The sequence below is a fragment of the Staphylococcus lloydii genome (assembly GCF_015775975.1).
GTDB lineage: Bacteria > Bacillota > Bacilli > Staphylococcales > Staphylococcaceae > Staphylococcus > Staphylococcus lloydii.
In genome coordinates this window covers 634384-692054 of the sequence record NZ_CP064056.1, presented here as the reverse complement: position 1 = coordinate 692054, position 57671 = coordinate 634384, and the positions used below count along the sequence as shown (strand labels likewise).

Here is a 57671-nt window from a genome sequence, read left to right as displayed (position 1 = left end):
GTCACCACTTAATGCAGCGAATCTAAATGGACCTTTACCCTCACAAAATAGAGGTCTAATATAGGCTGGAACGAATCCTGGGAAATCAAATGCATTCGTTACACCATTATTATAAGCAACTTGACGAATATTATTACCATAGTCAAATGCAATAGCACCTTGTTTTTGGAACTCTAACATTAATGAAACATGTTTAGCCATAGAAGCCTCAGATTCTTTTACATATGCTTTAGGGACACTCTCACGATAAGATTTTGCTTCCTCAACTGAATAGCCTTGAGGTACATAACCATTTAACGGATCATGTGCACTTGTTTGGTCAGTAATAATATCAATTTTAAAGCCTTTGTCTAATATATGTTGATGTACGTCTACCGCATTGCCTAAAAGACCAATTGATAAAGGACGTTTTTCTTTTCTAGCTTCATCTGCCATTTTTAGTGCTTCGTCTAGATTATCTGTTTTAACATCACAATATTTAGTAGCGATACGTTTATCAATTCTTGATTCGTCTACTTCTACGCCGATTACGACACCTTTATTCATCGTAACAGCAAGTGGTTGCGCACCGCCCATACCACCTAAACCGGCAGTCAATGTTACAGTACCCGCAAGACTACCGTCGTAATGTTGATTTGCTAACTCGCCAAAAGTTTCATAAGTTCCTTGCACGATACCTTGTGATCCGATATAAATCCAACTACCTGCAGTCATTTGGCCATACATCATAAGACCTTCTTTGTCTAATTCATGGAAATGATCCCAGTTTGCCCACTCTGGCACTAATACTGAGTTTGATATTAATACGCGAGGTGCTTCTTCGTGCGTTTTGAATACTGCAACAGGTTTACCAGATTGGACTAACATTGTTTCATCCGCTTCTAAATCACGTAAAGTATTTTCAATTGCCTCGAAAGCTTCCCAGTTTCTAGCCGCTTTACCAATACCCCCATAAACGACTAAATCTTCTGGTCTTTCTGCTACTTCTGGATCCAAGTTATTATAAAGCATTCTTAAAACTGCTTCTTGTTCCCATCCTTTACACTCGATATCTAATCCTTTTTTGGCTTGAATATTTCTCATTAACAACCACTCCATCCCATTGTTTAATTGCTATGTTCTCAATAAATTTCAGACTAAATATTAACCATATTGCATTGCTATAAATAGAAAATTAAGCATTTGTTTATTTACGCTATAGTGTAATTATATTATGCTTAATTATAACTTACCAATATAAATAAACTAATCATTAATAGGATAAAACTATAAATAGTAAAGGCGGATTTCCATGAAAATTATTCAGTTAGAATACTTTATTGCAGTAGTTAAATATAACAATTTCACTCAAGCCGCTAAGTTTTTACATATTAGCCAGCCTTCTCTAACGGCAACAATTAAAAAGATAGAAAGTAATTTAGGTTATGATTTATTCACACGTACAACAAAAGATATCAAAATAACTGAGAAAGGCATTCAGTTCTACAATTATGCAGTACAGTTAGTGCAGGAATACCATCAAACTATGGAAAAAATGCACGATTTAAAAATGAGTGAATCACCTAAAATTAAATTGTCTATACTAGAATCAACGAATCAATGGGTTTCACAAGTGATTGCAGTGCACCGTAAAAAATACGCCGATCAAACGTATTTAATTTCCGAAACACATAATCAAAACGATATTTTAGAACATCTATTAAATTTTGAAGAACATATCGTTTTATCAAATGAAAAAATCACACACGAAGCGATTCAATCCACACCGTTATATGATGAGTCCTATGTTCTATTAGCACCACATAATACCTTTACGCGCCAAAATATTACAATAGATGATTTACCATTGATTTTACCGAAAAAAGGATCACAAGTAAGACAACACCTAGATGATTACTTTAAGCGCGTGAGTCTACACCCTAATATCATATTAGAAGTTGATCGTTTTGAAGCGGCAACGAATTTTGTACATAAAGGTTTAGGATATGCCATTATACCGAGATTTTATTATCAATCATTTAACACGAATCAATTGGATGTCGTTAAATTTAAACCCAATTTAGGTCGTACGATTTACCTTAATTACTTAAAAAAAAGAAAGCACTCTACTAGAGTACTTTCTTTAATATCTGTATTTTTAAATTATTGGGATATTAACGTAAAAAATGATGAATAAAATTAGCTGTCAATTTTGCAGTTCTATTATCACTATCATATGATGGGTTCGTTTCAGCTATACTTACTGTAGAAACTTTATCGTTTGGTATGATGCGTTTAGCCAATTCCAACACGATATTTGGATATAAACCTAATACTGCTGGCGCACTTACACCTGGTGCATAAGCACTATCAATGACGTCCATACAAATTGTAAACATAATCACGTCATGTTCATGGACAAAACGATCCACTAAATCTTTAATTGGTGGTGAGACTTGATGCAATAATTCATCTGAAAAAACATAGTCTATGTTTCGTTCTTTTGCATAATCAAATAAAGCCTGTGTATTGCCACCTTGTTGTATACCTAAAACTAAATACGCAGTGTTTTCATCTTCTTCTAAAATTTGTCGAAAACTTGTGCCTGACGTAGACCCATCTGCAATTCGAGTATCAAAATGTGCATCGATATTAATAACACCTATGGACGAATCAGGATTTGCGGCTCTAACACCTAAGTATTGTGCGTAAGCAATATCATGCCCTCCGCCTAATAGAAATGTTTGCTTATGTCTTTTAACTGATTGGGTTACATATTGTGCAAATTCTTGTTGCGTTTCTTCTAATGTTTCATGGTCATGGGCTATATTACCGTAGTCAAATATTGGGTTAGTACGTAATACTGGTAGATTAGCAAATGCACTTTTTATAGCATTTGGGCCTTCTTTAGCGCCTATCCGACCATTATTTAATTCAACGCCCTTATCTACTTCATAACCGAGTATACCTACACCTTCACGTTGTGACTTTGTTGACGCTTCATTTAAATTACCGAATTGAATTGTTTGAAAATGGCGAAACTGGCTACTGTCCGTTTCGCTATCAATCCTACCTGTCCAAAGTTCAGTTTTTGGTAAATTATGCATACTCTTCCCCCTTTAAAACTAATTGAACACTTAAAGTATACGCTTACATTTTTTTGAATTCAATTCATACTCATTTATTACCCCGTTATAGGCTAAATAATTAGCCTATAACATTTAAATATGTCAATTTTAGTGAAATTTAACCCTACACTATTACAATTCAATGATATTTACTATATTTAATTTATTTCTACATTTGTAAAATGTATAATTAGGTGCGAATGAAATATTTAAAACCTAATTGGAGGTTACGTAAATGGATAAGCAACGTATTCCTGGTTTTAGATGGGCAATGATGATTTTTATATTTTATCTCATTTCCTATGCATTACCTACGATACTTAAAGATTTTCAAGGACAAGTGCCTTATAAATCTTTCGTTTTTGACTTGAGTGTTATTGCACCTTTTGTTGCAGTATTTATCTGTCTAATTATATTTGGTAGCAGAAGAATCCAATTAAGTGGTTTAAAATTCACATTGGGTCTAGATACAATCGTTAGACTTTTATTAGCAATAATAATTCCATTAGTGATTTTTATTGTAGCAATGACTAGCTTTAATGTTTTTGCAGATAGTTTCATCTTATTACAAGCTGAAGATTTATCAGTGACAATCACTACTGTAATTATTGGTCAACTAATCATGGCATTTTTAATAGAATTTGCCTTCCGTTCATATTTACAAAACATAGTGGAAAACCGCGTATATAATTTATTCGCATCTATTATCGTTGGTTTTTTATATGCGTTATGGAATGTAAATCTTAGTTTCGGTTTAACATATGCAATGTACAGCTTTTTATATGGTTTTGCATTTTCTATAATTGTTGGCGAACTTATTCGTGGCATGAGAGGACGTACAATTTATATAGCAACAGCCTTTCATTTTATTATGTCATTTGGCCTCGTTTTCTTATTTAATGAAGAATTGGGCAATGTCTTTGCAATGAAGGTTATCGCATATTCAACTGTAGCAGTCGGACTCGTTTATTTAATATTGAGTATGATCGTTAGAGCGATTCTTTACTTCTTTACAAGACGCAACTTTGATGAAATCGAAGAAAACAACTACATGGATCACCTTAATGATGAAGATGAAATAGACGCTTCTAATAAACATAACGCGTCACCCAATGCACTTCACAACGAAGGAACTGCAGCAACTTCTACAACAGATGTTGAGGACAAAGCAGTTACTGAAGATACTTCAATAACTGAAACAGAACCTCATGAAGCTGACAAAGCGACTGACGGCGATGACGAAGCCATCACGGAAAGTACAGAACATCATGACAATGCGCCAGTCTCTGAAGATAGTACAAGTGCTGATGAGACACCGGTCACTGAAGATGCGCCTGTTACTCAAAATGAGGATTCTGAACACCACCAAGTAGCATCAGAAGAAAGCAACGCATTTGGAACAACACATGAGACACAAAATCAACCAACAACTGATAGTGAACACGATGCACACTCAAATTTATCGCATCATGTGGCTAATGATACTGAAACCGAGACTTCTTCAAAGCATGTTACTAATGATGAACAACCATCTGAAGATAATGTGAATGCAGAAGATACACATGACAGTAATCAGAGTAATGAACGTGAAGACGATACTGCGAGTGATTACCACCGTACTTCGTTCCTTACAAAACTCAAAAAACGTAATAGAAGATAGTAATAAAAAGGACGTTAACACTTATAAATGTGTTAACGTTCTTTTTTAGTTTGCTTTATTAAAAACTTTCACGCCTTCTTGTGTACCAACTATTGCTTGATCTGCTATATCGATAAAATATCCAGTCTCTAATACACCTATTAAATGAATCAAATATTCATGAAATTCAGCCGGGTTAATGCCATTATGTAATGTAACATCCAATATATAATTACCGTTATCTGTAATAAACGGCACATCATCTGCCATTCGACGTGTCACTTCAAGTTTATCGTATGCTTCGATTTTTCTTGCAACGAGTAGCCAATTAAATTTATCCACCTCAACGGGTAATTTAAAGGTTTCGCCTAAATAACTCACCATTTTAGATTCATCAGCGAGTACAACAAATTTATTTGCCATGGCATCGATGACTTTTTCTCTAAATAATGCGCCACCGCCACCCTTGATAAGGTTTAAATCCGTATCAACTTCATCTGCACCATCTATTGCTAAATCTATATTGGTAACATCATTAATTTCTATTATTTTAATACCATGTTTTTTGGCAATGTAAGCTGTTTTATTTGAAGTACAAACGCCTGTTATATCGAGTTGTTCAGAAGTAACCTTTTCTGCTAAGTGTGGAATGAGTAATTCAATCGTAGATCCTGAACCAATTCCAATAACCATACCATCTTTTACTTGTTGCAATGCATCGTCAAATGTACTTATTTTTAACTGTTTCTTATCCATAATGCTGCCCCTTTATGACTATAGTTGTAATACCTATATTGTACATGAGAATGTTAAAAATATATAGCTAAAGTCCTTGTTTATCTTAATTATGATAAAATAATATCCATAATTAATTACCATCTTTTATGCTTCATTAATCATTATTTTTTATATATAATAAGCTTAATCTTGGGAATGGAGGCAACTTATGATTTACGAAGTCGAAGCAATATCTACAGGTAAAATTGAAGATTTAAACTATAGTAGCAAAAGACCCATGCGCTCTGCGCTCAACAAAGTACCTTTCACTGGTTCTATGTGGCTATCATTAACTGGTTTTACTCAAGATGAACAGGAATATAAAGACCACGGAGGACCAGATAAAGCAGTCTGCTTATTTAGTAAATCAAATTATGCAATGTGGCGAGATGATGTTGTTGAGCTTCCTACTTATGCTATGTTTGGTGAAAATCTTACTGTGGCTAATTTAGATGAACGCGAAGCTTATTTTGGCAATCAATACCAATTAGGTGACGCAATTATTTAAATATCTGAAATAAGGGAGCCTTGTTGGAAAATTCAAGCGAAATATCAAATTCCTGACCTAGTTAAACGGATGTCTACAACAGGTAAAACAGGCTTTTATTTCCGAGTTATCCAAGAAGGAAACGTATCAGATAATGACCATCTTAAATTAATAAAAACAGCCGAAAAAGATACGCAACTATCAGTTTATGAACTTAATGATGTTTATTATAATGACCGTAAAAATGCTTCACGACTTAGTTATGCTCTTCAAAACCCTTATCTTACAAACAAAAGAAAAGAGAAACTTCAGCGTTTATTAACACGCGCCCAATAACTATAAAAAGTATGGAATTAGTGCTAAGCACCAATCCCATACTTTTTTATACTTCTTTTTCAAAAATTTTATAAGATGTTTTAGAATAGAAAGGTTTGTTTGCTTCTATGATAGACTGGGCATTTTCACCTTCCAAGTTGATATCATTAGGAATACATTGTGTTTCTAGTGTAAATCCTGAATGCGGTTTATAAATATTAAAATTACTTTGCCAACTTGAAGTATTATTAAATGTAAAAATAACAACATTCGGCATATCTGTTTCTACTTTTAATAAAAAGTGCTTATTTTCAATAGTCATTTGGCCGTTATTTATCTCAAACGGATGATCCAAGCCATTATAACGCGTCATTTGTTGTTGCAATATAGGATGCGTCGTTTCAAATATATCTTTAAATTTAATCTTGTCACTTTCAAAATAATTTTTTAAATCGATGGGTTCTAAACTGCTAACTAAATTATCGTCGCCCAATGGATACAATGCTAATTGTTCACTACTAATATAATGATTATCGATAATATTATTGTCTCTATTTAAATTAAAATAAACATGATTCATCGGATTAAATAATGTTTTCTCAGTAGCAACGGCTTCATATTCAACAGTCCACTTATGTTCAACATTATATGTATGCGTCACTTTCAATTCAATATTACCCGGGAAATTATCGTCCTCACTTTTTATCGTAGTCTTAAAGATGATTTTAACTTGACCCACCTGTTCATGAATTTCATAATCAAAAAATTTAGTATCCAGACCATACGGTCCACCGTGAATATTATTCGGCCCATCATTCTGATTTAAAGTATACGTTTTACCATCTAACTCAAAAGTAGCATTTGCGATTCTGCCACTGTAGCGACCTATCGTGGCACCAAATTTAAATGGGTTCGCTTGATAAAACTCATCCGCTTCAACAATATTACCTAACACAATACTATTGTCATCATATTTCCATGAAATAATACGCGCACCAAAATTTGAAAATACTATTGTTGTTTCTTGATTTTCGATTTTTATTAATTCAATACCGTTACGCTGTTTTTCTACTTTTGCAAACATGTTAAATACTCCCTTTCCCACTAAACATCTTCATCAACAAATCGTTTTATTAATACAACAGTAATGCCGATGAAATGGTAATTGATATGCCTTAAAATACTAAGATGATTTACTATACCAATACTGCGTAAGTCAACTATTTAATAGTCAATACTGCAAACATCATTCAAATAAAAACATACAAGCAAATATAAACTTGTTGGGGTATGCCTGTATGTTTTCATTTTATTTACAAATTTAATATTTATAAGTTTCATTGTAACAATTATACAAATTGTAAATCTATACATTTTGTAAATTTACACAAATATTTAACTGCGTTTCAACAGACGTTTCATTGAAGCTTTGACACTTCGATCAAAACTTAAAATACTGTCTTTATAACTTCTTATTGCCACCCATAATAAGATAACTGCTGTAATTAGTGAGATAATGACACTAACAACAATTTCCCATACTTCGACGTTCGGAGATGATGAACGTACAAACATAGTAAACGGCGATAACATTGGAATAAAACTAGTGATTTTAGTAATTAACGCATCTGGATTCCAAACGCTATATAACGATACATATAAGCCAATCATTCCTAATAATGACATTGGCATAATAGATTGATTTATATCTTCAATTCGGGCAGTAATAGCGCCTAATATAGCTGCTAAGAACACGTAAGATAATACACCAACAATTAAATTAATCATACCTACGATTATAATTTGTGTAGTCAATGTGCCCGGCTGTACATCAAAACCTTTGAACATTTCTTTAACATCAAATGCAAAATAAGAAATAATGGCGACAATCACGAAAATTACGATTTGTGTTAATGCTACTGCTATAATCCCTGCTATTTTAGCGAGTATGTGTACCATAGGTGACACACTTGTAATAATCATCTCGATAACACGAGATGTCTTTTCTGTAGCAATTTCCATAGCGATTTGATTGGCATAATTGATAATGATAAAGAATAGCAACATAATTCCAGCATACACAACAATGATATTAAACGTTTTTTGAGCTTCCGATAAATTATTATTGTGTTGACTATCGGATATCATTTCTGTCGACACTTTACTTTGTGCTTGTAATGATTTTAATTCCGATGGTGTTAATTTCAAATTAGATGCTGTTATTTGTGTTTGTATCGTCGTCAACATGGCCTTAAACTTTTGTTGCTTTTGTCCAGATACCGTATCATGGCTTAGTATTTTACCGTTCAATTTGTTATCTGCTAAATTTACGATATACGCTTCGTCTAGCTTTTTACTTTTTATCTCTTTTTTGGCCTTGCTTTCTGACATTCTGTGATACGTGGCATCATCATTCAATTGCTTTTCTTGTGATTTAATCGCTTTATATAACTTATCATTATCCGCAACAATTCCTATTTTATCTCCACCATTATCGAATAAATCAATTATTTTATTAATGTTACCGGCAGCTAAGATTAATATCACAACAATTCCTGTGAAAATAAGAAATGATTTTGCCTTTACTTTGTTACGGTAAGTCAGTGCGAAAGTAGCTAAAAATCTATCCATTATAATCACCTACTTTGTCTATGAAGATTTCATTTAAAGAAGGTTCAACGACTTGGAATCTTTTAACAAAACCATATCTTACGACTATTTCATACACGTTTTCGGCTATGGCTTCATTTTCAATCGTTACCTTAATTTCTCGTTTGTTACGTTCCACATTTAATACACCATCAAGCGATTCTAACTCAGGCATTTCATGCGTAGTTTCTATCATTACACTCTTATTACCGTGATTAGCTTTTACTTCATCAATTTGACCGGCAACGACTAACTTACCATTATTTAAAATACACACATCATCACATAATTCTTCAACGTGTTCCATCCTATGTGAACTATATATAATTGTCGTACCTTGGTCGTTTAGTTCTTTTACTGCAGACTTTAATAATTCTACATTAACTGGATCCAAACCACTAAAAGGTTCATCTAAAATTAATAATTGTGGTTGGTGTATCATGCTTGCTAGCAATTGAATTTTTTGTTGATTCCCTTTTGATAATGCTTCAATTTTTTTGTCCCTATTTTGTACAATATCAAATCTATTGAGCCAATAATCAATTGCTTTTTTTATGTCTTTTGACTTCATTCCTTTTAGTGTAGCCAAATAAAACAACTCATCATACACTTTCATCTTGGGATGCAAGCCACGTTCTTCGGGTAAATAACCTACATAGTCATATTGTTTTTTGTCTATCTTTTTACCTTTATAAGTAATTTGTCCCTCAGTGATAGGCGTTAATCCTAAAATCATTCTAAATGTCGTTGTTTTGCCTGCCCCGTTACGTCCAAGAAAGCCTAGCATATTACCTTCTTCTAGTGTAAGGGAAACGTTATCAACAGCTTTAAACTCTTTATATTTCTTGGTTACGTTTTCTATACGCAGAGTCATTACACACCTCTCCTTATATATCATTTTTATATTATTTCTAACGATAATTATGTATTTCTTCTGCTTAAACTAATTACATCATAGCACTTTCAAGTAAACAAAAGAATGGTTTACTGTAAGTTTACGAGTTGCACAACTTTACAGCATGAAATGTAAGCACTATCATTAGTTTACAATCTTTATTTAAAATATAAATAATTACCTATTACAAGGAGGATTCACCCGATATGAGTTACAGTATTGGCATAGATTATGGCACAGCCTCTGGAAGAGTATTTTTAGTAGATACATCAAACGGAGCTATCATTTCAAGTTATATTAAAGAATATCCACATGGTACAATTTCTGGATCCTTAAATGGTCAAAAATTGCCACAAAATTATTTTCTACAACATGCCGAGGATTATACCCAAATCCTTGAACAAGGTGTAACTCATGTATTAAATGACAGTCAAGTTAACCCTGATGAAGTCATTGGTATTGGTATTGATTTCACAAGTTGTACGATCGTCTTTTTAGATGACAATTTTGAACCATTACATACTCAATCACAATTCGAAAACAACCCACATGCCTATGTTAAATTATGGAAACATCACGGCGCACAAGCACAAGCTGATCTCATGAACGAAGTAAGCGCAAAACATAATAAGCACTGGTTAGATAACTATGGTCATAGTGTAAACTGTGAATGGATGATTCCAAAAATATTAGAAGTAAAACAACAAGCGCCTGAAATTTTAGAAGCTACTTCATACATTATGGAGGCTGGTGACTATCTCGTTAGTTTATTAACAAACAAAAATTTACGTTCTAATTGTGGTATTGGTTTTAAAGGTTTTTATAATGAAGAAGAAGGTTTTAATTATGACTTTTTCGCTGCTGTAGATGATGAATTACCACGTATCGTCAAAGAAAAATGTGAGGCACCGGTAGTCAAAATTGGAGAAAGTGCTGGCTCTCTTAGTACGCACTATCAACAGCTATGGGGATTAAATGCAGATGTTCAAATCTCTCCTTATATTATTGATGCACATTCAGGCGTTCTAGGTGTAGGTGCCATTCAACAAGGTGAATTCACACCAGTCATTGGTACTAGCACATGTCATCTAATGTTAGATGCTAAGCAAGCGCCAATCCCAGCTATTACAGGTTCCGTTAAAGATGCTATTATACCTGGACTTTATGCTTATGAAGCCGGTCAAGCAGCTGTAGGTGATTTATTTAATTATTCAGCACAACAAGCTCCTAAAGCTATCGTTGATGAAGCAGAAAGACAAAATATATCGGTGTTAGAACACCTTGAAAACCTAGCGCAAGAAATAGCAATCGAAGACCAACACGTAACGGTATTAGATTGGCACAATGGCAATCGTAGTATTTTAAGCGATAGCCAACTTACGGGTAGTATTTTCGGTTTAACGTTACAAACGCCTTTTGCAATGATACATCGTGCATATATAGAAGCAACTGCATTTGGTACCAAACTCATCATGCAACAATTTGAAAATAATAATATACCAGTACATACCGTATTTGCTTCAGGTGGTATTCCTAAGAAAAGTGACTTACTTGTAGATATATACGCCAATGTATTAAATAAAGAAGTAGTGGTCTTGGATTCTAGTAATGCAACCGCATTGGGTGCTGCGATGCTTGGTGCTAATGTCGGCGGTGCTTATGTCGATTTGGAAACGACTGTAGCAAATATGAAGCAAGCTGTTTTATATCGTAAACAACCCGAAGAAGCAAAAGTTAAAGCCTATGAACATTTATTTACCAAATACAAAGCTTTACATGACTTACTTGGTAGAGATAATCCGTCATTATCTTACATTTAAAAAATAGCAATTAACTGTCAGACCTAAACTTGCTAGTAATTATAAAAGCCAATCAACTTGTTAAAAAAGTTGATTGGCTTTTAATATCGACCTATTAATTTAAATTATCATGTTAGTTATTTATATTTTGCTCATGAGATGACTCACCATGATTATTAACTTCTGCGTCTTTATATTTTGGACTCACTCCATATTTATTACGTTGACGTTGACTATCCAGACAACATACTACAATTTGATATACACTTAATACAAATACTACTAAATATAAAATTAAAGCAATAATTGAACCCGTTAAATTATTGTTATCTGATTGTTGTACATTAATAATTGAAGGTACAACATTAATGATAATTGAAAACACGAATAAGATAATTGGCATGACCATAGTTCGGCCAGTATCATGAAATCTTCTTATCAACAGTGCATAATTAGGAATAAGCGTTGCTAAACCGTAGACCACTAAATAAATCCAACCTATTATAAGACACAGTACACTTACACCTGATGCGCTCGTATTATTATCAATAAGACCCATTATCAAGCCTATTACGCCACCAACGAGTAATAATATACCTGGGATACACACAATAATATGCCATAACACCGTATACCAGTACTCGCTTCTTCTTGAGCGTCCAGTAAAATTAACGTAGTTTTTCCAAAACAACTTGTATGCAGTACCAAAACCTACTTTTGATGTCATTCTAATTCAACTCCTTTATTATGTCGTATATTAAATGTAAACTATATGTATGAACGAAAATTTCTACAACTTATGTATTATGTAGTTTAACAAATTATTACAAAAATATATATACTATTTTGAAAATAACTAAACTTTATAATTACTATGTTTTATATTTATTTTTAGGAGGCATATAAAACGTGGATTTTTTACAACGTGATACCACAACAATTGCTAAAGATTTATTAGGCGTTAAAGTGATTTATCATGATGAACAGCAAACATTCACAGGTTATATCGTCGAAACAGAAGCCTATTTAGGCTTTGATGATAGAGCTGCGCATGGTTTTAATGGTAAACGCACGCCAAAAGTGGCATCTTTATATAAGAATGGCGGTACCATTTATGCACACGTGATGCATACGCATTTATTAATTAACTTCGTCACACAACAAGCTAACATACCCGAAGGTGTGCTTATTCGAGCAGTAGAACCTGAAGAAGGGATAGAAACGATGGCTTACCGTCGTGGTAAAACAGGATATGAAATGACTAATGGACCGGGTAAATGGACAAAAGCATTCAATATCCCTAGGCACATAGACGGCTCTAGACTCAATGAAGGCAAGTTAATGATCGATACCAAAAACAGAAAATATCCAAGAGCCATTGAAGAAAGCGGGCGAATTGGTATACCTAACAAAGGAGAATGGACACACAAGCCTTTACGATATACCGTTAAAGGAAATCCTTATGTTTCACGACTCAAAAAAGCTGCTATGCGCCCATCAGATGAAACTTGGAAATCATAATAACAAATAAAAAAGCTACGATAACAACACTTGTTATCGTAGCTTTTTCAATTTATTTATTCTTTACCTTGTTCTTATCTAATAAACCAAACTGTATTGTAATCACTGTACAAATAATAAAGATAACTGGATAATATGAATATTTTAAAACATCGAGGTATGACACATGTCCGTATTGTTCAACCATTAACATGCCACTATCGTGTGGTAGAACCATTAATGCACAACAAGCGAATATATCTAGTAAACTTGCCATTCTTTTAGGCGGCACTTTATACTCATCACCTATTTCTTTGGCTATAGGTGCTGAAATTATAATAGCTAACGTATTGTGTGATAATGCTGCTGCTAAAATACCAGACATAAAGCCTATTACATATTCTGCACTTTTGCGCCCTTTTGCTTTAGCTTTCATCGTTTGAATAATCCAATCAATACCACCGTAATAACGAATTAAGGCAACCAAACCAGAAACTAAAAAGGCAACTAAGAAGATTAAGAACATGCTTTGCATGCCATCGCCAATAGCTTTTGTAAATTGGAAAATGCCCATATTTCCTTGCACTATGCCCAATAATCCAGCCATCAAAATGCCTATAATTAGCACTAAAATAACATCTAGTCCTGCAATCGCGGCAATCAGCACAAATAAATAAGGTAAAATATTGATAAAGTTAAAGCTTAAATCACCTTTTACTGTACCTGTACCACCAACAATGCCATAACAGACTGCCGTTAAAATAGCAGCCGGTAAGGCAATGAGCACATTCATTTTAAATTTATCTCGCATTTTGGCTCCTACGCCATTTGTCGCTGCTATCGTAGTATCAGAAATAATAGATAAATTATCGCCAAAATAAGCGCCTGCAATGACTGCTGCACCCGCTGCAGCTATACTTAAATCAGCCGCTTGAGCAACAGCAACCCCTACAGGAATAAATGCTGCTTGAGCTCCCGTAGAAGTTCCTAAAGTCAGTGCCGCAAATCCACTCATTATAAAGATGCCGGGAATTAATAAACTCGGTGGAATTACAGAGAGTCCCATATTAACCATAGCATCTTTACCACCCATATCAGATGTAACTGTAGAAAATGCACCTGCTAATAGTAAAATCAGTCCTAAATTAACGATGCCAGAATTACCGGCATTTTCTGTAAAAATTTGTACTTTTTTCGTAAACTTTGTTTTGCGATCATAACAAGTCCACGCAATCACTATACCGATAAACACTGCAACATGACGTGGTAATTGGTCAAACGCATCTTTTTTACCCATAATCGTAAATGTGATACCTACGCCGATATATAAGACTAAAAATATTACTAGCGGTAATAAAGCTAATGCCCCATATTGCTTTTGACTGCGTAGTGAATTTTCCATGACATAACTCCTTATCCTATCTATTTACTCGTGTTTACATAGTAACTAAAAATAAATATAAAGTCATCAATTCGAACTTATTCAATTAAACTGTAAAAAAAATTAAATATTTTTATCTTTATATAATCTATATATTAATCATTGCAATTACTGTCTATTAACATATATAATGCCCTTTAGGTGTTTTTTTGTAAGCGATTACCAAGGCATATAATAAGGAGGACTAATTATGTTACATATAGATGCGGTTACTACCCTGGCACTAGCAAGTGTTTTGTACTTACTTGGTGTCTATATTGTGAATCATGTCTCAATATTAAAGAAATTATGTATACCCGCCCCTGTCATAGGCGGTTTATTGTTTGCAATCTTAGTTGCAATTTTACAGAGTTTTGATATTGTCACAATCAAACTTAACTCTGACTTCTTACAAAATTTCTTTATGTTAGCATTCTTCACTACTATTGGACTAGGTGCATCATTAAAATTATTAAAATTAGGTGGCAAGGTACTTATTTTATATTTCATTTTCTGTGGAATATTAGCTGTACTACAAAATGTTATTGGTGTTTCATTAGCAAAAGTACTTAACATACCACCTTTATTAGGAATTACTGCTGGATCAATGTCAATGGAAGGTGGACATGGTAACGCTGCGGCCTATGGTCAAACCATTCAACAACTGGGTTATCATTCTGCACTTACAGCCGCATTAGCAGCAGCAACTTTAGGTCTAGTTGCGGGGGGCCTTATTGGTGGACCGGTAGTGAAATATTTAATTAACAAATATAATTTAAAACCTTCACAAGCAGAATCTACAAAAGAAGATTATAGTAAAGTTTCTTATAATGAACATTTACATAATAAGATGGAACCAACGACTGTCTTTTTATTACAATTTACTATTGTTGCTATTTGTATGGCAATCGGTAGTTATATCGGCAATACATTTACAGACTTAACTAGTATCAATATCCCAATGTATGTTGGCGCAATGTTTGTAGCTGTTATTATTAGAAATATATCTGAATATAGTAACTTGCAATTAATCGATATGAAAATTGTCGATAAAATCAGTGACGTTTCATTAAGTCTATTTTTATCTATTGCCTTAATGAGTATAAATTTAACAGATATTTATAAATTAGCTATACCGCTTATCATCATCGTGCTTGTTCAAATCGTATTTATCGTTTTATTCTCTGTCTTTATTGTCTTCCGAGGATTAGGTAAAAATTACGACGCTGCGGTAATGATTGGTGGCTTTATTGGACATGGCTTAGGTGCTACACCTAATGCAATGGCTAACCTCGACGTTATTACGAAAAAATTTGGAGCTTCGCCGAAGGCATATCTTGTTGTCCCTATCGTAGGCGCCTTTTTAATAGATTTATTAGGTGTTCCTATCGTGACGTCATTTATTAATCTTTTAAAATAAGTTAATCAAAAAACGTTAGTAAGAAGTGGCTAGACTTCATTACTAACGTTTTTTTTGTGCATGCTTAAATTGTTATGCCTCTTTGTTCCATCCAAGAGATAAGTTCAGGATTAAAAACAATTTGAGTTTGTTTTAACTCTTCAATTGTTCGAACATTTAACATCGTCATAATTTTTTTCATTTGATCGACGAATGATTCGACGTAATCTAAAGTAGAAGTTATCCCATAATTTTCAATATGATTTAAAAATGGTCGCGACATGCCTACTGCATTCGCTCCTAATGCTAAACATTTCACAGCATCTAACGGCGTTCTAACGCCACCACTTGCTAATACATTCATATCTTGTTGGAATTTAGTACTTTCTAATAATGATTCAACAGTAGACTGACCCCAAGATGATAAATAGTTCATATCTTTTAAAGAACGACGTTCATTTTCTATATCGACGAAATTTGTACCACCTTTACCACTGACGTCGACATATTTTACACCTATAGCCTGTAGGCTTTGAATCGTTTCTTTGCTCATACCAAAGCCAACTTCCTTAACGATAACAGGCACGTCTACACGTTCTACAATCAATGCTAAATTATCCATCCACGTTGAAAATTCTCTATTTCCCTCAGGCATGACTAGCTCTTGAGGAGAGTTAACATGCACTTGCAATGCTTGAGCATCCAATAATTTTACCGCTTCTTCTGCTTTATCAACTGGAACATCTGCGCCGACATTACTAAATACAATGCCTTCAGGATTCGTGTCGCGCACGATACTGAATGAAGTGGCCGTATTTGCATTGCGTAATGCAGCATGTGTAGAACCAACAGCCATTGCTAAACCAGTTTCACGCGCTACTACTGCTAATTTTTCATTTATGTTTTTAGTCCATTCACTTCCACCAGTCATCGCATTAATATAAATAGGATAGTCTAGTGTAAAATCAGTTAAATGACTCGTTAAATCTACATCGCTGACATCTATATCTGGAATGGAATGATGTACAAACCTTATTTTATCAAAATCCGATCGTGGCGCATCTGTTTGTGCCATTGCTATTTCCACATGGTCATTTTTTCTTTGTTCTCGCTTTGAATCGCTCACTATTGTCCCTACTTTCATCTAATTAAATTTTATAAGTTACGGTTAAAACCATTTTTTCTTTTTAAAGTACCAAATACATATACTAGCTATAAGTAACATAATAACTAACACGGCGAAATAACTATAGTGCCAATTTAACTCTGGCATATATTTAAAGTTCATACCGTAAATGCCCGTGATTAACGCTAAAGGTGAAAAAATCACAGATACTAGCGTCAAAATTTGCATTATATTATTCATTTTATAAGAACTATACGATTCATAATTCTCTCTTATTTCATTAGTCATTTCATCAGACGTTTTAATACTATTTTCTTGTTTTATCATATGATCTTCAATATGTTGAATATACAAAGCGTCTTTATGACTGTTAAATAGCGTTTCACTATCTTTAAGTGTAACGATAAGTTCATGCATCGGAAATACAATCCGCTTTAATTTTATAATATCTGAACGCAACTTAAACACGCTATCCATAATAATCTTACTCGTAGTATCATTCACATGCTTATCTTCGAAATCATAAACCTTTTCTTCTATACCATAAATATAATCAAAATAATAATCTACAAGTTGATCTATAATATAGAGCATGACGCTGCTTGCAGTTAAACGGTCAGTGGTGTTCTCACTTAAAGTAGCATGAACATCTGTAATAGCTTGTTCATGTGTATGATGGTATGTAATTAACACATTATTTTTTATAAAAAAGTTAATTGCCGTTGGTCTGTAATCGGCTTGTCGTATGCCATGAACTACAATATATTGATATGAAGCATATTTTTTATATTTTGCTCTTGGTGTACCGTTAACTGTATCATCAATTTCAAGTTTATTAAAATTAAAATCATTTTGTAATTGATGATTTTCTAATGATGTTGGATTTTCGTAATCATACCATATGAAATCAGCCTCATCGGGTAAGGCCTGTTCATCATCAACTTGTTGAAGTGGATGGTCGGCAATTTGATATTTTATCGTCAGCCCCATAAAATTTCCTCCCCAACTATTTTCTTTTATTTTACCATGAATCGTGATAGATGTATGTTTAAACCATATTTAGTAATATAATTGTAGACAGTATTAATCAATAATCAGAAATTCAGGAGTTGAAAGGACAATGACTACAGTTTTTACAGTCTCACAGCAAGTTTCTGCTGACATGATTGACCATAATAATCACATGCATGATTCACATTATAATCATATATTTAGTGATATTATCAATCAATTTAATTACGCACACGGCTTATCACTAGAAGAAAGAGAAAAACTCAACTACACGATGTTTACAGCTGAAGAACAAACAAGTTATCTTCAAGAATTAAAGCTCGATGAAGTTTACACAGTTAAATTGTATTTGTACGATTATGATGTCAAAAGAGCACACTTTTTTGCTTTTATGTATAAACAAGATGATTCGCTCGCCGCTACTAACGAAGCGATGATGTTAGGCATTGATAGAGATGCGAATAAAGTAAGTCCTTTCCCTCAACAATATCACCAACAATTAGTACAATACTATGCACAACAACCGACTATAAAATGGCCCAAACAACTTGGTCATCGTATCGGTATACCCAAATAAGGAGTGACTTATATGTCAGAATCATTAATAAATACCATTCGTACACAACTTTATGATCATCATGACGAAGTTAAAGCAGCTTTAAGTGAACTTAATCAAAGTAAATCACTCGTTATCAACGGACCTGATGATCAATTACTTGATAGAGGGTTAAACATTAGTTTTTACCGCGGTCAAAAGCAAACGATAGATGCAGTTAATTCATTATTAGATGCTTATAATGATGAAACAATTTTTTTAAAGCACTATGAACAATATGCACAAGATATAACGGAAGATTATATGAATACAACAAAAAATTTCGCTCAAATGGACAATCCAGAGGACGATTTCGCTACGTTTATTTCTTATTTATATACACTAAAAGGACAAAAATTAATAATTGATGCTATCAATACATTAGTTGCTTCAAAGTAATGTATTAAAAATGCCGTCATTTACATTTAATAATGACGGCATTTTTGTAACTTTAAGTTTTTAATGATTGCGCAATTTGTTTAACTACTTTATGCGATTGTCTAATTGGATATAATGGGAAGCCATGGATCATTTTTTTATATGGATAAAAATGAATAGGTTGTTGATGTTCTTCACCTAATTCTACAAGTTTCAACATATCTGGATAGTAGACTTCTTGCGTACTACCGAACATGTAAATAGTCGGTAAGTGATTAATGATGCCATTTATCGGGGAAATTTTTGCATCTTTCAACGCATAGTCTCCAGACCATTCTGCCATGACTTTACGTACGCCTTCGACATTAATCAACTTATCTTTATTGATTAACTCTTCAGTAATTTGATTATTTTCCAATTCTGCATCTAACAGCGGAGATAACAAATAAATTTTCTCTGGCATTGGAAGGTTTTGTGCATATAATTGTTGCACAAAGCTAAGCGCCAAACTACCGCCAGAGCCATCACCCATAATCACTATATTGTCCTCTCCTACCTCGGACACCAGTTGTTGATATAAATCATTTATGGCACTATAAGTATCATTTGCATTGTAAGTCGGTGCTTTAGGATAAATAGGCATGACAATTTCATACAATGAACTTAACGCTAATTTATCCATAAATCTCCAATGAAAAACTGACGGTTGTAATACGTTATATCCGCCATGAAGATATAAAATTTTCTGCTTACTATTATGTCTAAAATTAAATCTAAACACCTGCATGTCGTTAAATGTTTGTTTTTCTAAATTAGACTTTATATTTAAACTTTCTGGTTGCTTATGTTTTTGTGCATTCAATTTCTCACGTTGACTCAAAAATTGTTGTAACTGGTTCTCATTGTCAAAATTAATCGATCTAACTGGTAATAAATATTTATTAATGAAGCGATTCATTATGTTAAAAGCCATGAATTAACCAACCCACTCTTTTTATAAATTTAAAAACTAAATAGATATCATAATATTTATCATATATATTTTCCCACTTACACTTTAAAAACAGTTATAATAAATTATAAATAACTATTTGATTTTCAATATGATATTAATAAATAGCATATTATTATTTAAATACTAACACAAAAATTTTGGACTTAAAAAATATACCTGTTTTTTATTGAAAGGAGTACATATGGCAGAACAAGATCACAGATTTAAAAACTTTGAACATACGTTGACAAGTGCACCGATGCATAGAGGTCAAAAGTTAGGAAAGAAAAGATTTTCTTGGTTTAATCTGATAATTCATATCATAGTGTTAATTTTAACAGCGATAACAGGTTACAGCATGTATAAACAGCCTGTATTTAATCTATCAATGGTCAATAAACCGATAACTTTTCATCAGTTGAGTCACTTTCAAGATACGTTAAATGATATATCCAACCTCGATATTAACATTGATAACATTGAAAACCTTCAATCACGAATAGATTCACTTATTCTAGTCTTTGATATCTTTTTTATAGCAACAATTGTAAGTTTAGTATTATCGATACTTACGATTATTTTTAATCGTATGGTACTAAAGATAATTAATATTTTTATTTTAATAATTATGCTAGTGATTACTTTTGGCTTTTCAATCATTCTACAAAATATTGCTGCACGCATTGCCAAAAATTTAAGTCAATATTATGTTTCGATTAAACCAGAGCAAGTACTCACGCAATCTGATGCGATTAATAACGCATTAATCTTATTAATATGTAGTTTAGCCTTACTATTTATTAGTCTATTCTTTAGAAATAAACGTAAACGCATTAATACAGTTCAATAAATTTAACATGAAAGTACTGCCAGTCGTGCAGTACTTTTTTTGTGCAAAAAAGAAGCACCATTATCATAGAGAGATAATGATGCTTCTTAAAATTTTTAGGATATTTTACAATTATTTTTCTCTTGAAATATAATGCTCTTTGCCTTTTAAGAATAAACTTAAGATAAATGCTAGTAAACTTAATCCAGTTGCAACTAAGAACGCGCTATTCACACCATTAATAGAAGCAAGTTTTTGAACGAAACCTAAGATTTGTTTAGTAGCCATTTGTTCTCCACCCATTGCTTGAGCCATTTGTTGTAAATGGTCTTTAAGGAATGGACTCGTTTTATCTAATTCTTGTGCATAAGTAGCAGAATATTGTGTTGTTTGGTTAGACATTACTGTTACTAGTATTGCCGTACCAATAGAACCTGCTAATTGTCTCATTGTATTAGACAATGCATTACCATGAGGTATTAAGCGTAGCGGTAATGAGTTCATACCTGCTGTCATAATAGGCATCATAATGAAACTCATACCGAATGAACGTATGATATAAATTAACATTAAATGACCATAAGTGGTATTCATATTAAGTTTAGTCAATTCGTACGTTGCATACGTCATAATCGCAGTACCTATAATAGCTAATGGTTTAATACCGATAGCATCAAGTAATCGCCCTGCGATTGGTCCCATAATACCCATAATTATGGCACCCGGCAAGAGTAATAGACCAGATTGTACAGGTGTGAAACCTCTTAAGTTTTGTAAATATAATGGTAATAAAATCATACCACCAAATAAACTCATTGTAACAATCATGTTGATAACAGTAGTTAACGTGAAACCTGAATATTTCAATACTTCTAAGTTAAGCATTGGCATACGCATTGTTAATTCACGGATTACAAAAGCAATAATAAAGATTACACCAATAATAAATGAAACGATGATTACTGGTGAAGTCCAGCTTTTATTTCCTGCTTCACTAAATCCATATAATAAAGCACCGAAACCGATAGTACTAAAGATAATACCCGGAATGTCAGCTTTAGGATTGCTTGTAACTTGATATACACGGAACCAAATATATGAGATTAATAGTGAAACTAAACCGATTACGAACATGCCGTAGAACATTACGTTCCAGTGATAGTTTTCAACGATATAACCAGATAATGTTGGCCCGATTGCTGGTGCTAATATCATCGCAATACCAAGTGTACCCATCGCCGCACCACGTTTTTCTGGTGGGAAGATAGTCATAAACACATTAGTACCTAAAGGCATTAATACACCAGCACCGATAGCTTGTAATACACGTCCAATCATCATAATAGTGAATGAACCTGAAACACCACAAACAAGTGAACCTATTGTAAATAACGCCATCGCAACTAAGAATAATTTACGATATGAGTATTTATTGAATAGGTAGGCACTGATTGGAATTAAAATTCCGTTGACAAGCATGAAACCAGTCATCAACCATTGCCCTGTATTTGCTGAGATATTAAAGTCTGTATTAATTTTAGGTAAGGCAACATTTAACAATGTTTGGTTTAAAATCGCAATAAACATACCAAAAATCATTGCTAATAACACTTTCATTTGTGTAGTACCTTTACCAAACATAAATGAACTATGTTCTTTTTTTAATTTTTCGTTAACCCTAGCTTCTTCTGAATCAGGGTTAATTTTATCAAAATCTGAATCTTGTGCACCATCTTCTTGAGCATGCTCATTAGAAGTTGTCTGTGCCGACTCAGAAGTAAATGATTGAGTTTCTTCATTATCTACAGAAGCCGCTTCAGCTTTTTCTGTAGAATCAGTGTTAGATAATTTATTGGACTCTGCCGTATCATCTTTGTCTCTTATGTTAAATTTAGATTGATAACTTTGACTCGACGAATCATTGTTATAATTTTTTTGTTCCAGTTGTCTTTTAGTTGATTTCTTGCCTCTTTTCGAAATAAACAAGTTTAACAACCCGACAAGAATGATCGCTATGACTACATAAATTATAATGAAGGTCGCTGTCATTTAAAGACCCCCTTAGTTTTTATGAATTTTAACTTCAGCGTTCATTCCTGGAACAACGTTTTTAGATGGTTTTGAATCTAACTTGATTTTAACAGGTACTACTTGAGAAACTTTAGTATAGTTACCATCACTATTAGAAGAAGGCATCATTGAGAAGCTTGAAGCAGTTGCTTTACCTACTTGTTCAACTTTACCTTTAAGGTTAGCATTTTCACCATCAACTTTAATGTCAACGTCTTTACCTTTTTCTACATCTGCAATGTCTTTTTCGTCAACATTTGCAGTTACGTTTAAATCATCTAAATTATAAGCATAAGCAATTGGTGATCCAGCTTGAGCTACTGAACCTTTCATGCCATCAGTTTTTACGATTGTACCGTCTTCAGGCATTTTAATGTCCATAGTTTGAGGTGAACCGCCGCTTTCACTTTTAGCTGAGATTGAAGCAACTTTGTCACCTTTTTTCATGTCGTCATTTTCTTTCGCATCGAAAGATTTCAATTCACCTGACGCAGGTGCAGAGATTTTAATTTGGTCGCCATCAACTTTAGCGTTGTCTGTCGATACATAGCTTGTAGCTTGATTGTAAAAATGGAAGCCAACGACACCAACAATTACAAGAACTACAATAGTAATGACATTAATTAATATCATTTTTTTCATTATTGTTTCCTCCTATTTGCTTTTAAATTTCACTTTATCTATTATAGAGAGATGAGACTAAAAAAAATACCGACACTTAAAAAAAATGTGTCGGCAAAGATATAGAAATTTTTAACGTAGGTGTAAAAATGAGACAAAAGGCTAAATTTAGAATTATACGCAATATGATAATATTACTTGAGGAATATCCTTTTGAAGAAATCACAATTAAAATGGTGTGTGCTTACAGTAATGTAAATAGAACTACATTTTATGATTATTTCCTTGATAAATATGACTTGATTACACAAATTCAACAATATCATTTAACTAAATACAAAGCATTGTTAAAATCACTTGATACAAGTTTAGAAAATGCGCCCAATAACCATGTTAAATTATATAAATTTTTCAAAATCATACTAACTTACATTAAGCGCAACTATGGCTATTTCCATGCAATTATGGTCACACATCCAAATAAAAATCTATTTTCCGAATATATGATAGTTACGAAGGATGCATATAAAGAGATCATTGAAACACATAGCTCTGTAAGAAATAAAAAGCAGTTTGTAATTTATAATATTGGTGGACAGTTAGGTATTGTCTATTTTTGGATCCGTGAAAACTGCGAAGAATCAGTAGATGCACTTGCACAAATATTGCTAGCAAATACAATTAAACTACAACGTTAACTTTTCCCATTCATTAGTAAACAAAAAGACTACAAGCGTAATTGAATTTAATTCAACAACGCTTGTAGTCTTTTTTTATTGTACTGTGTTGCGAAAAGCAAAGTAATTAAAAACTTGTAGGATAATTAAGATAAACCCACTAATACAAATAATAGTTATATAAGGTGTAGCGCTTGTTTCACCGGCTAACCCAACTAATGGTGTAACTAACCCACCGAAAAGAGACTGTACGAGTCCAAGTAAACTTGAAGCACTACCACTGCCACCTGTTCTCTCATTCATAGCAATTGAAAATGCTAAAGTAGCTACGCCTGTTACTGGTGCTACTAAAATAATAAAGCCGATAATGAGTGCAACGATATGTAGGTGTGAGACTAACGTTACAGTCACCCAAATAACGCCAATAATTTGAATAACAGTTAATGCTCTTAACAGTGTTTGTTGATTTATATAGTCTACAAGTTTACCGGTTAGCTGACTTGAAAAAATAAGTGTAATACCCACGCCAGCGAACATCCAACTGAAATGCAATGCAGACAAATGATAAATACTTTGTGTAATAAAGGGTGAGGCTGAAATGTAACTAAATAACATGATAAATGTAAAACCTTGAATTAACATCGGTAATACGAACTTTGGTCTTACTACTAATAAACCAAAGTTTTTAAAAATAGCACCTATATGTGCTTGATCTCTACGTTCAATCGGTAATGATTCATTAAGTTTGAACAATGAACCAATCACCATACAAACACCAAATATCGTTAAAATCACAAATACCATTCTCCACGTAGAAAATGACAAGATGATACCACCAAGCGTCGGCGCTATAACGGGGGCAATGCCGTTCACTAACATTAATACGGCTAAAAACTTAGTCAGTTGTTTACCACTATATAAGTCACTTGAAATCGCACGGGAAATAACTGCGCCTGCACCACCACAGAAGCCTTGAATAAATCTTAACAATACCATTAACCATATATTAGTAGTAAAAACGATAGCAATACTTGCTATTGTAAAAATAACCATGGCGATGATAAGTGGATTTTTTCTCCCTAAAGCGTCTGAAATCGGTCCGATAAATAAATTACCAAGAGCCAAACCAATCATAAATAATGATAGTGTAAGCTGTGCATTTGAAGTTGTCGTACTGAAATCCGAACGCAATTGAGGTAAGCCCGGCAAAAACATATCAATAGATAAAGCGCCTATGGCTGTTAATGCACCTAATATAATGATAAATAACATAGAAGGTTTTGCAGTTTGTTCGTAACTTTTCATTTATTTAACTCCTAAAATAAACTTTTTATGTATTATTTAAATAGTAACATTAAATACAATAAAGTATCTATTGAATTATTAAAAGAGCGGGCAGAAAATAATTTTCTGTCCCGCTCTTTGTATCGTTATGTTTTCCGTTAATAAATATAATATTTATTAGTCAGTATAATGAGTAACTTTTAAATCATTACCTTTATCAGTGCCCTCTAGCGTATATTTAACCTCGCCGTATTGGCCGTCCTTTTTTATGCCATAGCCACTTACATAAAATTTCTTACCGACTTTAATAATTTCTGAAATTTGAGGGACTTGCATCGCGCTATAACTTTGTGAAGTTATGGCACTTTTAATCGATTTATAATTAGATGAGTCTTTCTTCAAATAATCAGATACAATGTTAAAATCACTTTGACCATATGCAGTATTTAAAGCTGCGGTATAATTACTAAAAAAATTCGTTATTTTAGAACGGAAACTGTTTTCTTCTTTTTCTTTCTTCTTAACATAGTCTTCTATCTTATCTTTATCGAAAGGCACCTTAACATTGGTATTATCTTTTAAGCTATCAGGTTGGATCGTTGTTTCGCTAGATTTAAAGTCTTTCTTCTTAGCTTCCCCACTCGCAGAAACTTTAATTTGTTCATTTTTAGGATAAGGTCCATATGCTTTCGATTCATCATAGTCATATGTTTTATCATTAATTTTAACTTTAATAGAATTATTATCAAGTTTGCTTGCGCCGGACAAGTTTATACGTAGATATGCTTCGTCAAAGTTTTCAGACACATCCACAGTTTCATTATTACTATCATTGAAGTTAAAGTTTAATTTACCACTGAACTGACCGTTATCTGTAGTTCGCTTAGCATCGATACTATAATCACCAGGGATAAATTTACCCAATGAAGTTGTTTTATCTTTAGGCGCTTCAATAGTACGTTGCTTATCATTAGATCTGAATTTGTATTTCGCGTCAATTTTTGGTTTAACAATTGCTTCTTTTGTTGGCGCTGTAAAATTCATATTATTAAATATTAAATATCTACGTCCGTTTTTAGTAATTTTTAATATCTTTTCACCGTTACGTGCTGTCACATATTTAGAAAGTTGGTGGTCACTTTCATTTAAAGAAGCAATTTTCGTTCTCACGTCTTTAGTGAAATTTTTCATACCAATTTCATTTTTAATATATTTAATATATGCTTTGGCTTCGTCTTCATCGACATTATTATTTTGAGTACTTAGCACGGTCGATAACTTTTGCGTATCATTATTATCGATAGCATTGACTAATAATTCAGATTGCGCTTCAGGTGAATTAAAATTCTTTAATAAGAAGAAAATGATAATGATTAATACGATGATAAAAAATGCAATTCCCCATGGAATAACTTTGCGAACGTTTGTATTTGAAGCTTTCTTTTGATTATTTCTTGATTGCCGATTTAATAAATTATGTCCGCAATTTGAGCACACTTTGTCGTCATTATGTACCTCTGTTCCACAGTTTGGGCACTTGCGCATTTTATATCACCTCTTACTAAAAAAATTTACAACTATTTTACTATAATATCATATTTTTAACTAAACTTATACGAAAGGATTAGTTTCACTTTAAGAAAATTAAACGGCTATTTGAACATCTTTGTACCTTATTTCCTATTATATGAATTTTCTTATTATATTGATATACACATTTAGTCCAACATTTATAAAAAATTTATCGCCCACCATTAGTTGACGGTTATCAACTAAAAATGCTATACTATTCCAGTAAAAAAATTCTAGGAGGCTATTATGAAATCAATATTAAAATTTAGATGGCTGATTTCCATTATAGTTGTGATAGCGATTGCTTGTTCCATTGTCTTTGCACCTAACCTCTCAAAGTTAGCTAGTGATAAAGGGGACATCGTGCCACCGAACGATACGACTTCACAACAATACAAGCAAATGTTAAAAGATGTTGGCGCTAATTCTAATAGTATGAGTGCCGTAATCAAACTGGACCATAAGTTGGACAGTTCATCTAAAAAAGAAATCAACGATTATGTAGATAAAGTAAAAAAAGTAAATGGCGTAGAAAGCGTTATTTCACCTTTCGAAACCAAAGATACTGAAAATAAACTTGTTTCTGATAATAAAAAATCTGTCATGATTCCTATTGTGTCTTCTGATAATAAAAATAAAACTTTAGACGCTAAAAAGGATATTCAGGAAATAAATCCAAATTTTAAAAATGTTTATTTAACTGGTAACGATATTATTCATGACGATATTAATAAGAGTGTAGAAAAAGGATTACAAGCTACTGAAATCATCACAGTAATATTAATTCTAGTGATTTTATTCTTCGTCTTCCGTTCTGTAGTCACTCCTTTTGTACCATTAATATTTGTAGGATTATCTTACGTTTTTGCACAAGGTATTCTTGCGCTATTGGTTAAATATTTTGATTTTCCTGTGTCTATTTACATTCAATCATTCTTAGTCGCCCTATTATTCGGTATAGGTACTGACTATTGTATCTTATTACTAAACAGATATAAGGAAGAATTAGGTAAAGACCAATCTAATTTCGATGCTGTTTTAAGCACTTTTAAAAATGGCGGACGTACAATATTAATTTGTGCCATTACCGTTTTAGTTGGCTTTGGTGCATTATTCTTCGTTAAATTTAGTTTATTTAAATCTGCAGTTGGTATTGCAGTCGGCGTTTTATGTTTAATGATTGTTTTATTTACGTTATTACCTACACTCCTAGCTCTAATCGGAGACAAAGTATTTTGGCCTAGTAAAAATGCTGCCGGCCATGCAGACAGTAAGTTATGGGGTAAATTAGCAGATTTCACTACTAAACGCCCATTCGTAGCATTAGTAATCGTGTTCGTAATTATGGTGCCACTTATTTTCTTCTCACCTAATAACATTACTTACGACAATACTAATGAAATTAGTGATAAATATGACTCTATAAAAGCCATCAATGTTATTAAAAATGATTTCAGTGTCGGAGAAGCTTTCCCAGTTCAAGTAGCGATTAAATCGGATAATAAATTAACTGACAGCAAAGGTGTTAATGACGTTGAGGCGTTATCTAAATCTATTGACAAAATTAAAGGCGTCGATTCAGTAAGTACAATCACTCGTCCAACTGGTACGCCTATCAAACAGCTAGATGCCACTTATCAATTAAACGAAATGCAAAAACAACTTAGTAAAGCTAATAGTGGTTTAAGCGATGTCAATAATGGCCTTAATAAAATGAACTCACAAGTATCACCATTAACAGATAGTCAACAAGTTCAAGGAATGATGCAACAAGGTAGCCAAGACCCACAATCGTCAAACCAGAAAGTGACACAACAAGCTGGTCAATTATCTCAAGGTCTTGAAAAATCTCAAAATGGTATATCTCAAGTTCAAGATGGTCAATCTAAAATTCAACAACGCATGAAAGATATGTCTAAAGATACAAACATTAAAAAATCAGGTATGTACATTACTGATGACATGCTTAAAAATGGTGATTTGAAAAAATCAGTTGATCAATATAGCGAAGATAATGGCAAAATTATGCTGTTAAACATTGATTTAAAAGATGATCCATTCTCTAATAAAGCAATGAATACTGTCGATACAATTCATAAAACTGTAGACAACCAAGTTAAAGGCACATCATTTAAAGATAGCAAAATTGAATATGGTGGCATGTCTTCTCAAAATAATGACTTACAAGACACAATCGACCATGATATGAATAAAGCGATTATATTAATTTCTATATTCTTATTCATAGTGTTATTAATATTCCAACGCTCAATTATTATGCCTATCTACATGATTGCTTCTATATTAATTACGTACTACGCTTCAATAGGTATTAGTAATATTATCTTTGGCAACATGTTGCATATGGGTGGATTGTTACTCGTGGTGCCATTCTTTAGTTTCGTTGTATTAATGGCCCTCGGCGTCGATTATGCTATATTCTTAGTTAACCGCTTCAGCGAAGAAGCATCCTTAGGCATAAACGAAGCATTACAAATCGCTATGCGTAAAATGGGCAAAGTGATAATGACTGCGTGTATTATTCTTATAGGTACCGTAGCCGCATTATATGCTTCAGGTGCAATGACGCTTATGGAAATTGCAACAGTCGTTATACTCGGTTTAATAATTTATAATGTATTCATGTTACCGCTATTTATTCCTGCAGTAGCAAAATCATTTGGTAAAGGCAACTGGTGGCCATTCAAATATAAAGGTAACAATCAATAAACTTATTCGTTACTTAAACAGCTATTTATAATAACTAAGCACCGAACCAATCGATATATGATTGATTCGGTGCTTTTTAATATAAAAAAAGCTCAACTTTTTATCAATTGAGCTCATGTCGATTCGTTATTAACTATTAATATTGAAGTTTTTTAATCGGTCATCAATGATTTCTAACACATAACGCGCTTGTTCGATTTGTTCTTCTGATAAATCATACAACATATCGCTTACGATATCGGAAATAATAGATTTACATTCATTACTGAATTGTTTCCCTTTGTCGGTTAACTTAATGTATTTTAATCTTTGATCCAAATGCGCTTCTGTTTTATCCCACTCTACTAAACCTGATTGAATAAGTTTTTTAATTCTACGACTTACTGCAGCTTTATTAACGTCTTGTCTTTCTGTAATTTCTGTTAACGTCAAAGCTTTTTCATTTTCTAACATCATAATAACATTTTCTTGTTCTTTAGAGATGTTATATTCTTCTCTTAAGTCTTTAAGTAGTTTCGCCAACAAAGTATTGATGTCATCTAGAAAACCACCCATAAATTCAATATGACTTCTTATATTTTTAACCATAAATCTCGCACCCCAAACTGGCTTTGTCCTTTTAAAATGGTCACTCTCACCTTAATATGTTAATAATATAATATCAATAAATAAGGTTGTAATAAAGCATTATAAGAATAATGGTTAACTTATAATCTTTACTTATTATTTATAATACACTGTTAAAATTTTTTAATATAAATCAATAAGGACTTCTAGTTGCTTATTTCTTATGAATACTCTACATTAATTATAAATTAACCAATCGAGGTGTAAGATGTACTTACCAACAATCATACTCTGTATTGCTATTGTTTTTATTTTTATTAGTTTAACTCTAGGTCAACAATACTTTATCTCTTTAAATGCTTATATTACTGTAGTCATCTTGGGTTTTATAGGCATCGCTTACCATGTTTGGAAAGACACTTTCCCTTTTGACCTAATCATCACTATCCTTATCGGAGGCATTTTATTACACGTTAAACACCGACATCTCTTTAAAAGCGATAATAGCAAGTTATTTCTACAGAGACTATACGTCATTGTTATCAAACTTTGCGTCTTTATTTTAGCTTGTACTTATATTAGCTTGATACCATTATTTTTCAATTTTGTATTTTTATGGTTAGCGGCAGTAGGTTTCAGTGCATTATTCGCTTTAATTTGTTTTACCGTATGGTCGTCTATTTATGCTGATGTATCAGTTAAACAACAATGTGATGCGATTTTAATTTTAGGTGCAGGTATTTTCACAGAAGAAGTAACGCCTATGTTGAAAGACCGTTTAGAGTGTGCCCTTAAATTATTCAATTCAAACCCCAATGTACAAATCATAGTTAGTGGTGGTCAAGGACCAGACGAACCTATCTCTGAAGCCTTAGCCATGCAACGTTATTTAATTGCTAACGGCGTGCCTCAACACAATATAGTAATGGAAGACCGTTCAACAAGTACTTATGAAAATATAAAATTCACCAAGTTATTACTTAGCAACCATCTTTCCAGAAATGCCAAAATGATTTGCGTCACAAGTCAATTTCATATATTACGCGCGCTTAGATTTGGCCAAAAGTTCAACTTAAAATTTAAAGGATTAGGCAGTCGTACACCGTATCATTTTTTTGAAGTAGCATTAATCAGAGATTATCTTGCATTAATGTATCAATATAAAGCGTTACTAACGATTTATTTTGCCGCATTATTTATTTTAAGTTTCTTTGCTTTATGGTCATTGTAAATAATAAAAAGGAAATCACCGATACGGCGATTTCCTTTTTATTTTATCTTAATTTGAAACTGGCTGTTTATCATTATCTACAATTTTACCGTTATCTAATTCTATAATTCTATCGGCATATTGGAATAAACGTTGATCGTGTGTAATCATAATACCAATCATGTTGTTCTCTTGAATTTGTTGTTTAATCATGTGGACAACTTCAGTTGCTCTGCTTGCATCCAAACTAGCCGTTGGCTCATCGGCTAAGATTATTTTAGGGTTATTCATAAATGCTCTCATTATAGCTACACGTTGTTTTTCTCCGCCTGATAACATATGAGGGTAAACATTTAAACGATGTGATAAACCTATATCACCTAATAGTCTCTGCGCTTTATTGTTAGCTTCTTTTTTAGGCATTTTAGCTTCTCTACCTAAAGTAGTTAATTGCTCACTCACTGTTAAATAAGGTACTAAATGAGATGATTGAAAAATAAATCCTATTTCAGTTAGACGTAAATCTGCAGGTTTATTACTTGCTGAGAACAAGGGTGCATCATTATAAATAATGTCACCGCTATTAGGTGTTAATAGACCACCTAATATAGTTAGTAAAGTTGTTTTCCCTGAACCTGATGCACCGTTTAAAATAACGAACTCTCCATCGTTCACATTAAAATTAATCCCTTTTAAAACTTCTGTTTCTGCTTGGCCACTACCAAATGTTTTTGTAATTTCATTAACTGTTAAAGTCATTATTCTGCACCTCCAATGGCTTCTATAGGATCTACTTTAAATAATTTAATAAATGATAATATTGCTCCGATAATCGCAACTAGGATAAATATAACTACTACGATTGCCAAGTTTGTTGCCGTTATATGGAATGGCATTGATACTGGCATAATCATTGATAAACCGCTAATGATTCCAATAGCAATAATAACGCCCACCATTGTGCTTAATACGATTTGTGTTACTAAAGCTAAAAGTAAATGTTTCGTCTTAATACCTATTGCTTTAAGTATGCCTATTTCTGATATTTTTTGAATTGTCATAACGTAGAAAAAGGCACTTAATACTATGGCAGTAATAACATATAAACTTACAATCATCATGTTCAATGGTGCTTGTTCTGCTTGATAACTTGGAAGTTCATCAGTAATATTTTTCTCACTATATGTTTTAACACCATCTATATTTTTAATTTTTTGTTGTTGCTCTTTTGATAATTTATTAACTGGGAATATGACAGAACTATGTTTATTTAAGTCGTCGAACCCTTTATTGTTCATCATTACGATTGAACTGTGCGCATGCATCGTATCTGTAAGAATACCTGATATAGTCAATTTCTTGCCAGATTTTGTTTTAACTTTATCTCCTACTGATAAACCATCTGCAGTTAATTTATTATTAATTGCAACTTCATTGTTGTTTTTAGGATAATGACCTTTTTCTAATTTTGGACGTTTATTTTTTACGCCATTAATCATCATAACGTCTTCTTCATCTTTATTCACATTTAGCGTCTGAGGTGCTATTTTCATCGGTTGTTGATTTGTTATATCTTTTATTTGTTGTTGCTGCTTTGTGGTTAATTCAGATTTTTCAATTTGTGGTTGTTTATTATCTTGCATGACGTATTTTTGTGCATTCATATTATTTAACATTGAAACGTTTTCTCTTGCTAGTCCTTGTGCCAAACCACTTATAAACAACACCATAATACTTAATAATAAAATGATGAGCATAATTAAAATAAAACGAAATTTATAAAACTTCATCTCTTGTAGTGCTAGTTTCATAGTAAATTCACTCCTCCGTTAACTTTATATTTGTATAGTACGACCGTTATATGAACTGAATATGAACAAAATTCATATTTGCTAAAAATTATTAAAACGACTATATTTTAATTAAATTGACGATCAGAATTAATAATATAAATAGATAGGAGTTGTGAATCTTGACGACGTGTTTAATCGTAGATGACGACGCTAAAATATTAGATTACGTGTCTTCATATTTAGAACGTGAAGGTCTTCATACAATCACACAATTAAGTGCTGAAAATGCTTTATCTTATTTAGAAACGCATTCAGTAGATATTGGTATTGTTGATATAATGATGGAAGGTATGAACGGTTTTGAACTTTGTAAGTTATTAAAAGAAGACTATGAAATACCGGTAATTATGTTAACGGCACGTGATGCACTTAGTGATAAAGAACGTGCTTACTTAACTGGAACCGACGATTATGTTACTAAACCATTTGAAATAAAAGAGCTGATGTTTCGAATTAAAGCAGTATTGCGACGTTATAACATCAATACAAATAGTGAAATTACGCTTAATAACTTAACGATTAATCAACCTTATTTAGAAATAGAGGTCAATGGTAAGACTATGAATTTACCCAATAAAGAGTTTCAATTATTATTTTTATTAGCCTCTAATTTTAAACAAGTATTTAATCGTGATGATTTAATCGAAAAAATTTGGGGATTTGATTATGAAGGCGATGAACGAACTGTTGATGTTCACATTAAAAGACTTCGCAAGAAATTAGAACAACTCAATGCTAATGTAACGATTAAAACTGTGCGTGGGTTAGGATATAAGGTGGATGATTATGTTTAAATCTTTGTATATTAGAATAGCCGTATACACAATCATTGTGATGATATTTAGTGCGTTCGTTAGTTTTCTAATAACGAATATATATTATCACGTGTATTTGAAAGAAAATAATGACGCTAAAATTATGCGCACGCTGAAAGAAGCAAAGATTTTTGAAATGAACGATGGCCCTAAATATAGTACCGATTATTTTAAACATTTGGGTGAAATGAATTACCAAATCATGACTGTAAATAAACAAGGTCACAAGCGTTTTTATGGTGAACCTTTCCGTAAAGATAATATTTCTCAACATGCTATTAATCAAGTACTACATAATAAAGATTATCATGGTATAAAAAATCAACCTTATAAGTTATTTGTTACAGGCTTTTTTGAAAATGTGACATCTAATACTGTCGGCGTTAAATTTACGACTAACAATCAAGAATTTGCAGTTTTCATGCGTCCAGATATAGGTAAAACATTCAGCGAATTTAGAGTCTTTTTAGCAATGCTCATTATACTCTTATTGGCAATTTCAATCATTTTAGTCATTTTATCCACTTATGCCATCATTAAGCCAGTACAACAATTAAAACGTTCTACTGAACTTATGATGCGTGGTAATTTTTCAACGCCAATTAAAGTTACACGTAAAGACGAACTAGGAACGCTACAATATAGATTTGATGCAATGAGACAATCATTAAAAGAATTAGATTCTATGCGTCAACATTTTGTGCAAAATGTGTCACATGAAATCAAGACACCACTAACACACATTCATCAATTGTTAGATAAACTTACATTTACGACAAAGAAAGAAGAACAAGCTTATTATGTAGACGAAATTTATCGTATTACTACGCAATTAAGTGAACTAACAAAAGAATTATTACTATTATCAGAGCTTGATAATGGATCACATTTATCATTTAATGATGAAATTAAATTAAGCAACCTGCTTAAGGATATCGTACGTCACGAACAATTTGCCACAGAACAAAAAGGGCTAACAATCATGTCTGACTTAGCTGACATCAATTATATGGGCAATGAACGGTTGTTACATCAAGCGTTTCAAAATTTAATTACGAATAGCATTAAATATTCTACTGAATTTGGTATTATTAATTTATCTTTAAAAGAAAATACCAATGCAATTACTTTTACAATTAAAAATGAAGGTAACGCAATGGATAAACAAACACAGGACCACATTTTTGAAAGATTTTATAAAGTAAGTAATCACGATAATAGTAATGGTCTTGGTTTAGCTATAGCCAAAACCATTATAGAGCTACACAATGGTAATATAGCAGTAGACAGCGAACAAGATGCCACGATATTCACGATCACGTTACCTCATACAAAATAAAAAAAGCACCTTCTATTTAATTTAAATAGAAGGTGCTTTTATCTTATTAATTTACTTTCAAATTCTTTTTGATTTCTTCATTTAATTGTTTATATAGTGCTTCGTTTTCAGATAGTTTTTGACCATAAGAAGGTATCATTTCTTTAATTTTGTCTTCCCATTGGCTAAATTCTTCTGTATAACATTTTTTCAATAAATCTAACATGATATCTACTGCAGTAGACGCTCCGGGTGAAGCACCTAAAAGCGCTGATAACGAACCATCTTCAGAAGTAACAAGTTCTGTACCAAATTGTAAATTACCTTTACTGTCTTTAGTATCTTTAATAACTTGCACACGTTGACCTGCGACAATAACATGCCAATCTTCGCTTTTAGCATTAGGCATAAACTGTCTTAAATCTTCCATTCTTTCTTCATTAGAAAGCATTAATTGAGAAATTAAATACTTAGTTAAATTCATTTCTTTAACGCCCGCTGATAACATCGTTACGATATTATTAGGTTTTACAGATTTTATTAAATCCATATTTGAGCCTGTTTTCAAGAATTTAGGTGAAAAGCCTGCGAACGGTCCAAATAATAATGTGCGTTTACCATCAATATAACGTGTATCTAAATGTGGAACCGACATTGGTGGTGCCCCGACAGCAGCTTTACCATAAACTTTAGCATTATGTTGCTTAGTAATTTCCTCTTTCGTACATGCTAAGAATAAGCCACTAACTGGGAAACCACCAATATGTTTAGATTCTTTAATACCTGTTTTTTGTAACAATGGTAAACTAGCGCCACCAGCACCAATAAATACAAAGTCACTCTCAACAACTTCAGTTTGAGTTGTTTTTAAGTTTTTAACTGTTACTTCCCATGTACCGTCTTTATGCTGTTTAATGTCTTGTACTTCATGTTCATAATTTAATTCAACATTTTTCTCTGCTAAATTGGCAAATAATTGACGAGTTAAACTGCTGAAGTTTACGTCTGTACCTGTTTTATCATAAGTAATTGCCATAGGAATATGAGAAGTACGACCCTCCATCATTAACGGTGCCCATGATTTAATCTTCTCTTTATCGTCTGTAATTTCCATATTACTAAACAGAATATTTTCATTTAAATATTGTACACGTTTGCGCAAGAATTCAACATTTTTAATCCCCTGTACAAAACTCATATGTGGCACGGGTTTAATAAATGCTTGTGGATCTTCTAATTTGCCTTGTTTAACTAAATAACTCCAAAATTGTTTTGAAATTTGAAATTGTTCGTTTATTTTAACTGCTTTTTTAATGTCTATACCGCCATATTTGTCTTCACTAGTATAGTTTAATTCACATAATGCTGAATGCCCTGTGCCCGCATTATTCCATGCATTAGAACTTTCTTGGGCTGGTGAATCTAGCCTTTCAAACATTTTAATTTCTTTGTTAGGTGCTAACTCTTTTAACATGGTTCCTAACGTTGCACTCATAATCCCGCCACCAATTAAGATGACATCTGTTTTGCTATGTTGTGTAGTCATAACAAATACAGTCCCCCTTTTATAAATGTTCATAGAAAGGTTTCATACATAATTCAAAGTCGTACTAAGCGTATGATAATGAAATCGATAAAGCGCTTTCTATTAGACTTAAATAAAAAATCATTATTTATAGTTATTGTACCATTGTCATATTATATGCTTTCAAACAATAACAATTAACATATATCAACTTCCTTAATTATATACATAAATCAACAATGAAAAAAGCCCCAAAAACTAAACATTAATTTTTTTAACGATTAGTTTAGGCTTTCTTTTATATTGTATACCCTATTTTCTGTTTGAAATGCTTATTTAACAATAATTGAAAGTTATTAGTTCTTCTCATATAATTAATGATATTAACTATGTACTTTATAAAAATAATGCTTATTTTAATAATCTTTGTGTCTCTTATCTTTTAAGCATTATTATTTTGGAGGATAAATAATGAAATCGATCACTTTTTTCACTCACAACATTTATGCTATGGGTGGTACTGTAAAATCAATATCACAATTAGCTAATGTATTAGCTCAAAAGGGACATACTGTAAAAATTATTTCTGTTTTTAAAGGAAGCAATAAACCCTATTTTGAGTTACACCCTAATGTTGAAATCACAGCATTAATAAACTACCAATTGCATCCTTCAAATGTTAAAAATATATTTTATAATCGTTTAAGAAAACTCACGCCATTCAATAAGCCACGTATATTATCTCAACATGAACCAGGGCTATATCAATTTTCTTCTTACATTGAGAACAAGATGATTCGTAGTATTAAAACAGTAGATACAGACGTGTTAATCGGCACACGCGCTAGTTTTAATATTTTCATTACACAATACGCGCCTGCAAATGTAGAAAAGATAGGTATGGAACACATGAATTTCGATGCCCACCCTACTGCTTATCAGGATCAAATCATAAAAACATATCGTCATTTAGACAAAATAACTACATTAACACGTAATGATAAAAAACGTTATGAATCTGTAATAGACACACCAACTTATGTCGTTCCTAATGTATTGAATGAAGCACGTCAATCATTAAGTAAACGCAATTTAATCATTGCTGCTGGACGCCTAGAATATGAAAAAGGGTTTGATTTACTCATCAATAGCATCAATAATATACAAAATGTAATGCGCGAACAAAATTACAAGTTAGCTATTTATGGTGAAGGTCAAGAAAGAACTCAGTTGCAACAACAAATTGAACAATTTAACTTGGCAGATATTATTTCGTTAAACCCGACTACCAAATCATTGTCGACAAAATTAGCAGAAAGTAAATTTACTGTCATACCGTCTCGCAACGAAGGCTTTGGAATGGTTATATTAGAAGCGATGAATCAAGGCAGTGTGGTAGTAAGTTTTGATGGTATCGTTGGCCCTACGTCTATAATTAACAATGAGCAAAATGGCTACCTAGTGACGCAAGGCGATATCATGGCTTTATCAAACAAGTTACAATCCTTACTTTCTAAAGAAAGTGACACCGAAATTGTGGAAAATGGTTATAAAACCGTCAAAGCATATGAGCCAAACGCCGTTTATTCACAATTTCTAACTATGTTGAATGATTAAAGTATTCACTAAATCATAGCAATAAAATTAATTAATACAGATTGGTAGAGATAATTTATGATTAAACAATTAACTATAGAAAGTTGGCAAGAGTTAACACGCCAACTAGAACAAGCTATACAAGATGGCTATTCTCATTTTGTTATATTATCTGACAATATTTCTCTTTATGAGGATATGTTAGACGCTGTTGAACTAAAACCATGTACTATTGTTACTGATTATACAGTAGACCAATTCTATAGAAACGATTGTCGCTATTTCGGTAAAACGACGATTACATTTAATGATTGGATAGAGAATATTAATCACTATCCTAATGTTATCTATGATATAGCAACAACAATAGAAATACTTAACACACGCAATATTAATACTATTTTTGACTTAGCTATGATTTCATTATTACAAGATGAAGTAGCAGTCGACCCACATGTGGTTTATAACTTCAGTCAAGATTTCGCCACTTCTAGTGACGTATGGTCAACTGTTGAAAATTGTTCACTTTTAAACACGACAAAATACAATCTAAATAAACTAGCATATATACATGGTCATAAAGTGCCTTTCAAACAACAAGACATTTTAGCACCGGATAATTTACGTTTTGTGGATAAATTACTTTTAAAAACAAAGTTCAAACTACCTCATTGGATATTCAATAGCGTACATCGACACTTTGTAAAGAAACATCAACAACAAAGCTATATCTATGAAAAAAATGCCAATAAACTAAAAGACCATATCGTATTTTTAGGTTTTGATTACGGTTTTAGAGGTAACTCACGTTATTTATTTAATCATTTTGCTAAACACTTTGCTAAAATACCTATTTATTTCATCACAAATGATATTAAAGGTCCAAATTTTATTAATCCAGATGACCCTAAAGCTAAATCGCTCATAGAAGAAGCAAGAGTTGTAATATTAGAAAGTTATATACCGGATACACTGCAACCCAACGGTACTATCATTCAACTCTGGCATGGCACACCGATTAAAAAATTATTTTTAGATAGCCATGAGCCATATCAAAATCTTAATATTTATAATTACCGTGCTCGTAAATACAATAAATGGTTACAACAAGATTATTTAGTTTGTGATAGTGATGAAATTGTTGATTATTTCAAAAGTGCTTTTCCGTTACAACATACAAATGTCATAAGTTGTGGTTATCCAAGAGTGAAATATTTATTGGCCAAACAATTTGACGCACCTTATATCCAATTTATAAAACATGAATTAAAATTAGATACTGAAAAACCAACTCTTTTATATGCACCTACTTGGAAATCAACGTCAGACGAAGAAGAGTTATTCCCTATTAACGATGGCTTATTAAATAAATATAATGTTATTTATAAGGGACACGTCGAAAGTAATTCTGATTATTTACCGGAAAATGCGATTATTGCACCAGCTAATTTAGAAACACAAGATTTAATACTTATTGCAGATGTTGTGCTCACTGATTATTCATCAATTATTTTTGATGCATTGACGTTGGATAAAACAGTTTGTCAGTATACGCCTAATCATGAACAATATATTGCTGAACGTGGTGTCTATGAAGATGTTATGCATTCGTTAGCCACTGTTAGATATAGTGACGCTAAAGCATTACTCAATGATTTAGTTAGCTTCCAAATGACAGCAATAACTAATAATGAATTTGTAAATGATCACAATCACGCCTTCGAAACACTTTCAAATATTATTAATAAACATATTAATTATCATAAATAAAAAAAGCTGGTAAAGCCTATGATGAGGACTTTACCAGCTTTTATATTGTAGTTGAAAATTATTGCTGATATGCAGGATCGACAATGCGTACTGTGCCTTGTTGATCTACAGTTGCAATTGCATAAGTTCCTGGTTGTGCTTGGTTTTGGAAACTAAAGATATAACTATAATTACCGTCACTACCTTCTACTGCATAGTCATTGTAAGGATTATTCTGACCATTTAAACCATTTACTTCTTTAGTCGCTTGGTCTAATGAAGTTTGGAAATTAGGTAAGTTACGTAATGCTTGTTGTGAGTTATCGTTTGATGATGAAATGTTTTGCGCTACAGGCACTGCATTTTGTCCTTGGTAAGGTGCTACATATTCACCATTTGAACTGTTGTTTGCTGTACCGTTTTGTGAACTTGCGCTTTCATTACTGTCACTTGAATTGGCATTAGCATTAGCGCTCGTATTATTATTCGCATTACTATTGTCATTACCGCTAGTATTGCTATTACCATTTGAATTGTTAGCATCTGAAGCATTTGAATTATTATCGCTACTACTACTTGAAGACGAAGCGTCGCTATTACTGTCGCTATTCGACTTATTACTAGCTTGATCGCTGTCATTAGAAGATGAACTGTCATTGCTATTACTATCTTTTGATTTACTGTCATTGTCTTTGTTAGACTTAGAGCTATCATCGTTATTCTTCTTGTTATCTTTGTTTGAATCTTTATCTTTGTCTGAACTAGACGATTTATCTTTATTAGAATCGTCTTTACTACTGCTACCATTGTCACCGTTAGAACATGCTGCAAGTGCCAATGATAGTGTTAAAATACCTGCCAAAAGTTTTTTCATAGAATACAACCTCCTCATTAATATGCTTACTTCTGTGCCAAACATAATATGTATTGCCCCTTTTTTACGTTGGCCTATGTGGCTATTTGGTAAGCTTAACTATTTTATACACTAAAATTTTTTATATAAACGTAAATACTAAAAATTTTAATAATATTTAAATGAAATTAAAATTGTAACTATAACTCAATATATTTGAACACTATACAAACAACACTATATTTTTATCTGTTTAAGCTTGGTTTCTTTTTGAATTAGCATGTTAACTTTTAACAGATTTCTCCATAACTAAATCTAAATCGACTGTATCTCCAGTAACGAAACGGTGTTCTCCGGTTACTTGAAAATCATGTTTTTTATAGAACTTCAATGCTTGTTCATTATGTTTCCAAACGCCTAACCAAATATATGATTTATTTAAGGACATCGCACGCTCAACGACATAGTTAATAACATTTGCGCCTTTACCCCCGCCTTGAGCCTCTTTTAAAAAATAAATTCGTTGTAGTTCTAAATATTGTTCTCCCATTGGTTCAGTTTGTGCCTCGCCAATATTCAATTTGAAATAGCCTACTACGTTATCATCTACCAAATAAAAATATGTTTCTGAATTTCTGTCTTCTAGTTCTTCAGCTAATTTATCAATCGTAAATGCCGAATCAAAATAACTTTGGAAATCTTCTTCACTATAACTGTCCTCAAAAGTATCAAGGAATGTTTTTATGCCAATATCTTTTAATAATTGTAATTCTGTTGATTTTACTTTTTTTATTTTGTAAGTCATACAGTTCACCCATTCCCTTTGTTAGTTTTAATAAATATACCAATATATTATATATTTAATAAAACTATTTCAATTACAATCACAATTAACATTACTTTTATTAATAATTTAAAATCTACCATTGTGTAAGTTACTTGTATATTTTATAATTAAACGGTTGTATAAATGATAGTATTATTTTTATATGAACTTGTACATTTACTGTAAAAAAATAAAATTAGTCTTATTGTGAATCGTATTTTTTCATGATATTGTGGCAATAGTTTTTTTACTGTTCATAAATTTTATTTACATAAAGGAGTGCCATAGAGCAATGACTGAAACATTTAAAGCTTTTGTGGTCGATGAACAAGACGGCAAAGTAAGCTCTCAATTTAAAGATATAACAATTGATGATTTACCTGAAGGAGAAGTATTAATAAAAGTTAAATATTCAGGTATTAATTATAAAGATGCATTAGCAACTGTAGATAACAATAAAATAGTCCGCGACTATCCAATGGTACCTGGCATTGACTTAGCAGGTGTAGTGGCTTCTTCAGACAGTCACGCTTTTGAAGAAGGCGACGAAGTAATCGTCACTGGATTCGATTTAGGCATTTCTCATTATGGTGGTTTCAGTGAATATGCCCGTGTAAAAGAAGATTGGATTGTTCGATTACCTAAAAATCTTACTTTAGAAGAAGCGATGATTTACGGTACAGCTGGTTACACTGCAGGTTTAGCGATTGAAACTTTAGAACATAACGGTTTATCTATTGAAGATGGAAAAGTATTAGTTCGCGGTGCCTCAGGAGGCGTTGGTACGCTAGCCGTTATGATGTTAAATTCAATCGGCTTTAAAGTTATCGCAAGTTCTGGCAAAACAGATGCACATGATACTTTAACTTCATTAGGTGCTAAAGAAGTCATTGACCGCATTAATGAAAATGATGGTAAACCACTCGGTTCTCGCACTTGGGCAGCAGCAATCGACCCAGTTGGTGGGGAAGGTTTAGCTCAAATCCTAAAACATATCGATTATAATGGTAGTGTTGCAACTATCGGTATGACTGGTGGCGATAAATTTACTAGTTCTGTATTTCCATTTATTTTAAGAGGTATTAACATCTTTGGTATTGATTCTGTTTATACTAAAATGAAGCGTCGCCAATTAATTTGGAGAAGACTTGCTACAGACTTAAAACCAAAACAACTACATGATATTAAACAAGTCATTACATTCGATGATATTGAACAAGGTATTCAAAACGTACTTGATCATAATAATAAAGGTAGAATTATTATAGACTTTAATAATTAATAGCTCATTCATCACACAAATTATTTATAATATATGAGAAATGACAACTTTCATTAAATGGAAGTTGTCATTTCTTTTTTTATAGCAATATTTTTACTTAGCTGATAACAATATTAATTAAAATTTTCTTTTTATATATATTTACTAAGATTTAAAACTATATAAATTAGTTATACTTTAACATTTACATCTAACTTATGAAAGCGTATACTTTACTGTGGTTGAAACAATCGAGAGGGGTTTTAATATGGGAATTAAAATAAACAAAAAATTGATTTTCTTTCTAGGCGCTCTAGGTGGTTTACTATATGGATATGATATGGGAGTTATATCCGGTGCTTTATTATTTATTAAAAATGATATTCCGCTCAATAGTTTTACTGAAGGCCTAGTCGTAGCTTCAATGTTAGTTGGGGCAATATTCGGTTCAGGCGCTAGTGGCCCAATGTCAGATAAGTTAGGACGTAGACGTGTCGTCTTTATTATTGCAATCGTCTATATTGTCGGTGCCCTTATTTTAGCGTTAGCACCTTCAATGCCAGTATTAGTTATTGGTCGTTTAGTTATAGGTCTAGCAGTCGGCGGTTCTACTGCTATCGTACCAGTTTACTTATCAGAAATGGCTCCTACAGAACAAAGGGGTTCATTAAGTTCATTAAACCAATTAATGATTACAATCGGTATTTTAGCTTCATATTTAATTAACTATGCATTTACACCAATCGATGGTTGGAGATGGATGTTAGGTTTAGCAGTAATCCCTTCACTGATACTATTAATCGGTGTAGCATTTATGCCTGAGAGTCCAAGATGGCTATTAGAACATAAAAGTGAACAAGCTGCTAGAGACGTCATGAAAATGACATTTAACGAAAATGAAATTAATAAAGAAATTGCTGATATGAAAGAAATAAATCGCATTTCTGAAAGTACATGGCAAGTTTTAAAATCTCCATGGTTACGCCCAACGCTAATCATTGGTTCACTCTTTGCCCTATTCCAGCAAATCATTGGTATTAATGCCATTATTTATTATGCACCTTCAATTTTTAGTAAAGCAGGATTAGGCGATGCAACTTCAATCTTAGGTACAGTTGGTATAGGTACCGTCAATGTACTTATTACTATCGTTGCAATATTTATTATCGACAAAATTGATCGTAAAAAGTTATTAGTTATCGGTAATAGTGGTATGGTTGCTTCATTACTAATTATGGCAATCTTAATTTGGATGATTGGTATTCAATCGTCTGCATGGATTATTATTTTATGTTTAACATTATTTATTATTTTCTTTGGTTTCACTTGGGGACCAGTATTATGGGTTATGTTACCAGAATTATTCCCTATGCGTGCACGTGGTGCCGCAACTGGTTTTGCAGCATTAATCTTATCAATCGGTAGTTTATTGGTAGCACAGTTATTCCCTATATTGACTGACGTTCTACCAGTTGAACAAGTCTTCTTAATCTTCGCAGTTATCGGTATTATAGCGTTAATATTTGTCATTAAATATTTACCTGAAACGAGAGGCCGTAGCTTAGAAGAAATTGAAGCTGACTTACGTTCAAGAACGAATGCAACTGACGCTAATATTAAATAATTCTAGACAAGAAAAGACGCTATAAACTTTCATAGTTTATAGCGTTTTTTTTGTTATATTTAGATTATTGTTTAGCAAATATAAGTAATATTGCTGTCGCAATTGGCACTACTAATAATTCAATGATTAATATAATAAATACATGCCACCTGAATTTGGTTCTGTAGATTGAAATCCGAATTGTTGATACAGTTTGTCTGCCGGATAATCAGCAATTAAACTGACATAACTCGAACTTTCGGCAACGGAATCAATATAATCTTTAACATGTGTCATAATCATTTTGCCATACCCCAACCCTTGATATTGAGGATCGACTGCTACATCTATAATTTGAAATGCTGTACCTCCATCACCGATAACGCGACCCATGCCAATTGCACGATTATCGTCATAAATAACTACATCGAAACAAGCATTACTCAAGCCTTTTTTTGCCGCTGATGGTGTTTTTTCACTCATTCCTGCAACTTTTCTTAAGTTACAATAGTCATCAACTGAAGGTGCTTCGTGTTTTACATTAATCATATTCATATCACTCCTAAAAAATAAGACAAATCATCTGTGACTATACCATAGCACACGGTCTGACTTGTCTTACAATATTAATACTTTAATTGATATTATAAATATTTTTTCATAACCATTTTATTTGATTCTTTAAAGACGTCATTGTGACTTGATACATAACCTTCACGTGGGGCATCCGGTTCTATATAACTTTTAGCTAGATTCGCTGCATTGCCAGCATCACTAAATGCACTTGCAATAAGATGAACCTTTGCATCATGATGCACTATATCGCCACAAGCAAACAAACCATCGATACTAGTAGTAGTATTACCAAAGCCTTTAATTTGGTATTCATTAAACATATCGACTTTTGCAGAAGATTGTTCTAATAATGGGCTTTCCCTATCAAAGCCGTGGCTGACAATCACTTCATCAAATTGTTGTTGATAAGTTTCACCCGTTTCGATATTCTCCAATACGACTTGTGCAATACGTTCACCTTTGTCATCGCCAATGAGTTGGTTAATACGACTGTTAGGTAGCTTTTTAACATTTAAGTCTTCTAAAATATTTTTCAACGCTTCATAACCAGAAATATCTGCTTTTCTGTAGACTAATGTCACGCTTTTCGCATACCCACTTAAATCTCTAGCCCAATCCAATGCAGAATTACCAGCGCCAGAAATAAGTATATCCTTATCTTTAAACTTTTTCAGTGATTGCACAACGTAGTGTAAATTAGTTAATTTATAACGCTCTGCGTCTTTAATATCTAATTGCTTAGGGTTGATGATACCCCCACCAATAGCAATAATCACTGATTTAGTACTGTATACATTACCTTTTTGTGTTTCAATTTCGAAGTGTCGTTCACTTATTTTTCTAATATCAGTTACAGTTTCTTCAAGATATACGTCAGGATTAAAATGTAGTCCTTGCGCAACTGTATCTTTAATAACTTGATAACATGGTTTTGGCGCTAAACCACCAATATCCCAGATAATTTTTTCTGGGTAGACATGCATTTTACCACCCAATTTATCTTGGGCATCGACTATACTGACATCCATTCCTCGTAAACCAGCATAAAAGCTAGCGAACAATCCCGCAGGACCGCCACCTATAATTGTAACGTCCTTCATAATAAGCCTCCCAATTTACTATCTCTATTTCATTATTCATTATCCTACAAATGATAACCATTATCAATATAAACGTTTACATTTTCTCCATTGTACAAATTAGTTGTAATTGTATTTTCATTATTTCGTCACTTTTGGCATATTAGTAGTTGTTAAATTAAAAAATGCTTGTACTTGATAATTTTTCAGTCCCTTATTATAAACTTGTGCCAGATCACTTAAAAAAGTAGCGAGAATAAAAAAACAACTCATTTTCACCTGATTAAATCAGTAAAATGAGTTGCTTTTTTTAAGTTAGGAATGCTAACCTAACTCTTTGTTAATTTTAAATATTAATCTCTTGGATCTTTTATTAATGCATTTTTGAGTAAAAAGAATAATAATACAAATCCAGCTGTCAGTACTGTATGACCAATACCTGCATACCCAGCGAATGATTCAGGTACTGTTTTCCCTATCACTTGGTAAGTACCTTTCATAAACATCATACCTACCGTAAATAAGACACCCAGATTATAAATGATAAAGAACCAATTAAAGAGATAATAACTAGATAATTTAAACAGTTTTTCAAATGGCAGTAACACTAAATGCATAAACATCCCTAGCATTAATAAATGCGTGTGTAAAACTTTTAACTGCGTATCACCAGTAAAATGATGTGCAACAGTTAATTCCCTATAATAAAAGCCACTGATTAAACCAATTACCGTATAGATTAAAAATGCATATAAAATTCTACGCATCGATGACCCTCCTAATTTGATAAACCACCGAATAGTTTATCTACCTCATTACTAACGATAGCACTTTTCTTTATGATTTACGAGATTTTTTAAATATAGCAATTAACGATAAGATAATCGCAATAATAGATACTATCCATAGTGCTACATTACTTTGTGAAGCGTCACCTTGTTCATTTCCTTGTTCGCTATTACTTGATTTACTTACAGCAGTAACGGGCGCAGGCGTCTCAGACTTTTCATTACCTGTCCATTTTACAACATCACCATTTTTGTATGTTTGGTAAGCGTCCCATTTGAATTTACCTTCTTTATCAGGGTTAGCTACTTGAATTGGTAAATCGATAAATTCATTAGGTTTAATGCCACCATTAGTTGCTTCCCAAGTAATTTTAGTTATATTACCTTTTTTATCTTTAGTAAATTTATGGTCAAAACCGTTTACTGGCTCAACTCCGACTACATTTAAACCTTTAGGCACTTTCAGTTCAACTTTTGTCGTATTTTCATCTTTTTCTACAGGTACTCTCACATCATATTTATCATAAGATCCGGGTTTACTTGTATTAGGATTTAGTGTTACGTGCGCATCGGCAACTTTAGACATACTTAAAACAACAATAAATGCTACGATAGTTACTACTATTTTTTTCATATTTCTTCTCCTTTAAGTTGGTATATTAATTTGACTCATAATAATACCTGCAACTATGAGTATGATACCTATAATTATTTCTAGTGATAACATTGATCTGTTCGTATATTGACGACTTAACGCACGCGTAGTCTGATAAGCGCCAAGACACATCATTGCAATAACTCCTAAAATTTTAACAATTACTAACACTGACCACGTCTGAAGATGATTAAATACATTTAATATGCTTGATTCATCAATCACCATTAATATGCCAGATATAATAATCATCAATACGGCTATACTATTAACTTTTAATAAAAACTTTTTAAGATTCAATAGTTGGTTCGTTTTGTTATTAAGTGTTACACAAAACAGATAAACTAATGCACCTAACCAAATCGACATACCTAATAAATGCATTGTGCGAATGATTATTGACCATATAGGAAATTGCTGTGCAAAAGCGTGACCTGACATACTCAAAACGACTAATACCATAAGTGCGATCAGTATGTACCAGCTCTCCAACATATTTTTCAAACTAAATAAAATTAGCAGAACAATAATAGCTAATAATGACAATAATAAAGGGACTTGCAGTAACGTCTCTATATTTAACGTTAGTATTTGACTACTTACATCTGAAGTAAGTGACATCAAATATACTAAACATGTCATAAATGTAACGCCTATAATCATCCAAATTGCAGAACGATATTTAGGAATCACATTAAATTCTGGCAGACCTTTTTTATTAGCCATTTTATTAACTAAGAATAGACCTATTAGTATAATCATAGATCCTTCTGCTAAAAAGCGTAAAAAGCCAAACCAAAATGCTGCAGTTTCAAAAAATGGCGGTGTTGTATCTACATTATTAGCTGTTTTTTTACCAATAGAAAATTCAAATTGGTTGCCTACTTCATGGCCATCAGCTGACATGGCATGCCATTTTATTTTGTGCGTTCCTTTTTTTAATTGATCAACATCAAATGCTAATGTTTTATTATGTCCAGTAGAATTAGGTTTAACTTGATCAATCTCATGACCACTATCATCATAAATAGTAATGCTAGAGTATTTTGTATTAACAGGCTCGTTAAATTGTAATTCTATCTGTTTAGGTTGTGATTTAACTATACTGTTTTCTTGAGGCGTTACTTTTTCCAACGTCGCATGTGCAGATGCGTTGTGTGTTGAAAATATTGTTAAACAAATTAACGCTACAAAAAATACCAAATATAACTTCATGGAAAAGTTATTTTTTAAAGACACTTTTGAGCCTCCGTTCACTTGTTTATTACATACAATTTAATAATATATAAGAAAAGTTTTATGAACAATACATTTTAAAATTTGTCATGTTTTGGACATAAAGCTATTACATTTTTAAGACTTATAAAACACAAAAAGGACAAAACCAATGATAGGTTTTGTCCTTTTATGCTTTATTAAACTATGCTTCTACTTGTCATTTTTCAAGTTACTATTCAGCTTCAGATGCTTCTATATCTACGATTTTATCAACTTTACGTTGAGAACCGCCTTCCCATGCAACATTTAAGTAAGCTTCTACATTTTTCTTAGCTACTTCAACACCAATAATTTGTGCGCCCATAGTTAAAATTTGAGCATTATTACTTAATTGTGCACGTTCTGCAGAGTATACGTCATGTGCCATTGCTGCTCTAATACCTTTAACTTTATTTGCAGCTATGGCAACACCGATGCCAGTACCACAAATTAAAATACCTCGTTCATTATTTCCTTGTTGAATACTTTTACCAACTTCTGCAGCAACATCAGGGTAATCTGTTTCTGCACAATGATGGCAACCAAAATCTTCCACTTCATGACCCATGTCTTCAACTTGTTTTTTTACCGCTTCTTTTAAATCATAACCGTTGTGATCAGCACCTATAGCAATTTTCATCGTCTTGTGCCTCCTTATATTTATTACTTATTTTTATTTAGCAAAGGACTGAAATGTTTCTAACATTAAGTATGCTGACATCGCACCTGGATCAACATGTCCTTGTGAACGATATCCTAAACGTTTTGAGCGTCCTTTATTTGAAACGATATCTTTTGTACTTTCCATTCCTTTTTTCGCATGTTCTAATGCTTTTCCAAATGCTTCTGAGAAAGACAGACCATTAGAACGTTGTTCCTCTAAGGTTGTGTAAAATGGTTCTAGTGTATCTATCATAGTTTTATCACCGATTTTTGCTTTCCCTCTATCTTTAATGCCTTTACTGAAAGAAATCCAAAAATCAAATAAACCATCATCATCAAGTTCAGTCTGATTTTTAACAGCAACTGCAGCTTTTAAATAACCTGAAGCATACAATGGCCCTACTGAAGAACCGACCGCATCTAAAAAGCTTTTACCTACAGCAACGCTAATTTTAGCAATATCATTTTGCTCTTGTAGTTCTTGTTCTACAGTGTCTTTGACTGCTTGATAACCAATATTCATTGTTACACCATGGTCACCGTCACCAATTTTTCTATCTAATTCACATAGGTAATCCTTTTTTGTCGCAAATAATTCCGTTAAAGCTAAAATATATGCTTTATAATCATTACTTGTTAATGTCATCATTCCACCTACACTTCTTTAAAATTAGGGCAATCTACTGGATGTGCAAGACATGATTTCAATGTGTCATCCAACTTCATCAATGTTACCGAAAAGCCGCCCATTTCCATTGATGTAATGAAATTACCTACGTAGGATTTGTAAGTAACGATATTTTTTTCTTCTAATATTTCATTCACTTCTTTGTTAATGATGTATAATTCCATTTGTGAAGTAGCACCTAAACCATTCACTAACACTGCTACTTCATCACCACTTTTGTATAGTCCTTCATTTAGAATGTTTTTCATGATCACGTTAACCGTTTCTTTAGCAGTACGAATCGTAGTTTTTTCAATCCCCGGTTCGCCATGGTGCCCAAGTCCAATTTCCATTTCATTGTCTTCTAAATCAAAGCTTGGCTTACCAGTTTGAGGTAAGTAACAAGGACTAAGTCCGATACCCATAGAACGTGTATTATCATTGGCTAATTGTGCAATGCGTTTAACTTCTGATAAATCATAGCCAAAGTCTGCCGCTGCACCAGCCGCTTTGAATACCAATAATTCACCAGCGATACCACGTCTATCATCTATATCTTTAGAAGATGCTACATCATCATTACCGATAACAACTTCAGTTTGGATGTCATCTTCAATTTCAGTCATTTCACTAGCCATTTCAAAGTTCATTAAATCACCAGCGTAGTTACCATAAATATAAAGTACACCGTGACCTTGACTAATTTCTCTCGTAACAGCTTGAATAGGGATTGGTGAAGGAGAGGCAAAGATGTTACCTACCGCAACACCATCTGCCATACCTTTACCGACATAACCTAAAAATCCAGGTTCGTGACCAGAACCGCCACCAATTAACACACTTACTTTTCTTTTTTCATGTCGTTTAGTACCGATAAGGGCACGTTGATGTAAAGATGATCTTCTAATGTATTCTGGATAAGCCGCAAGATATCCTGTCATTAACTCATCGATAACATTATCCGGATTATTTATCATTTTCTTCATTTATTACTCTCTCCTTTATTGAAGCTATATTCTTCTTTGATGTTTATGGTTCTAAGACAATTTTTAGTGATTTGTCGCCTTTTTTCATTAACTCGAATCCTTCTTCAAATTTTTCGAGAGGTAATTTATGAGTTACTACACCTTCAGTTGGGAAATCACCGTTTTGAATGCCATCAATAACAAGTGGGTAACAATAAGGTCCTAAATGACTACCCATAAGGTCTAACTCTTTACGGTCAGATATAATACTCCAATCTACAGTTACAGGATCACCAAATACTGAGAATTCAACAAATCTACCTAATTTTCTAATCGCGCTTAATCCTTGCTCAACTGATTTAGGATGACCAGTTGCTTCAATATAAGTATCGCAACCATAACCTTCTGTCATATCTTTAATTTCTTTTACTACATCAACTTTAGCTGGGTTCATTACGATGTCAGCACCGAATTTTTTAGCTAAATCTAAACGGTCGTCTTTCATATCTAATACTACTAATGTTTCAGCACCAGCTTTTTTAGCTGCACCTACCATACCTAAGCCTAATGTACCTGCGCCAGATAAAACGACAAAGTCGCCTAATTTAATATTGGCACGTTGTACTGCATGCAAACTACATGCATAAGGTTCGATTAAAGCCGCTTTTTCAATTGGTAAATCTTCTGGAACTTTATAGTTAATAGCTTCTTTAGTAAATTTCATATATTCAGCCATACCGCCGTTAACATTGTTTTGGAAACCGTATAGATCGTGTTTTTCACACATCCAATATTCTCCACGGTTACAGAATCTACAATTCCAACAAGGAACGATTTGTTCAGAAATTACTCTATCCCCTACTTCATAGTCTGTTACTTCGTCCCCTTTATCTACGACACGCGCAATAAATTCATGGCCAGGAATCATTGGTGCTTTAATGTATGACGGTTGCGTTTCGTCACCCCAGAAACTTGGCGCGCCACCATAAGCTTTAATATCACCTGCACAAATACCACATGCTTCAACCTTCACTATAATTTCTTTACCATTTTCAATTGTAGGTGTCTCAACAGTTTCATATCTGTAATCTTCAGGCGCATAGGCTACTACCGCATTCATAGTGTCAGGATAATTTTTCTTTGTCATAATATACAACTCCCTTTTATTTTTAGGAAACGCTTTCATTTACAATTTTTATTTTAATATATTTTTTCGTTTTCTTCAAATATTTTTTCGTTTATTTTCATTTTTGTTTGTTTGTATTTACATATTGAGTAATAATATAAAATGAATTAAGATAAAATTAAGGATGTGTCGCAAATGAAAATGTATGCAGATGAACGACGTGAAAATATTTATACATATATAAAATCTCATAAAAGGGCTACTGTAAAACAACTATCAAATTATTTAAGCGTAACTGAAGCAACGGTTAGAAGTGACTTACGAAGATTAGAAAGTGAAAATAAGTTAATTCGTACACATGGTGGAGCGAAGGTAAATGAAAATATGGGTTCTAAACTTAACTTTTCATATCGTTTAACACAAAGACATGACGAAAAACACCATATTAGCCAAAACGCCATTAATAAAATTCAACCACAACAATGCATCATGATAGATGCTAGTTCTACTACGTATGAGTTAGCTAAATTACTCGCCGAAACGACAATGGAATTAACTATAATTACTAATGGCTTAGAAAACGCTGTTTTATTAAAAGAAAATCCACATTTAACTGTGCTTATCGTTGGCGGTTTTGTATCACAAGATTCCAATGCAATTACAGGTAATATTGATTCACAAATTTTAGAAATGTATCATATCGATTATTTCTTCCTATCAGCAAACGGTCTGACATTACAAAATGGTTTAACGGATTTTTCATTACCAGAAGTACAATTAAAAAAACAAATGGTTCAAGAAAGTGATAAAGTCATCGCACTTATAGATCATAGTAAGTTTGACGTTTCTTCAACCTTATCATTTGCCAAATTAAATGACATCGACGAAGTAATCACCAATAAAAAGCCTAATAGTAAATGGTTGTCTGATGTTCCATTTAAAATAACAATAGCTGAGTAACATAAACACAATTAAAAAAGCTCAAACCAGATTTAAAACTAAATTCTGGTTTGAGCTTTTATTGTATAGCTATTTAATTATAGAGCCGTATAACCACCATCAATCGTTACAATACTACCTGTCACAAATGATGACGCATCAGATGCTAAATATAATGCTGCACCTTGTAATTCTTCTGGCACACCTGGTCGACCCATAGGTGTGAATTTCATCCATGTATCAATCATTTCTCCACCTTGAGCAAAGTAATCTTTAGTGAGTTCAGTTTTCATATAACCTGGCGCAATCGTATTCACTCTGATATTATGTTCTGCCCATTCGTTAGCTAAGCTTTTTGTAAACATAATTACTGCACCTTTAGAGGTATTATATGCCGCTTGTGGTTGAGGCGTATTTACGATAATACCAGACATTGAAGATGTATTTACGATAGATCCACGTTTTTGTTCAATCATTACTTCGCCTACCGCTTGCGATACTAATACCATACTATTGATGTTTACATCCATATTTTTAACCCATCTATCATATGGCATATCTTCAAATTTTACATGTTCATTTATGCCGGCATTATTAAATAAAATATCAATTCTACCAAATTCTTTTTTAACATCTTCAACCATTTGATAAACGTCGTCGACATTCGTTACATCTACTTTACAAGCAATGGCTTTATTGCCCGTGTCATTAGTAAATTCATCTGCAGTAGTTTGTGCTTGTTCTAAATTAATATCTGCTATTACTAAATGCGCACCCGCTTCTGCTAAGCCTTTGCCCATAGCTTTTCCTAACCCAGAAGCACCACCCGTAACGATAGCAACTTGATTATCTAATTTAAACTTATCCAAAATTGACATATGTATACCTCCAAAAAAACTTTTATAAAATGATTGTAAGATAAATAATTCATACATTGCAATGGAAACGTTTTCTTTTGTGTTTAATATTTTATATTAGTACATATGATTAATAATTATTTAAATAAAAAAGCACGAACCTAAAGTGTTGGTTCGTGCTTTTTAGAGAGCAACTCACTCTGTATTATTATGTGTGTGATTATTTATAAAACGCATGTAAAAAATATAATTTAGTATAATTGCATAATGCGCGCGTTTTAAAATTTTATCAAGTGGTTTCTAGCTCCCATGTGTTTGAATGATTAAAATCTGTATGTTCAAGATAATTGTAATTAATCATGCCTTCTGAAATATTTCTCGCGTGATAGCCTATACGCTCTAACACTGAAATCATATCCAAGTATAATATTGCCCCTTCAGGTGAACAATCACCAGAACTCAAGCGTTGAATATGTTGTTTTCTTAATTCATGTTCTAGTCCATATGAATCTTTACTACGTTTTACGATTTCTTCTTTTGTTATATGATCATATACATTAAAATTGTTTATTGTTTTATTAAAAGAAACTGTAACGTGATCATACAATTGATTAATACTTTGTTGCGCTTCTTCAGAAATATGAATTTTATCAGTACGTTGTTGTTCTATTATATTAAAATATTGTTGTGATAACGATGCCACTTTTACTACCGCTTTATTAACATCAAATAATACTGACATACGTTCTGCGTCTTTTGCTGATAACTTTTTCTCTGATATTTTTGTTAAATACTGGCGTATATTATCATACATATTTTCGACAACTGCTTGCTTTTGTTCTATATCTTTTTTCGTCTTATCGTCATAGTATTTTACATTTTCTAACAACGAGTATGACATTTGTCCTAAATGTTGTATTTCATCTTGCGCCTCTTGTAATGCAATACTTGGTGCTCTGTTAATTAAATTTTTATCCAGAATACGTGGTTGAAATTTTTCGTGAATGTCGTCGCCTGGAATAATTTTCGTCACTATCCATGCTAGTACAAAGATAAAAGGTAATTGAATTAACGTATTAGTTACGTTGAAAGAACCATGAGCAAACGCAATTACCATTTCTGGCTTCATGCTAAGTGTTTTTTGAACCCATACCATGGCACTTTGAAATAATGGTAAAATGATAATAAAAATTGTAGCACCGATAACGTTAAATAATACATGTACCATCGCGACACGTTTAGCAGCAATTGAGCCTGCTAAGCTAGCCAATACTGCAGTAATCGTTGTACCTATGTTATCGCCGAGAAGTACCGGTAATGCACCGTGTAATGAAATTAAATCATTTGCGTAAAATCCTTGTAAGATACCGATAGTAGCACTTGAACTTTGAATAACAACTGTTAATAATGTTCCAGCTAATAAGCCTAAAACAGGATTTGAAGACATATCGAGCATAATTTTATTAAAGCCATCTAAATTTGCTAAAGGTTTAACTGCTGAACTCATCAATTCGAGTCCATAAAATAATGCACCGAAACCAAATAAAATCATACCAATATTTTTAACTTTTCTCTTATGAATAAAGAATATTAAAAATGCCCCAATGGCTAATATAGGAAGTGCATAAGCACCAATATCAATACCAATTATAAATGCTGTAACCGTTGTACCTATGTTAGCTCCCATTACAACGCCAATGGCTTGTCTCATTGTCATAAATCCGGCAGTCACTAAACCAATCGTAATTACCGTAGTCCCAGAACTACTTTGAATTAAAATTGTAACGACCATACCTGCAAGCACACCCATTAATGGATTGCTTGTAAAACGATTTAAGATACTCCTCAGTCTATCGCCCGCCGAAGCTTGCAGACCGTCACCCATTTGTTTAATACCGTACAGGAAAATTCCAAGTCCACCAATAAAAGTAAACAGAATTTCCATCGCAAAAGAATTCATCGCCCCACCTCTTTAAATTATTTGTTAACTACTTAAATTATATCTGACTTTTGTTAAGATACTGTTAAGATAAGTTAAAGATTGTATAGGTCATAGCTCAATCATTCTGTAATGATATTACAAAATAAAAAAGCTGCATTATAGAATAAACAATATTCTATAACGCAGCTCAAATATTTTATATTATGAAGGAATCTCAGTTTTTTTGTCGCTATGTTTTCTCACTATAGTCGCTATAAGTGATGAAATCACACCGAATATCATAAAGCCAATAAACATCCACATTGTGCTATTTAATTCTATTGGTTGATGCATATAGATTAATTCTCTTAAAGAGTTAGCATAGTGTGTGAATGGATTCCAATCGACAATATAATCTTGATAAAATTTAGGTAATAATTGTTTTGGTAATGTCACTAATTGCATACTAAAGAACATTGCAATGAAGAAAATAGGAATTGATTTAAGTCCTAACCAAGTCATTACGCCCATTATTAAGCCCATAAAGCTTAGTATTGCAATTGATATAAAGAGTGCAATTTTGCTAGTATCGTCGAAATTAAATCCTTGGACGCCAGACATAAAGTAAACATACCCAAAGCCGCCAATAAATGCAGTTAGAATTGCACCTACAAATTGTATTAACGTAGCTGATACACGTTGAACAATTGTAATATTATGACTAGATCTGAATGCAAAGAATAATAAAATTGATCCTACAATAGAACTCATCCATACTGGCATAAACATTAAGAATGGTGCGTTGCCGCTACCTTGATGGTCTTTAACTTTATTAACTTTTGTATCGTTAACTTTTACAGGATTCGTGATATCATTAATATCTTTTGCACTCACTTTGACGTCTTGTTTTTCTAATGTACCAATACTTTGCTTAGTGATTTGTTGATTAATATTGTCACCAATACCTTTTAAAACATTGGAAGCCATTTGAGATGCTTGCATACTAGCACCGCTATTAGTTATTGTTTTAAGCTTAGCTTGTTTAACAGTAACATCATTTTTAGGTGCAGATTGTTGCATTTTTTTCGCTTGTTCTGGTGGAATATCCCCAGATTCAACCTTTTCTTT

Annotated in this window: 51 protein-coding genes and 1 pseudogene (2 of these 52 only partly in view); 19 read left to right on the top strand and 33 right to left on the bottom strand. The window is 32.6% G+C overall.

The annotated features are described in order from the left end of the window. Positions 1-1083 carry the 5' portion of a urocanate hydratase gene (hutU, locus tag ISP08_RS03110; RefSeq protein WP_195719340.1) on the bottom strand. It extends 579 nt beyond the left edge of the window, so the window shows 1083 of its 1662 coding nt (coding positions 1-1083); its start codon is at positions 1081-1083; the stop codon falls past the left edge of the window. Positions 1084-1291: 208 nt separating this feature from the next. On the opposite strand from hutU, the gene ISP08_RS03105 reads away from it, so the two are divergent. After that, the gene (locus ISP08_RS03105) at positions 1292-2176 is read left to right on the top strand and encodes a LysR family transcriptional regulator (RefSeq protein WP_048793047.1); all 885 of its coding nucleotides are present in this window, start codon (positions 1292-1294) and stop codon (positions 2174-2176) included. Here the strand turns inward: ISP08_RS03105 and hutG are convergent. Then, positions 2154-3086 carry a formimidoylglutamase gene (gene hutG / locus ISP08_RS03100; protein ID WP_048793048.1) on the bottom strand — a complete coding sequence of 311 codons (933 nt, stop codon included), beginning with the start codon at positions 3084-3086 and terminating at the stop codon, positions 2154-2156. The two genes, ISP08_RS03105 and hutG, sit on opposite strands and share 23 nt — an antisense overlap. A 256-nt stretch (positions 3087-3342) precedes the next feature. Here hutG and sdpC point away from each other — a divergent pair, with 256 nt between their 5' ends. Continuing rightward, a complete protein-coding gene (gene sdpC, locus ISP08_RS03095) occupies positions 3343-4767 on the top strand; it encodes a peptidoglycan release complex CPBP-like subunit SdpC (protein ID WP_195719339.1) in 1425 nt (474 codons plus the stop codon). Between the two features lie 45 nt (positions 4768-4812). On the opposite strand, the gene ISP08_RS03090 is transcribed toward sdpC, so the two are convergent. Beyond that, the gene (locus tag ISP08_RS03090; protein ID WP_195719382.1) at positions 4813-5505 is read right to left on the bottom strand and encodes a ribose 5-phosphate isomerase A; all 693 of its coding nucleotides are present in this window, start codon (positions 5503-5505) and stop codon (positions 4813-4815) included. 187 nt (positions 5506-5692) lie between these two features. Here ISP08_RS03090 and ISP08_RS03085 point away from each other — a divergent pair. After that, positions 5693-6346: pseudogene (locus ISP08_RS03085) on the top strand (MOSC domain-containing protein). A gap of 46 nt (positions 6347-6392) precedes the next feature. Here ISP08_RS03085 and ISP08_RS03080 read toward each other — a convergent pair. From ISP08_RS03080 to ISP08_RS03070, 3 genes are all read right to left on the bottom strand, one after another. Beyond that, positions 6393-7409, bottom strand: a complete 1017-nt coding sequence (locus tag ISP08_RS03080; protein ID WP_195719338.1) for an aldose epimerase family protein — start codon at positions 7407-7409, stop codon at positions 6393-6395. A 311-nt stretch (positions 7410-7720) separates the two neighbouring features. Beyond that, the gene (locus ISP08_RS03075; RefSeq protein ID WP_195719337.1) at positions 7721-8956 is read right to left on the bottom strand and encodes an ABC transporter permease; all 1236 of its coding nucleotides are present in this window, start codon (positions 8954-8956) and stop codon (positions 7721-7723) included. Beyond that, positions 8949-9848 carry an ABC transporter ATP-binding protein gene (locus tag ISP08_RS03070; RefSeq protein WP_048793054.1) on the bottom strand — a complete coding sequence of 300 codons (900 nt, stop codon included), beginning with the start codon at positions 9846-9848 and terminating at the stop codon, positions 8949-8951. Before ISP08_RS03070 ends, ISP08_RS03075 begins: the two co-directional genes overlap by 8 nt. A gap of 227 nt (positions 9849-10075) precedes the next feature. Here ISP08_RS03070 and ISP08_RS03065 point away from each other — a divergent pair, with 227 nt between their 5' ends. Beyond that, complete coding sequence (locus ISP08_RS03065) at positions 10076-11689, top strand: ribulokinase (RefSeq protein ID WP_195719336.1); 1614 nt, start codon at positions 10076-10078, stop codon at positions 11687-11689. A gap of 112 nt (positions 11690-11801) precedes the next feature. Here ISP08_RS03065 and ISP08_RS03060 read toward each other — a convergent pair whose 3' ends face one another. Then, on the bottom strand, positions 11802-12395 hold the full coding sequence (locus tag ISP08_RS03060; protein ID WP_195719335.1) for a DUF805 domain-containing protein: 594 nt from the start codon (positions 12393-12395) through the stop codon (positions 11802-11804). A gap of 182 nt (positions 12396-12577) precedes the next feature. Between ISP08_RS03060 and ISP08_RS03055 the strand changes: the two genes are divergently transcribed. Continuing rightward, on the top strand, positions 12578-13189 hold the full coding sequence (locus ISP08_RS03055) for a DNA-3-methyladenine glycosylase (protein ID WP_195719334.1): 612 nt from the start codon (positions 12578-12580) through the stop codon (positions 13187-13189). A 52-nt stretch (positions 13190-13241) separates the two neighbouring features. Here ISP08_RS03055 and ISP08_RS03050 read toward each other — a convergent pair whose 3' ends face one another. Beyond that, positions 13242-14570, bottom strand: coding sequence for a Na+/H+ antiporter NhaC family protein (locus ISP08_RS03050; RefSeq protein WP_195719333.1), 1329 nt, complete (start codon positions 14568-14570; stop codon positions 13242-13244). A gap of 229 nt (positions 14571-14799) precedes the next feature. Between ISP08_RS03050 and gltS the strand changes: the two genes are divergently transcribed. Then, positions 14800-16008 carry a sodium/glutamate symporter gene (gltS, locus tag ISP08_RS03045; protein ID WP_048793059.1) on the top strand — a complete coding sequence of 403 codons (1209 nt, stop codon included), beginning with the start codon at positions 14800-14802 and terminating at the stop codon, positions 16006-16008. Between the two features lie 64 nt (positions 16009-16072). On the opposite strand, the gene fni is transcribed toward gltS, so the two are convergent. Both fni and corA read right to left on the bottom strand, forming a co-directional pair. Beyond that, positions 16073-17113 carry a type 2 isopentenyl-diphosphate Delta-isomerase gene (gene fni / locus ISP08_RS03040; protein WP_048793060.1) on the bottom strand — a complete coding sequence of 347 codons (1041 nt, stop codon included), beginning with the start codon at positions 17111-17113 and terminating at the stop codon, positions 16073-16075. A gap of 42 nt (positions 17114-17155) precedes the next feature. After that, positions 17156-18103 carry a magnesium/cobalt transporter CorA gene (gene corA, locus ISP08_RS03035; protein ID WP_195719332.1) on the bottom strand — a complete coding sequence of 316 codons (948 nt, stop codon included), beginning with the start codon at positions 18101-18103 and terminating at the stop codon, positions 17156-17158. Positions 18104-18233: 130 nt separating this feature from the next. On the opposite strand from corA, the gene ISP08_RS03030 reads away from it, so the two are divergent. Both ISP08_RS03030 and ISP08_RS03025 read left to right on the top strand, forming a co-directional pair. Further along, a complete protein-coding gene (locus tag ISP08_RS03030; protein WP_048793062.1) occupies positions 18234-18701 on the top strand; it encodes a thioesterase family protein in 468 nt (155 codons plus the stop codon). A gap of 12 nt (positions 18702-18713) precedes the next feature. Next, positions 18714-19118, top strand: a complete 405-nt coding sequence (locus ISP08_RS03025) for a hypothetical protein (protein WP_195719331.1) — start codon at positions 18714-18716, stop codon at positions 19116-19118. A 52-nt stretch (positions 19119-19170) separates the two neighbouring features. Here the strand turns inward: ISP08_RS03025 and ISP08_RS03020 are convergent, their stop codons facing one another. After that, entirely contained in the window at positions 19171-20070 is a 900-nt protein-coding gene (locus tag ISP08_RS03020; RefSeq protein WP_048793064.1) for an alpha/beta hydrolase fold domain-containing protein, read from the bottom strand. Between the two features lie 223 nt (positions 20071-20293). Here ISP08_RS03020 and ISP08_RS03015 point away from each other — a divergent pair, with 223 nt between their 5' ends. Then, a complete protein-coding gene (locus ISP08_RS03015) occupies positions 20294-20941 on the top strand; it encodes a hypothetical protein (protein WP_048793065.1) in 648 nt (215 codons plus the stop codon). A gap of 111 nt (positions 20942-21052) precedes the next feature. Here ISP08_RS03015 and ISP08_RS03010 read toward each other — a convergent pair whose 3' ends face one another. Then, positions 21053-22969: a DHA2 family efflux MFS transporter permease subunit gene (locus ISP08_RS03010; RefSeq protein ID WP_195719330.1), complete on the bottom strand. Its 1917-nt coding sequence runs from the start codon at positions 22967-22969 to the stop codon at positions 21053-21055. A 12-nt stretch (positions 22970-22981) separates the two neighbouring features. Then, positions 22982-23632 carry an HlyD family secretion protein gene (locus tag ISP08_RS03005; RefSeq protein ID WP_195719329.1) on the bottom strand — a complete coding sequence of 217 codons (651 nt, stop codon included), beginning with the start codon at positions 23630-23632 and terminating at the stop codon, positions 22982-22984. A 128-nt stretch (positions 23633-23760) separates the two neighbouring features. Between ISP08_RS03005 and ISP08_RS03000 the strand changes: the two genes are divergently transcribed. After that, a complete protein-coding gene (locus tag ISP08_RS03000; protein ID WP_195719328.1) occupies positions 23761-24309 on the top strand; it encodes a TetR/AcrR family transcriptional regulator in 549 nt (182 codons plus the stop codon). 75 nt (positions 24310-24384) lie between these two features. Here the strand turns inward: ISP08_RS03000 and ISP08_RS02995 are convergent, their stop codons facing one another. Further along, positions 24385-25593 (bottom strand): putative multidrug effflux MFS transporter TcaB, encoded by a 1209-nt coding sequence (locus ISP08_RS02995; RefSeq protein WP_195719327.1) that lies wholly within the window; start codon positions 25591-25593, stop codon positions 24385-24387. 156 nt (positions 25594-25749) lie between these two features. Further along, positions 25750-27117, bottom strand: coding sequence for a membrane-associated protein TcaA (locus ISP08_RS02990; RefSeq protein ID WP_195719326.1), 1368 nt, complete (start codon positions 27115-27117; stop codon positions 25750-25752). A gap of 273 nt (positions 27118-27390) precedes the next feature. Between ISP08_RS02990 and ISP08_RS02985 the strand changes: the two genes are divergently transcribed. Further along, on the top strand, positions 27391-29874 hold the full coding sequence (locus ISP08_RS02985) for an MMPL family transporter (protein ID WP_195719325.1): 2484 nt from the start codon (positions 27391-27393) through the stop codon (positions 29872-29874). A gap of 129 nt (positions 29875-30003) precedes the next feature. Here the strand turns inward: ISP08_RS02985 and ISP08_RS02980 are convergent, their stop codons facing one another. Further along, positions 30004-30462: a MarR family transcriptional regulator TcaR gene (locus tag ISP08_RS02980; RefSeq protein WP_048793072.1), complete on the bottom strand. Its 459-nt coding sequence runs from the start codon at positions 30460-30462 to the stop codon at positions 30004-30006. A 247-nt stretch (positions 30463-30709) separates the two neighbouring features. Here ISP08_RS02980 and ISP08_RS02975 point away from each other — a divergent pair, with 247 nt between their 5' ends. Beyond that, positions 30710-31672, top strand: coding sequence for a YdcF family protein (locus ISP08_RS02975; RefSeq protein WP_195719324.1), 963 nt, complete (start codon positions 30710-30712; stop codon positions 31670-31672). A 48-nt stretch (positions 31673-31720) separates the two neighbouring features. Here the strand turns inward: ISP08_RS02975 and ISP08_RS02970 are convergent, their stop codons facing one another. Both ISP08_RS02970 and ISP08_RS02965 read right to left on the bottom strand, forming a co-directional pair. Continuing rightward, positions 31721-32410: an ABC transporter ATP-binding protein gene (locus ISP08_RS02970; RefSeq protein ID WP_048793074.1), complete on the bottom strand. Its 690-nt coding sequence runs from the start codon at positions 32408-32410 to the stop codon at positions 31721-31723. Continuing rightward, the gene (locus tag ISP08_RS02965; protein ID WP_195719323.1) at positions 32410-33462 is read right to left on the bottom strand and encodes an ABC transporter permease; all 1053 of its coding nucleotides are present in this window, start codon (positions 33460-33462) and stop codon (positions 32410-32412) included. Before ISP08_RS02965 ends, ISP08_RS02970 begins: the two co-directional genes overlap by 1 nt. A gap of 161 nt (positions 33463-33623) precedes the next feature. Between ISP08_RS02965 and ISP08_RS02960 the strand changes: the two genes are divergently transcribed. Further along, complete coding sequence (locus ISP08_RS02960) at positions 33624-34298, top strand: response regulator transcription factor (protein ID WP_048793076.1); 675 nt, start codon at positions 33624-33626, stop codon at positions 34296-34298. After that, positions 34291-35658, top strand: a complete 1368-nt coding sequence (locus ISP08_RS02955; RefSeq protein WP_195719322.1) for a HAMP domain-containing sensor histidine kinase — start codon at positions 34291-34293, stop codon at positions 35656-35658. The genes ISP08_RS02960 and ISP08_RS02955 overlap by 8 nt, the downstream gene beginning before the upstream one ends. 46 nt (positions 35659-35704) lie before the next feature. Here the strand turns inward: ISP08_RS02955 and mqo are convergent, their stop codons facing one another. Continuing rightward, positions 35705-37183, bottom strand: coding sequence for a malate dehydrogenase (quinone) (gene mqo / locus ISP08_RS02950; RefSeq protein WP_195719321.1), 1479 nt, complete (start codon positions 37181-37183; stop codon positions 35705-35707). 450 nt (positions 37184-37633) lie between these two features. Here mqo and ISP08_RS02945 point away from each other — a divergent pair, with 450 nt between their 5' ends. Together ISP08_RS02945 and ISP08_RS02940 are read left to right on the top strand one after the other, a co-directional pair. Then, complete coding sequence (locus ISP08_RS02945; protein ID WP_195719320.1) at positions 37634-38779, top strand: glycosyltransferase family 4 protein; 1146 nt, start codon at positions 37634-37636, stop codon at positions 38777-38779. A gap of 57 nt (positions 38780-38836) precedes the next feature. Next, the gene (locus tag ISP08_RS02940; protein ID WP_195719319.1) at positions 38837-40528 is read left to right on the top strand and encodes a CDP-glycerol glycerophosphotransferase family protein; all 1692 of its coding nucleotides are present in this window, start codon (positions 38837-38839) and stop codon (positions 40526-40528) included. A 58-nt stretch (positions 40529-40586) separates the two neighbouring features. Here ISP08_RS02940 and ISP08_RS02935 read toward each other — a convergent pair whose 3' ends face one another. Then, a complete protein-coding gene (locus ISP08_RS02935; RefSeq protein WP_195719318.1) occupies positions 40587-41381 on the bottom strand; it encodes a hypothetical protein in 795 nt (264 codons plus the stop codon). Between the two features lie 262 nt (positions 41382-41643). Then, positions 41644-42165 carry a GNAT family N-acetyltransferase gene (locus ISP08_RS02930; protein ID WP_195719317.1) on the bottom strand — a complete coding sequence of 174 codons (522 nt, stop codon included), beginning with the start codon at positions 42163-42165 and terminating at the stop codon, positions 41644-41646. A gap of 313 nt (positions 42166-42478) precedes the next feature. Here ISP08_RS02930 and ISP08_RS02925 point away from each other — a divergent pair, with 313 nt between their 5' ends. Together ISP08_RS02925 and glcP are read left to right on the top strand one after the other, a co-directional pair. After that, positions 42479-43468 (top strand): acrylyl-CoA reductase family protein, encoded by a 990-nt coding sequence (locus ISP08_RS02925; RefSeq protein WP_195719316.1) that lies wholly within the window; start codon positions 42479-42481, stop codon positions 43466-43468. Positions 43469-43715: 247 nt separating this feature from the next. Continuing rightward, a complete protein-coding gene (gene glcP, locus ISP08_RS02920; protein WP_195719315.1) occupies positions 43716-45071 on the top strand; it encodes a glucose transporter GlcP in 1356 nt (451 codons plus the stop codon). A 126-nt stretch (positions 45072-45197) separates the two neighbouring features. Here the strand turns inward: glcP and ISP08_RS02915 are convergent, their stop codons facing one another. The 9 genes from ISP08_RS02915 to ISP08_RS02875 form a co-directional block, all read right to left on the bottom strand. Next, complete coding sequence (locus tag ISP08_RS02915; RefSeq protein WP_195719314.1) at positions 45198-45599, bottom strand: GNAT family N-acetyltransferase; 402 nt, start codon at positions 45597-45599, stop codon at positions 45198-45200. A 95-nt stretch (positions 45600-45694) separates the two neighbouring features. After that, positions 45695-46726, bottom strand: coding sequence for an NAD(P)/FAD-dependent oxidoreductase (locus ISP08_RS02910; protein WP_195719313.1), 1032 nt, complete (start codon positions 46724-46726; stop codon positions 45695-45697). A 332-nt stretch (positions 46727-47058) separates the two neighbouring features. After that, the gene (locus ISP08_RS02905; RefSeq protein WP_195719312.1) at positions 47059-47472 is read right to left on the bottom strand and encodes a DUF2871 domain-containing protein; all 414 of its coding nucleotides are present in this window, start codon (positions 47470-47472) and stop codon (positions 47059-47061) included. Positions 47473-47542: 70 nt separating this feature from the next. Then, positions 47543-48127, bottom strand: a complete 585-nt coding sequence (locus tag ISP08_RS02900) for a YcnI family protein (protein ID WP_195719311.1) — start codon at positions 48125-48127, stop codon at positions 47543-47545. A 12-nt stretch (positions 48128-48139) separates the two neighbouring features. Further along, the gene (locus ISP08_RS02895) at positions 48140-49363 is read right to left on the bottom strand and encodes a copper resistance CopC/CopD family protein (RefSeq protein ID WP_195719381.1); all 1224 of its coding nucleotides are present in this window, start codon (positions 49361-49363) and stop codon (positions 48140-48142) included. Between the two features lie 235 nt (positions 49364-49598). Next, positions 49599-50045 carry a ribose 5-phosphate isomerase B gene (gene rpiB / locus ISP08_RS02890; protein WP_048793088.1) on the bottom strand — a complete coding sequence of 149 codons (447 nt, stop codon included), beginning with the start codon at positions 50043-50045 and terminating at the stop codon, positions 49599-49601. Positions 50046-50078: 33 nt separating this feature from the next. Next, positions 50079-50714, bottom strand: coding sequence for a dihydroxyacetone kinase subunit DhaL (gene dhaL / locus ISP08_RS02885; RefSeq protein WP_195719380.1), 636 nt, complete (start codon positions 50712-50714; stop codon positions 50079-50081). 8 nt (positions 50715-50722) lie between these two features. Further along, positions 50723-51721, bottom strand: coding sequence for a dihydroxyacetone kinase subunit DhaK (locus ISP08_RS02880; RefSeq protein WP_195719310.1), 999 nt, complete (start codon positions 51719-51721; stop codon positions 50723-50725). A 43-nt stretch (positions 51722-51764) separates the two neighbouring features. Next, complete coding sequence (locus ISP08_RS02875; protein WP_195719309.1) at positions 51765-52847, bottom strand: MDR/zinc-dependent alcohol dehydrogenase-like family protein; 1083 nt, start codon at positions 52845-52847, stop codon at positions 51765-51767. Between the two features lie 174 nt (positions 52848-53021). On the opposite strand from ISP08_RS02875, the gene ISP08_RS02870 reads away from it, so the two are divergent. Then, positions 53022-53786, top strand: coding sequence for a DeoR/GlpR family DNA-binding transcription regulator (locus ISP08_RS02870; protein ID WP_048793092.1), 765 nt, complete (start codon positions 53022-53024; stop codon positions 53784-53786). Positions 53787-53863: 77 nt separating this feature from the next. On the opposite strand, the gene ISP08_RS02865 is transcribed toward ISP08_RS02870, so the two are convergent. From ISP08_RS02865 to ISP08_RS02855, 3 genes are all read right to left on the bottom strand, one after another. After that, positions 53864-54643 (bottom strand): SDR family NAD(P)-dependent oxidoreductase, encoded by a 780-nt coding sequence (locus tag ISP08_RS02865; protein WP_195719308.1) that lies wholly within the window; start codon positions 54641-54643, stop codon positions 53864-53866. A 268-nt stretch (positions 54644-54911) separates the two neighbouring features. After that, the gene (locus tag ISP08_RS02860; RefSeq protein ID WP_195719307.1) at positions 54912-56582 is read right to left on the bottom strand and encodes a Na/Pi cotransporter family protein; all 1671 of its coding nucleotides are present in this window, start codon (positions 56580-56582) and stop codon (positions 54912-54914) included. Positions 56583-56765: 183 nt separating this feature from the next. Then, positions 56766-57671: the 3' portion of a YhgE/Pip domain-containing protein gene (locus ISP08_RS02855; RefSeq protein ID WP_195719306.1), read on the bottom strand. The gene runs 372 nt beyond the window's last position; the window shows 906 of its 1278 coding nt (coding positions 373-1278); its start codon lies off the right edge, out of view; the stop codon is at positions 56766-56768.

What these genes read in the sequence shown, in the direction of transcription:
- ISP08_RS02895 (WP_195719381.1), bottom strand. Translation starts at nt 49,363, where the DNA reads ATGAAGTTATATTTGGTATTTTTTGTAGCGTTAATTTGTTTAACAATA.
- gltS (WP_048793059.1), top strand. Translation starts at nt 14,800, where the DNA reads ATGTTACATATAGATGCGGTTACTACCCTGGCACTAGCAAGTGTTTTG.
- ISP08_RS03060 (WP_195719335.1), bottom strand. Translation starts at nt 12,395, where the DNA reads ATGACATCAAAAGTAGGTTTTGGTACTGCATACAAGTTGTTTTGGAAA.
- ISP08_RS03020 (WP_048793064.1), bottom strand. Translation starts at nt 20,070, where the DNA reads ATGGCTTTTAACATAATGAATCGCTTCATTAATAAATATTTATTACCA.
- ISP08_RS02870 (WP_048793092.1), top strand. Translation starts at nt 53,022, where the DNA reads ATGAAAATGTATGCAGATGAACGACGTGAAAATATTTATACATATATA.
- ISP08_RS03070 (WP_048793054.1), bottom strand. Translation starts at nt 9,848, where the DNA reads ATGACTCTGCGTATAGAAAACGTAACCAAGAAATATAAAGAGTTTAAA.
- ISP08_RS03030 (WP_048793062.1), top strand. Translation starts at nt 18,234, where the DNA reads ATGACTACAGTTTTTACAGTCTCACAGCAAGTTTCTGCTGACATGATT.
- ISP08_RS02860 (WP_195719307.1), bottom strand. Translation starts at nt 56,582, where the DNA reads ATGAATTCTTTTGCGATGGAAATTCTGTTTACTTTTATTGGTGGACTT.
- ISP08_RS03050 (WP_195719333.1), bottom strand. Translation starts at nt 14,570, where the DNA reads ATGGAAAATTCACTACGCAGTCAAAAGCAATATGGGGCATTAGCTTTA.
- glcP (WP_195719315.1), top strand. Translation starts at nt 43,716, where the DNA reads ATGGGAATTAAAATAAACAAAAAATTGATTTTCTTTCTAGGCGCTCTA.
- ISP08_RS02915 (WP_195719314.1), bottom strand. Translation starts at nt 45,599, where the DNA reads ATGATTAATGTAAAACACGAAGCACCTTCAGTTGATGACTATTGTAAC.
- rpiB (WP_048793088.1), bottom strand. Translation starts at nt 50,045, where the DNA reads ATGAAAATTGCTATAGGTGCTGATCACAACGGTTATGATTTAAAAGAA.
- ISP08_RS03025 (WP_195719331.1), top strand. Translation starts at nt 18,714, where the DNA reads ATGTCAGAATCATTAATAAATACCATTCGTACACAACTTTATGATCAT.
- ISP08_RS03105 (WP_048793047.1), top strand. Translation starts at nt 1,292, where the DNA reads ATGAAAATTATTCAGTTAGAATACTTTATTGCAGTAGTTAAATATAAC.
- dhaL (WP_195719380.1), bottom strand. Translation starts at nt 50,714, where the DNA reads ATGACATTAACAAGTAATGATTATAAAGCATATATTTTAGCTTTAACG.
- ISP08_RS02940 (WP_195719319.1), top strand. Translation starts at nt 38,837, where the DNA reads ATGATTAAACAATTAACTATAGAAAGTTGGCAAGAGTTAACACGCCAA.
- ISP08_RS02880 (WP_195719310.1), bottom strand. Translation starts at nt 51,721, where the DNA reads ATGAAGAAAATGATAAATAATCCGGATAATGTTATCGATGAGTTAATG.
- ISP08_RS02945 (WP_195719320.1), top strand. Translation starts at nt 37,634, where the DNA reads ATGAAATCGATCACTTTTTTCACTCACAACATTTATGCTATGGGTGGT.
- mqo (WP_195719321.1), bottom strand. Translation starts at nt 37,183, where the DNA reads ATGACTACACAACATAGCAAAACAGATGTCATCTTAATTGGTGGCGGG.
- corA (WP_195719332.1), bottom strand. Translation starts at nt 18,103, where the DNA reads ATGGGGCTGACGATAAAATATCAAATTGCCGACCATCCACTTCAACAA.
- ISP08_RS02980 (WP_048793072.1), bottom strand. Translation starts at nt 30,462, where the DNA reads ATGGTTAAAAATATAAGAAGTCATATTGAATTTATGGGTGGTTTTCTA.
- ISP08_RS03005 (WP_195719329.1), bottom strand. Translation starts at nt 23,632, where the DNA reads ATGAAAAAAATGATATTAATTAATGTCATTACTATTGTAGTTCTTGTA.
- ISP08_RS02935 (WP_195719318.1), bottom strand. Translation starts at nt 41,381, where the DNA reads ATGAAAAAACTTTTGGCAGGTATTTTAACACTATCATTGGCACTTGCA.
- ISP08_RS02985 (WP_195719325.1), top strand. Translation starts at nt 27,391, where the DNA reads ATGAAATCAATATTAAAATTTAGATGGCTGATTTCCATTATAGTTGTG.
- ISP08_RS03015 (WP_048793065.1), top strand. Translation starts at nt 20,294, where the DNA reads ATGGCAGAACAAGATCACAGATTTAAAAACTTTGAACATACGTTGACA.
- ISP08_RS02905 (WP_195719312.1), bottom strand. Translation starts at nt 47,472, where the DNA reads ATGCGTAGAATTTTATATGCATTTTTAATCTATACGGTAATTGGTTTA.
- ISP08_RS02975 (WP_195719324.1), top strand. Translation starts at nt 30,710, where the DNA reads ATGTACTTACCAACAATCATACTCTGTATTGCTATTGTTTTTATTTTT.
- ISP08_RS03080 (WP_195719338.1), bottom strand. Translation starts at nt 7,409, where the DNA reads ATGTTTGCAAAAGTAGAAAAACAGCGTAACGGTATTGAATTAATAAAA.
- ISP08_RS02990 (WP_195719326.1), bottom strand. Translation starts at nt 27,117, where the DNA reads ATGCGCAAGTGCCCAAACTGTGGAACAGAGGTACATAATGACGACAAA.
- ISP08_RS03065 (WP_195719336.1), top strand. Translation starts at nt 10,076, where the DNA reads ATGAGTTACAGTATTGGCATAGATTATGGCACAGCCTCTGGAAGAGTA.
- ISP08_RS02875 (WP_195719309.1), bottom strand. Translation starts at nt 52,847, where the DNA reads ATGACAAAGAAAAATTATCCTGACACTATGAATGCGGTAGTAGCCTAT.
- sdpC (WP_195719339.1), top strand. Translation starts at nt 3,343, where the DNA reads ATGGATAAGCAACGTATTCCTGGTTTTAGATGGGCAATGATGATTTTT.
- ISP08_RS02900 (WP_195719311.1), bottom strand. Translation starts at nt 48,127, where the DNA reads ATGAAAAAAATAGTAGTAACTATCGTAGCATTTATTGTTGTTTTAAGT.
- hutG (WP_048793048.1), bottom strand. Translation starts at nt 3,086, where the DNA reads ATGCATAATTTACCAAAAACTGAACTTTGGACAGGTAGGATTGATAGC.
- ISP08_RS02865 (WP_195719308.1), bottom strand. Translation starts at nt 54,643, where the DNA reads ATGTCAATTTTGGATAAGTTTAAATTAGATAATCAAGTTGCTATCGTT.
- ISP08_RS02925 (WP_195719316.1), top strand. Translation starts at nt 42,479, where the DNA reads ATGACTGAAACATTTAAAGCTTTTGTGGTCGATGAACAAGACGGCAAA.
- ISP08_RS02910 (WP_195719313.1), bottom strand. Translation starts at nt 46,726, where the DNA reads ATGAAGGACGTTACAATTATAGGTGGCGGTCCTGCGGGATTGTTCGCT.
- ISP08_RS03000 (WP_195719328.1), top strand. Translation starts at nt 23,761, where the DNA reads ATGAGACAAAAGGCTAAATTTAGAATTATACGCAATATGATAATATTA.
- ISP08_RS03010 (WP_195719330.1), bottom strand. Translation starts at nt 22,969, where the DNA reads ATGACAGCGACCTTCATTATAATTTATGTAGTCATAGCGATCATTCTT.
- ISP08_RS02965 (WP_195719323.1), bottom strand. Translation starts at nt 33,462, where the DNA reads ATGAAACTAGCACTACAAGAGATGAAGTTTTATAAATTTCGTTTTATT.
- ISP08_RS02995 (WP_195719327.1), bottom strand. Translation starts at nt 25,593, where the DNA reads ATGAAAAGTTACGAACAAACTGCAAAACCTTCTATGTTATTTATCATT.
- ISP08_RS02955 (WP_195719322.1), top strand. Translation starts at nt 34,291, where the DNA reads ATGTTTAAATCTTTGTATATTAGAATAGCCGTATACACAATCATTGTG.
- ISP08_RS02970 (WP_048793074.1), bottom strand. Translation starts at nt 32,410, where the DNA reads ATGACTTTAACAGTTAATGAAATTACAAAAACATTTGGTAGTGGCCAA.
- ISP08_RS02930 (WP_195719317.1), bottom strand. Translation starts at nt 42,165, where the DNA reads ATGACTTACAAAATAAAAAAAGTAAAATCAACAGAATTACAATTATTA.
- ISP08_RS03075 (WP_195719337.1), bottom strand. Translation starts at nt 8,956, where the DNA reads ATGGATAGATTTTTAGCTACTTTCGCACTGACTTACCGTAACAAAGTA.